We start from the raw sequence: 47,132 nt of genomic DNA, 5'->3' as shown, positions 1-47,132 counted from the left end.
CGGTTCAGGCGGGGTCTCGCTAAACTCGCCTTCGGCTCAAACAACGCGATCCCTGATCCGCCTGAACCTGCGCTCCTCGGCGCATCCACAAGGGGTGGGGAAGGAATACCAATACCTAAGAAACAAGGACTCGCCACGGCGAGTCCTTGTTGTCTTGGTTTGTTCTTTGTATTTCTATCTTCCGTTCCCGCTTCCGCTCCCGATTGCCCCGTCCTGGCTGGGCCGAGGAGCGCAGACGTAGGCGGATCAGGGATCGCGCTTGTCTGAGCCGAAGGCGAGTTTGCGCGAGACCCCGCCGTAGTCGAGCACCGCAGGTTGCCCGTAGCGCAGCGTAGGGACCCAGACTGCGGGTCGCCTTTTCTTTGGTGACTTTCTTTTGGCGAAGCAAAAGAAAGTTACTTGCTGCCGGCAACCCCGGCCAGCAGCACTCAGCCGAGAGCGCGCCGTCGGAACGCGGACCAGCCTAGCCCACTGGGGAACAGAACCCGAATTTCATGCGCCGCGAGCACGTCCACCTTTCTCAGCCCAGGTCCTCGTCCACCGAATCTGCATAACCCGCAACATGACAAGCATCCCCAAAGCCAACGCGGCAAAAAAGAAGAACCCCCACATATAGGTACCAGCATATTGCTTGGACACCCCCATGGCATTGGGCACCAACCCACCGCCGAGCGCACCGATCTCCCCAATCATCGAACCAGCCACCGCAGTAGCCAGCGGCCATCGCAAAGGCACCAGTTGAAAGAGCGCACCGTTACCCGCGCCCAGGGCGGCAAAGCACAGCATCACCAGAAGCGTGGTGGCCACAAGAGAGCCGCCGGCCAGGCCGCAGGCGACCAGGGTGGCGGCGATGGTGAGCAGCACCACGCTCAGGGTGTTGACGCCGCCCCAGCGGTCGGAAATCCAGCCGCCGAAGATTCGCAATGCGGCGCCCATGAAGGCCGCCAGCATGGACAGCTGGCCCGCCTGCACCTTGCTGACGCCGAACTGGTCGTAGTAGTAGGAGGGCAGGAAGGTGGCCAGGCCGATAAAGCCGCCGAAGCTCACCGCGTAGATCAGGCTGAAGGCCCAACCGTCTTTTTCGAACAGGCAGGCGACGTGCTCGCGCAGCGTGGCGTGGCTGTCCACGTCGTCGGGTTCCTTGGCAAACACGATCATGGCGATCAGCGGCAGCAGCATGGCCACGGCGGCGATGCCGTAGACCGACTGCCAGCCGAAGCGCTGGGCCAGCGCGGGCGCCACCAGCACCGAGACGGCGGTGCCGACGTTGCCGGCGCCGACCAGGCCCATGGCCAGGCCCTTGTAGCGCGGCGGGAAGGAGCCGGAGCCGAGGCTGAGCGCGACGCCGAAGCTGGCGCCGGCGATGCCGAGCAGGACGCCCATGGCCAGCAGGCTGCTGTAGGAGTCGACCACGAAGTAGCCGAACAGCAGCGCCACCATGATCAGGCCCATTTCCACCAGCGTGGCATTTTTGCGGCCTATGTACTGGGCCAGCACGCCCAGCGGAAAGCGCATCAGCGCGCCGGCGAAGATGGGCACCGAGAGCATCACGCCCTTTTGGGTGGGCGAAAGGTTATAGGTCTCGGAAATAAAGGGCGCCATGGCCCCGTTCATGACCCAGATGCAACATGAGAAGGCGAAGTAAAAAAACGCCGCCCCCAGCGTGGGCGCGTGACCGGCCTTGAGAAAACTACGAAACCCCGCCATGGTGCAAGTTCTTTCTGTGAAGATGGTTGATTCACAGAATCAGTGCAAAAAGGGTGCCACCATGGGGCATGCAAAACGCACCCTTGAAGCGCGGTTTTGGCCCTGGTTCCTGTTTATTTTGGTGCGCCGCACAAAATACGTGCACCAAGGCCGCCCTGGCAGGCCTGGCGGGTAGTCAGTTCTTGCGGTCCATGTCGACGCACACCATGGCCGAATAGTGGTTCCAGCGCAGCGTGATGACATAGGGGCGGGTGCGCACCCGGGCTTTCATGCCCTGCGTGCCCTGCATCTTGACCGGCACCGAGATCTGCAACTCGGACCCCAGGGCCTTGCGCGCGTTGCCGGCCAGCGTGTTGGCGATCTCGCCCACCGCGTCCAGCAGGTTGCCGTCGCTGAGGTCGGTCTCATGCTGCAGCAGCAAAATCTCGCGCACCAGCTTGCCCGGCATGGAGACCATCACATGGCCGTTGTGGCTGCCTGAAAAGGCCACGATGCCGTTGAATTCAAAGCCTTCGATATCGCCCGTGCCGAGGTAGGCCGAGGTGATTTGCGGCTCCTGCCGGGTCGTGACTTTCAGGTAATGCCGGATCGAGTCGACAAACAGCTTGAGGTCGGTTTCGTTGAGTGTGGCCACAGCGGTCTTCCTTAACGCATGTCGGCGATGTCGAGCAATGCCATCTGCAGCTCTTCATCGGTGAAAGGTTTGGCGACAAAGCCCCGCGCGCCCAGTTTGAGCGCCTGGATGGCCGTCGATTTGTCGCTGAGCGCGCTGACCACCAGGATCTTGACCGTCGGGTCCAGCTTGAGCAGCGCGGAAATGCATTCGATGCCGTCCATCTCGGGCATGGTCAGGTCCATGGTGACGACTTCGGGCCGCGTGGCCCGGGCCAGCCGCACGGCTTCGTGGCCGTTTTTGGCCAGGCCCGCGAGCACGATGCCCTTGATGCCGCCGTTTTGCACCACGCGCGAGATGCGCGTGCGGATCATGTTGGAGTCGTCAACAATCAGCAGTCGCATGGTGAGCCTCCTTTTGCGATTGAGGTGGGGGTTGGTTTGGGATGTGGGTCATGTCATGCGGCCTCAGGAAAACACGACCCGGAACTCGGTGTGCTGGCCGGGCGTGCTGGACAGCAGCAGGCGCGCGCCCAGGCTCTGCACGTTGGCTTGCACCAGGTCCAGGCCGACGCCGCGGCCGGCATGCCGGGACGTTCCGCCGGCGGTGGAGAACCCGGGCTTGAAGATGTTCGCGACGATCTGCCTGTCGCTGAAACTCTCCAACTGCTCGGCGTTGTACCAGCCAAGTTCCAGCAGGCGCCGCCGCATGTCGGCTGCCTTCAGGCCGGCGCCGTCGTCGCGAACGGTGAGCTGCCACTGCCCGGCCTCGTCCTGGCCCAGCGCCACGCTGACCTGGCCTTCGGCGGCTTTGCCGGCGGCCTGCCGCGCGGCGGGTTTTTCCACGCCGTGCACCACGGCGTTGCGCAGCAGCTGGATGGCGATCTCACGCACCAGGTGCATTTTGGCCGGCGGTATATCGGGTGTGCCGGCCATGCGCAGGTCGGTGTTCACGCGTTTGCCGCAGTCAGCGGCCACCTCGGCCGCCAGTTGCGCAAGCGCGGTGTTGAGACCCTGTGGCGAGTCGCCTGAGCCGGACGCTGCGCTATCGCCTGAGCGCTTGCGACTCAGGGCTTTGAAGGCGCCGACCTTGGACAGCAGGTCCTCCAGCGGCAGCGGCAGGGCCAGCAGCGCGTCACCGGTGGCGGCGCCGTTGTCCTTGAGTTTTTGCAGTTCGCTCTCGAACTGGTGCGCCAGCGTGGCCAGGATTTCCAGGCCCAGGGAAGCGGCATCGCCCTTGAAGGCGTGGATGCGGCGGTAGGCGCCGTCCACGGCCTTGAGCACCTGGGCTTCCGAGGCGGCTGAAGAGGTGCTGCGCAGCAGGTCGTTGACTTCCAGCAGCGAGGCCTCGGCGCGCTCGACAAAGGCCCGCATCATGGCCGGCTCGGTCTCGAAGGCCTTGAGCATCATGGACAGCTCTTTTTGCGAGCGCTGGCGCTCGCCGGCCAGCCTGGCCTGCAGTTCGACCTTCTGCGTGATGTCCTGCACGGTGACCAGCAGGTGCCGCACGGCGGCGCCGTCCTGAACCCGGTTGAAATGAAAGGACAGGTAGCGGGCCGTGTCCTGGCCCAGCCGGTTCCTGACGGTGAGTTCGACTTCGGAGAGCGGGTTGATGCCCTGGACCAGTTGCTCCTTCACATGCGGCGAGAACAGCAGCTCGACATAGTCGCGCGCATCGGTCAGGGCTTTGGCGGACACCAGCGTGGACAGCACCTCGAAGAAATTCTGGCCCGGCGCCAGCGTCTTGCCGAACAGCGCGTGGGTCGAAAGGGACAGCTGGGAGCCGAGCTGGTGCCCCGGCGTCAGCAGGAACAGGCCTTCACGGACGCTGGTGAGGATTTCACGGGTTTCCTCGGTCGCCGCTTCAATCGCGGCGTCGGAGATTTTCAGGCGCCTCAGGAACTTGAACAGGATGAAGGCGAAATTCAGCAGGGCCAGCACGATGCCGCCGGTCTGCACCATGCGCAGCACGCTGGCGCGCGATGCGCCTATCTGCTGTGTTTCGGTCACGAAGTCGTTGGCCGCACCCAGCAGCTGGATGTTGTGGGCCTGGCTGTAGGCCAGCGCGGCGGCCAGCTCCTGCTGCGTGAAGTTGTCGCCGGCCAGCAGCGGCTGGAGCAGGGCGAAGTAGGGCTTCCAGACCAGCTCCACCTTTTCCTCGAGCTCACGGCCGCGGCTGGACACCACGGGCTCCAGGTAGACCGGCTTGCCGTCGCCGCCCGGAATGGTGCCGCCTTCGCGAAACGCCAGTTGCGACACCTGGAAGATTTTGGCGCCCGCGCGCAGCTCCGCCAGGGTTTCGGGCTTGTAGGCTGCGCCCGAGACGCGCATGGCGTCAAGCTCCAGCAGGGTGCGCGCGACGCGTTGCGAGACGACGCGCTGGCGCCCCGAGAGGTTGATGGCCACGGTGTCCTGGTCGATCTTGAACGAGGTGTAGAAGTTCAGGACCAGCACCCCGAGGTCGAACAGCAGGAAGAAGGCGACCGCGATGATGATTTCGCGGTACTTTCCGAGCGAGGCAAGGCCTTGCGAAGGCGCGGTGCGCGTGCCCTGGGGGACAACGATTCTGTCGGCGCCTCGAACAGGCAAAACAGCAGACATGGAAACCCTCCCTATGCTAATTTTTGTGGCGGTCGCCGCGCCCTTTCGCGGCGCGGGTTCCCGTGGGCTCTGTCAGGCCGCTTTTTCGACGTGGCCCTGGCGTGTGTAGAGAAAATCGATCACGGCCTTGCGGTAGCCCAGGTAGCGGATGTCCTCGGCCAGCGCCACGCGCGAGCGGGGCCGCGGCAGTTCGACCTGCAGGATTTCGCCGATCGTGGCCGAGGGGCCGTTGGTCATCATCACGATGCGGTCCGAGAGCAGCACCGCCTCGTCGACGTCATGGGTCACCATCACCACCGTGCTCTGCGTGGTCGCCACGATCTGCAGCAGCTCGTCCTGCAGCTTGGCGCGGGTCAACGCGTCCAGCGCGCCGAAGGGTTCGTCGAGCAGCAGCACCTTGGGCTCCATCGACAGCGCGCGCGCGATGCCGACGCGCTGCTTCATGCCGCCCGATATTTCGCCGGGGCGCTTTTGCGCCGCCGCGGTCAGTCCGACCATGGCCAGCGCCGCATCGGTGCGGGCCTTGAGCTGGGCCTTGTTTTCAGTTGCCGAGAAGACGCGCTCGACTGCCAGGTAGACGTTTTCAAAACAGGTCAGCCAGGGCAGCAGCGAGTGGTTCTGGAACACCACGGCGCGCTCGGGCCCGGGTCCGGCGATTTCACGGTTGGCGCACAGCAGGCTGCCCTCGGTGGGCGTCGTCAGGCCGGCGATCAGGTTCAGCAGCGTGGACTTGCCGCAGCCCGAATGGCCGATCAGCGCGACGAACTCGCCCTTGGCGACCGTCAGGTTGATGTTCTGCAGCGCACGGAACGGCCCTTTTTTTGTCTTGAAGGTTTGCGCTACGCCCTGGATCTCGATGTACTTGGTGGTGAAGGATGTCATGGCTTGGTTCCTTTCGAGATCAGTTCTTGACTTCTTCAAACGTGAAGGCGGTGGCCAGCTTGATCAGGGCGAACTCCAGCACCAGGCCGACGATGCCGATCACGAAGATCGCGATGATGATGTTCTTGACGTTGAGGTTGTTCCACTCGTCCCAGACCCAGAAGCCGATGCCGACGCCGCCGGTCAGCATCTCGGCCGCGACGATCACCAGCCAGGCGGTACCGACGGCCAGGCGCACGCCGGTCAGCATGTAAGGCAGCACGGCGGGGAAGAGGATCTTGGTGACGATCTTCCATTCGCTGAGGTTGAGCACGCGCGCCACATTCATGTAGTCCTGCGGCACGCGCTGCACGCCGACGGCGGTGTTGATGATCATGGGCCAGATCGAGCAGATGAAGATGGTCCAGATGGCGGCCGGGTTGGCGCCCTTGAACACCAGCAGGCCTATCGGCAGCCAGGCCAGCGGTGAGACCGGGCGCAGCAGGCTGATCAGCGGGTTGAACATGCGGCTCAAAAAGTTGAAGCGGCCGATCATGAAACCGACCGGGATGCCGACAACGGCCGCCATGCCGAAGCCCATGGCCACGCGCTTGAGCGAGGACAGCACGTTCCAGCCCACGCCCTGGTCGTTGGGGCCCTTGCTGTAGAAGGGGTCGCTGAAGATCTGCACCGCCTGCGTGAAGGTGTCCCTGGGCGAGGGAATGCTGCCGCCCGTGCCCATGAAGACCAGCTCCCATACCAGCACCAGCAGGCCCAGGCCCAGCAGGGGCGGCAGCAGGGCCAGCCAGAGAAAAGAGGCGTCCCAGGGCGCGCGCGCCGGCGGGGTGGCGGCGGCCGCCTGCACCGCGGGGGAAGGGGTGGTGGGATTTGTCATGTCGTTGGCGGCGGGCGCCGATGGAAGGGCGCCGGTATCCCGGGCTCGGGCTTTGTCGCCGCCGCGGGCCGCGGGCGCGGCCTCGAGCGGGCTGTGGAATACGGCACTGACCATGGCGTGACCTCTTTGCGTGGGGTGGAAGGTTCGGTGGGCGGGTGGCGGGGCGCGGGCCTAGGCGTGAACCTTGAAGCTGTCGGCGTACTTTTTCGGGTCCTTGCCGTCCCAGACCGTGCCGTCCATCAGCTTGCTGCTGCGCATGATCTCTTTGGGAACGCTGGCCTTGGCGGCCGTGGCTGCCTGCTTGTAGACGTCGATGTGGTTGATCTGCTTGGCAATGCCCAGGTAGTCGGGATGCTCCTTGATCAGGCCCCAGCGCTTGTGCTGCGTGAGGAACCACATGCCGTCGGAGAGGTAAGGGAAGCTCACCGCACCGTCGTTGTAGAACTTCATGTAGTTGGGGTCGTCCCAGGTCTTGCCCATGCCGTTCTGGTAGCGGCCCAGGATGCGCTGGTTGATGGCGTCGACGCTGGTGTTGACGTAGCTCTTGTCGGCCACGGTCTCGGCCATCTTGTTCTTGTTGGAGAGGCTGGCGTCAATCCATTTGCCGGCCTCGATGATGGCGGCGGTGACGGCGCGCGCGGTGTTGGGGTATTTCTTGACGAAGTCGGCGGTGGTGCCCAGCACTTTTTCGGGATGATCCTTCCAGACGTCCTGGGTGGTCACTGCGGTCACGCCTATGCCGTCGATGATGGCGCGGTGGCCCCAGGGCTCGCCCACGCAGAAGCCGTCCATATTGCCCACGCGCATATTGGCCACCATCTGCGGCGGCGGCACGGTGATGACCTTGGCGTCCTTCATCGGGTTGATGCCGTTGGCGGCCAGCCAGTAGTACAGCCACATGGCGTGCGTGCCGGTGGGAAAGGTCTGGGCGAAGGTGTATTCGCGCTTGTCGCTGGCCATCAGCTTGGCCAGGCCCGCGCCGTCGACGGCGCCCTTGTCGGCGAGCTTCTTGGACAGCGTGATGGCCTGGCCGTTGTTGTTGAGCGTCATCAGCACGGCCATGTCCTTCTTGGGGCCGGCCGTGCCCATGTGCACGCCGTAGACCAGGCCGTAAAGCACGTGGGCGAAGTCCAGTTCGCCGTTGACCAGCTTGTCGCGCACGCCGGCCCAGCTGGCTTCCTTGGTCGGGATGATCTTGACGCCGTATTTCTGGTCTATGCCCAGTACCGAGGCCATCACCACCGAGGCGCAGTCGGTCAGGGGGATGAAGCCGATCTTGACTTCCTTTTTCTCGGGCGCGTCGGAGCCTTGGGCATACACGGCGGCGCGCAGGGCGGGGTTGATGCCCACGGCGCCCACGGCCGCGGCCTGCAGCACGGTGCGGCGTGTCAGCGAAGATTTCAGCAGTTCAGTCATGTGTCGGCTCCAGGTAAAAAAAGCAAAAGACAAAAACAAAAAAGGCGCTCGACCCGGGCAGCCACGTTGAACGTGATGCAGGGTGCGAACGCCTTTGTTCCTTGGGGCACCACACACTTCGCCGTTGAAGTGCTGTGCCGGATGGCCATCATTGACCAGTGCCTAGGGCATTGCAAAAGCTGTGCCAGGGTTGGCCAGCGTTGCCAAAAGAGTTGTTCTTGAGAGTGGAGATGCCAGGGAAGTCTTCTTGTGCCTGCAATCACGCACGCCCTGAAAAAACTTCACATGGTCGAAGCGCCGCGATGTGGATCCCGATAGGTGCACCTGATTTGTGCGCTGCACCAATTGAGGGTGGCCGGGGCGGCCAAGCCGGTGGATCAGCCCAGCAGGTCCAGGGCGTCCAGCATGCGCTGGGCCACTTCGCCAAGCCGCAGGCCCTTGTCCATGGCGGCCTTGCGCAGCTTTTCGTAGGCGGCCTGCTCCGAGAGTCCCTGGCGCTGCATCAGCATGCCCTTGGCCCGGTCTATGACCTTGCGCTCATGCAGCTCGGTTTTGGCGTGCGCCAGTTCCTTGCGCAGGCCCTGCTCGTGCTCAAAGCGCGCCATGGCCACGTCCAGGATGGGACGGATACGGTCCGGGGACAGGCCGGCCACCACATAGGCTGACACGCCGGCAGCGACGGCGTCCTTGACGTGGCTGGTGTCGTTGTCATTGGTGAACAGCACGATGGGCCGACGGGCGTCCCGGGTCGCCATCACCACGTGCTCCAGCGAATCGCGGGCTTCGCTTTCGGCGTCCACGATGATCATGTCGGGTTGCAGTTGCGCCAGTCGTTCGTCCAGGAAGGTGTCGGCCGGGAGCACCGCGACGATGTTGTAACCGTTCTCCAGCAGCCCGATGCGCAACTGGCGAGAGCGTTCGGCCAGTTCCCGCGCATGGGCGTCATCGGATACGGACTCCAGCAGGTCCGGGGCGATGATGACAAGGCGCAGGGATTGGGACGGTGTCATGGAGCCGTAAGTGCAAGAAACGTGCCCCCACGGTCGCGCACTTCGTGTCGCTCCCTGCCCCGCCGAGGGGGCCGCCCGCCTGCGGCCCGGCAAAGCCGGTTCCGCGGCTCATGCTGGTGTGAAGAACTTCACGGTCGCAAGTTGGGATGGTTCGCCTCCTTTGGGGGCATTGCCTAAACCTTACACTCGAATGATGGTAGTTCTTGGAATCGAATCGAGTTGTGACGAAACCGGTGTGGCGCTGGTGGATGCCAGCGGCAGTGCCGTGCCGCGCCTGCTGTCGCACGCCCTGTTCAGCCAGATCGACATGCACCAGGCTTATGGCGGTGTGGTGCCTGAGCTGGCGAGCCGGGACCATATCCGGCGTGTTTTGCCTTTGACGCACCAGGTGATGGCGGAGGCGGGCAGCAGCCTGGCACAGGTCGACGTGGTGGCTTACACGCGCGGGCCCGGTCTTGCGGGAGCGCTGCTGGTGGGCGCTGGCGTAGCCTGTTCGCTGGCAGCGGCGCTGGGCAAACCGGCCATGGGGGTGCATCACCTGGAGGGCCACCTGCTGTCGCCTTTCCTGAGCGCGGATCCGCCTGAGTTTCCTTTTGTGGCCTTGCTGGTCTCCGGCGGGCACACGCAGCTGATGCGGGTGGACCGCGTGGGCAGCTACGAGCTGCTCGGTGAAACCATTGACGACGCGGCCGGCGAGGCTTTTGACAAGTCGGCCAAGCTCATGGGCCTGCCTTATCCCGGTGGACCGCATCTGTCCAAACTGGCAGAGGGGGGCGACGGGACCGCTTTCAAGCTGCCGCGGCCTTTGCTGCACAGCGGCGACCTGGACTTTTCGTTTGCCGGGCTCAAGACCGCAGTGCTGACGCAGGCCAAAAAGCTGGGGCCGGACCTGGAAAGCCGCAAGGCTGACCTGGCGGCGGCCACGCAGGCGGCAATTGTGGAGGTGCTGGTGAAGAAGTCATTGGCCGCCATGGCGCAAACCGGGCTCAAGCGGCTGGTGGTGGCGGGCGGCGTTGGCGCCAATGCTTTGCTGCGCAGTCAACTCAATGCTGTGTGCAAGCAGCGCGGTATTCGTGTGCATTACCCCGAACTGCATTTGTGCACCGACAACGGCGCCATGATCGCGCTTGCTGCCGGCATGCGGCTGCAAACCGGGCTTGAAGCGCTAAAGCGCAGCTACACCTTTGACGTGAAGCCGCGCTGGAATCTTGTGGAATTGCAGGCAGAGCCGGCCTGAGCCGTACCGCCTGAAGTCCGGACGATCCAATTACTGGATATCGAGGTGCGTCACGTTGCTGACGGGGACCTTCTTGGCCAGCGCCAACGTCAGCACACCGTTTTCCAGCTTGGCGCTGCTGTTGGCGGTGTCGATTTCCAGCGGGAAGCGCCAGGCAGCCTTGATCTTGCGGGGAGCATCTTCCTTGCTGGACACGCGAACCACGTCGCCTTCGATGCCGATGTCCAGATGCTCGCGGGCCAGGCCGGGAACGTCGAGTTGCAGGCTATAGGCCTTTTCAAGGTCTTCGACGCTGGCGGATTTGGCGGCGCCGGTGTCGGAGAGCGAGGTGAAGGTGTCGTTGAGGAATTTTTCGAGTGCGCCGTTGCTCACGACGGGTGCATAGTGGCGATGAAAAGCGCGAGCGGGGCGGTTGGCGAGAGAGTAAAACATGGCGATTCCTTGATGGGTTAACAAGGGGCGGTTTCCCCTTACACTGCGCGGCGTTCACCGTGATTGCCGCATGCACACCAGTTAGGTGTGCTGCCGTTTTATTCAAGCGAAATCAAGCGAAAACAGGGATCTATTTTTTTATGCATACACACTTGAAACGCCTGTTCACGGCCCTATGTCTCTGCGCCTGCGTGGGGGCCGGCGCGCAAACCGCCAGTCAGCCGCCGGTACGCATCGCATTGATCGAAAGCCTGTCGGGTGCCTTCGCCAACACCGGCGAAGCGGTGTTCCGCAACCTGGTCTGGGCGACCGAGCGCGTCAACGCGCGCGGCGGCGTCAAGCTGGCCGGCGGGCCGCGCAACCTGGTGGTCGAGCGCTACGACAACAAGGGCCAGAACGAAGAGGCGCTGGCGGCCTTGCGCTCGGCGATCGACGACGGCGTGACCATCATCGCGCAGGGCAATTCGTCGGCCATTGCGGCGGTGCTCATCGACGCCATCAACAAACACAACGAGCGCGAGCCGAAAAAACGCGTGCTGTTCCTGAACTACTCGGCGGTCGACCCCGTCCTGACGAACGAGAAGTGCAGCTACTGGCACTTCCGTTTTGACGCGCACGCCGACATGCGCATGGCAGCGCTCATGGACGTGCTCAAGGACGACAAGGCGCTCAAAAGTATTTACCTGATAGGGCAGGACTACAGCTTTGGCCAGGCGGTGCTGCGCGAGGCGCGCAAGCAGTTGGGCGCGCAGCGCCCCGACGTGCAGATCGTGGGCGACGAGCTGCACGCGCTGGGTCGCGTCAAGGATTTCATCCCCTATGCCGTGAAGATCAAGGCCAGCGGCGCGCAGGCGGTGCTCACGGGCAACTGGGGCAACGACCTGACCTTGCTGATCAAGGCCGCCAAGGAAGTGGGCTATGAGGGCAAGTTCTACACCTTCTACGGCAATGCGCTGGGCGTGCCGGGCGCGCTGGGTGATGCCGGCGTGGGCAAGGTGGTGGCCGTGGCCGACTGGTTCCCGAACGAGGCGGGTGCGCAGTCCGAGGCTTTTTACCAGTCCTTCCGCCAGCGTTTCCCCAAGCCGCAGGACGACTATGTGCACATGCGCATGCAGCTGATGGTCGAGGCCCTGGCCCAAAGCCTGGACAAGGCCGGCAGCGCCGAGGCCGGCGCGCTGGCGGCGCAATTGGAGCGTGGTACCGTGAGCTTCGCGGGCCACCAGGGCACGATGCGCGCGCTGGACCACCAGTTCCAGCAGCCGCTGCTGGTGGCGTTGATGGGCAAGCAGGGCTCGCCGGGCGTGAAGTTCGACGTGGAAGGTTCGGGCTACGGTTTTCGTGTCATCAAGACGATTTCGCCCGAGCGGGCCGAGCAGCCGAGCAGCTGCAAGATGGTCCGGCCCTGAGCTTTTATTCCTTTTCTGATTGACAGACGCCGGCAGGCAGATCGAACCATTCCCATGAGACAGGCCGTTTTAAACCTTGAAGAATCCATGATCCGCCAGGTCGCCAATGCCGGCATGGGGCGCAGCGACGTGCTCAAGTTCTGGTTTGGCGAAAGCGACGAGGTCACGCCGGCCTTTATCCGCGACGCGGCGGCCGCCTCGCTGCAGCAGGGCGAGACTTTTTATGCCCACAACCTGGGCCTGGCTGAGTTGCGCGAGGCGATTGCGGGCTATGCCACGGGCCTGCGCTGCCCGGGCGCCGCGCCGATCACGGCCGAACGCATCGCGGTCACGTCGGGCGGCGTCAATGCGCTGATGCTGGCCGTCCAGGCGCTGGTCGATGCGGGCGACGAGGTGGTGGCGGTGACGCCGGTCTGGCCCAACCTGACGGCCCAGCCGGCCATCATGGGTGCGCGGGTCAAGTGCGTCAGCCTCAAGCCGGTGGCGGGTGAATGGCGGCTGGACATGGCTGAGTTGCTGGCCGCCATCACCCCGGCGACCAAGCTGCTGATCGTCAACGCGCCCAACAACCCTACGGGCTGGACCCTGGCGCGCGCCGAGCAGGAGGCCATCCTGGCGCACTGCCGGAAGACCGGTACCTGGATCCTGGCCGACGAGGTCTATGAGCGGCTGTATTACGAGCCCACCCCGAATGGCTGCGCCCCCAGCTTCCTGGACATTGCGGCGCCGGAAGACCGCCTGGTGGTGGTCCACAGCTTTTCCAAAAGCTTTCTGATGACAGGCTGGCGCCTGGGCTGGCTGGTGATGCCGGCCGCCATGACGCCGCACATGGGCAAGCTGGTGGAGTTCAACACCTCCTGCGCGCCGGTGTTCGTGCAGCGGGCCGGGCAGGTGGCCATTGAGCGCACGGCCGAGATCACGCCGCGCGTGGTGGCCCACCTCAAAACCTGCCGCGATACCCTGGTGCCGTTGCTGCAGGCGGTGCCGGGTGTACAGCTGGCGCCGGCCAAGGGCGGTATGTACGCCTTTTTCCGGCTGGAAGACCCCGCCCGCTTCGGCGACTCCCTGGAGACCGCCAAACGCCTGGTCGTGGAGGCCGGGCTGGGCCTGGCGCCCGGCAATGCCTTCATGGTCAACCCGGGGCCCGAAGCCCAGGGCTGGCTGCGCTGGTGTTTCGCCAGCCAGGACGTCGCCAGGTTGGGGCAGGGGGTTGAGCGGCTGAAACGCTGGCTTGGGCTATAATCCAAGGCTCTGCGCAGTTTGAGGCCTTAAATACAGGTTTTTGGCCTTTTGCCTGCCGGAACACGACGAAAGCGGTTTATTCAAGTCCCATGTCGGGAACGCTGCTTCGCTCGCAAGCGCACCTCGGTGCAAGAAAGAGAAAACATGATTGCAAAATCAATCAAGGCCGAAATCGTTCAGGCCAACGCACGTGCCGCCGGCGACACCGGCAGCCCTGAAGTTCAAGTGGCGCTGCTGACCGGCCGCATCAACGAACTGACCCCCCATTTCAAGGCCAACGCCAAAGACCACCACGGCCGCCGCGGCCTGCTGCGCATGGTGAGCCGCCGCCGCAAGCTGCTGGACTACCTGAAGTCCAAAGATGCTGACCGTTACACCGCGCTGATCGCCAAGCTTGGCCTGCGCAAGTAATCGGTAAAAACGATTTGAAAGCGCCTGAGTTAGTTCACTAGCTCAGGCGCTTTTTACTTCGGAGCAAGGCAAAACGAGCACGCGCTGTGTCATTCCACAAGAAAAGCCCCGGTCAGACCGCTGATCCCAGGCATTTTGTGGAATGGCATCGTGTTCAGCCAGCCGCCGCTCCGGGCCTCCCGCGCTGCCTCAAGCGTGTGAATTTAGTGGAGATAAGAACATGAGCATTTTCAACAAAGTCACCAAATCCTTCCAGTGGGGCCAGCACAAGGTCACGATGGAAACCGGCGAGATCGCCCGCCAGTCCAGCGGCGCCGTCGTCGTTGACATGGACGGCACCGTGGTGCTGGCCACTGTGGTCGCCAAGACCGATGCCAAGCCCGGCCAGGACTTCTTCCCTCTGACCGTCGACTACCTCGAGAAAACCTACGCCGCCGGCCGCATTCCCGGCAGCTTCTTCAAGCGCGAAGGCCGCCCCAGCGAATTCGAAACGCTGACCTCGCGCCTGATCGACCGCCCGATCCGCCCGCTGTTCCCCGAAGGCTTCTTCAACGAAGTGCAGGTCGTGATCCACGTGCTGTCGCTGAACCCTGAAGTCGAAGGCGACATCCCCGCGCTGATCGCATCGAGCGCCGCCCTGTCGATCTCCGGCATTCCGTTCAACGGCCCCATCGGCGCAGCGCGCGTGGCCTACATCGACGGCCAGTACGTGCTGAATCCCGGCAAGACCCAGCTCAAGGATTCGAAGATGGACCTCGTCGTGGCCGGCACCGAAGCCGCCGTGCTGATGGTCGAGTCCGAAGCCCAGCAGCTGTCCGAAGAAATCATGCTCGGCGCCGTGGTGTTCGGCCATGAGCAGGGCAACATCGCCATCAACGCGATCCATGAACTCGTGCGCGACGCCGGCAAGCCGGTCTGGGACTGGAAAGCTCCCGCCAAGAACGAGCCGCTGATCGCCAAGGTCAACGAACTCGCCGGCGCCAAGCTGCAAGCCGCTTACCAGATCCGCGCCAAGCAAGCCCGTACGCAAGCCTGCCGCGTGGTGACGTCCGACGTCATGGCGGCGCTCAAGGCCGACGGCGTGGAATTCGACGGCGTGGCCGTTGAAGGCATGCTGTTCGACATCGAAGCCAAGATCGTGCGCAGCCAGATCCTGGCCGGCGAACCCCGCATCGACGGCCGCGACACGCGCACCGTTCGCGCGATTGAAATCCGCAACAGCGTGCTGCCCCGTACCCACGGCTCGGCCCTGTTCACGCGCGGCGAAACCCAGGCGCTGGTCGTGACCACGCTGGGCACCGAGCGCGACGCGCAGCGCATCGACGCGCTGTCCGGCGACTACGAAGACCGCTTCATGCTGCACTACAACATGCCTCCGTTCGCCACCGGCGAAACCGGCCGTGTCGGCAGCCCGAAACGCCGCGAAATCGGCCACGGCCGCCTGGCCAAGCGTGCGCTGATCGCCGTGCTGCCTACGAAGGAAGAATTCCCGTACACCATGCGCGTGGTGTCTGAAATCACCGAGTCCAACGGCTCCTCGTCGATGGCTTCGGTCTGCGGCGGCTGCCTGTCGCTGATGGATGCCGGCGTGCCGATGAAAGCCCACGTGGCCGGCATCGCCATGGGCCTGATCAAGGAAGACAACCGCTTCGCCGTGCTGACCGACATCTTGGGCGATGAAGATCACCTGGGTGACATGGACTTCAAGGTTGCCGGTACCACCTTCGGTATCACCGCGCTGCAGATGGACATCAAGATCCAGGGCATCACCAAGGAAATCATGCAGGTCGCGCTGGCCCAGGCCAAGGAAGCCCGCATGCACATCCTGGGCAAGATGCAGGAAGCCATGGGCGAGGCCAAGGCTGAAGTCTCCGACTTCGCACCGCGCCTCTACGTCATGAAGATCAACCCCGAGAAAATCCGCGACGTGATCGGCAAGGGCGGCGCCGTCATCCGCGCGCTGACCGAAGAAACCGGCACGCAGATCAACATCGAGGAAGACGGCACCATCACCATCGCCTCGAACGACAGCGCCAAGGCCGACGAGGCCAAGCGCCGCATCGCCGAGATCACCGCTGAAGTCGAAATCGGCAAGGTCTACGAAGGTCCGGTCACCAAGATCCTGGACTTCGGCGCCCTGATCAACCTGCTGCCCGGCAAGGACGGCCTGCTGCACATCAGCCAGATCGCCCACGAGCGCGTCGAGAAGGTCACCGACTACCTGAGCGAAGGCCAGATCGTCAAGGTCAAGGTTCTTGAGACCGACGAAAAAGGCCGCGTCAAGCTGTCGATGAAGGCCTTGCTGGACCGTCCGGCCCAGGACCAGGACCGCGGCTGATCCTTCCTGCGACGGATTTTGCTGCTGCCGGCACCCGTGCATCGGGCGCCGGTGGCGCAAATGAACTGCATACCCCATGAAAGCTGTTGAAATTACCTCCTACGGCGCGCCCGAGGTGTTGCGTCTGGGCGCCCGCCCGGAACCCACCAACGGCGCCGGAGAGGTGGTGATCCGCGTGAGCGCCAGCGGTGTGAACCGCCCCGACGTCTTGCAGCGCATGGGTAACTACCCTGTGCCGCCGGGTGCCTCCGACATCCCGGGCCTTGAAGTGGCCGGCGTGATCGTCTCCGGCGATGCGCAAGCCATGGCCGCTGCCGGCCTCAAGCCCGGCGACCGTGTCTGCGCGTTGGTGGCGGGCGGGGGGTATGCCGAACTGTGTGTCGCGCCCGTGGGGCAATGTCTGCCGGTGCCTGAGGGCCTTAGCGACATCGAAGCGGCTTCGCTGCCCGAGACCTTCTTCACGGTCTGGAGCAATGTCTTCGAGCGCGCCCACCTGCAGCCGGGTGAAACCCTGCTGATCCAGGGCGGCTCGAGCGGCATCGGCGTCACCGCCATCCAGATCGCCAAGGCCATGGGCGCCACGGTGCTGGTTACGGCCGGCAGCGACGACAAGTGCGCGGCCTGCATCGCCCTGGGGGCTGACCACGCCATCAACTACAAGGCCAGCGACTTTGCCGAAGAGGTGAAAAAGCTGACCAACGGGCAGGGCGTCAACGTCATCCTCGACATGGTGGCCGGCAGCTACGTGGCGCGTGAAGTCGAGTGCCTGGCCGAAGACGGCCGCCTCGTCATCATCGCGGTGCAAGGCGGCGTCAAGGCCGAGCTCAATGCCGGCCTGGTGCTGCGCAAGCGCCTGACCATCACCGGTTCGACCCTGCGTCCGCGTTCGATCGAGTTCAAGGCGGCGATTGCAAAAGCGCTGAAGGAAAAAGTCTGGCCCTTGCTTTCCGCGGGCCGGATCAAGCCCGTCATCCACAGCACGTTTGCGGCGGCCGATGCGGCCAAAGCCCATGCACTGATGGAGTCGAATTCACATATCGGCAAAATTGTCTTGACCTGGTGAGCCAAAGATGAAAAAACTCATTGCGGGAAACTGGAAGATGAACGGCAGCCTGGCCGCCAACGCGGCCCTGCTGGACGCGCTGTCGCAAGGCCTGGCCGCCGCGCCTGCCGCGTGCGAAGTGGCGGTCTGCGTTCCCGCGCCCTATCTGGCGCAGGTGCAGGCCATGCACTCCGCGCAGGCCGGCCTCGCGTCCATCGAACTGGGCGCGCAGGATGTCTCGGCGCAAGCCTCGGGTGCTTACACGGGTGAGGTGAGCGCCGCCATGCTCAAGGATTTCGGCTGCCGCTTTGCCATCGTCGGCCATTCGGAACGCCGCCAGTACCATGGCGAAAGCGATTTGCTGGTGGCCGAGAAAGCCAAAGCCGCGCTGGCATCGGGCATCACGCCCATCGTCTGCGTGGGCGAGACGCTGGCCGAGCGCGAAGCCGGCCACACCGAAGAAGTCGTCAAGCGCCAGCTGGCCGCGGTGATCCACACCAACGGCCATTGCATCAGCGAAATCGTCGTGGCCTATGAGCCCGTGTGGGCCATAGGCACCGGCAAGACCGCGTCACCCGAAGAGGCCCAGGCTGTGCACGCGGTGCTGCGCGCTCAGTTGAAGGCCGCCACGGACCAGTTCGCGCGTGTGAAAATCCTGTACGGCGGCAGCATGAACGCTGCCAATGCGGCAACGCTGCTGGCCCAGCCCGACATCGACGGCGGCCTGATTGGCGGCGCCTCGCTCAAAGCCCCCGATTTTTTGACCATTATTGCTGCAGCCCGCAAGTAACGAGCGCAGAACGCTATTAATTTAGGAGTAGATATGAACGTAGTATTGACCATTGTCCTCGCCGTGCAAATGCTGTCGGCGCTCGGCATGATTGGCCTGATCCTGGTGCAGCACGGCAAGGGCGCCGACATGGGCGCGGCGTTCGGCAGCGGCGGCTCCGGCAGCCTGTTCGGCGCCAGCGGCAGCGCCAACTTCCTGTCGCGCACTACCGGTGTCCTCGCGGCGCTATTTTTTGCATGCACCTTGCTGCTTGCTTACTTCGGCGGCAGCTCGCTGCCGCGCAGCGGTTCCAGCGTCCTGGAAGGCACTGCGGTGAGCGCACCGGCGCCTGCCGGTGCGGCTTCCGGCGCGGCCCAAATTCCCGCAACCACGGCACCGGCGAGCGGCAGCGCAGCGGTTCCAGCGACACCCGCGCCCGCCGCATCGGGCGCCGCGCAAATCCCGACGAAATAACGTGTTTTTGCTGCCGCCTCTCGTCGGGGGAGGCGGTATTTCAGGGTAAACTCTATGACTGCCTGGAAAGCCAAAACCGCAAGGTTTCCTCATGCCATCCAGTCAGTTAAATACCGCGGACGTGGTGAAATTGGTAGACACGCTATCTTGAGGGGGTAGTGCCGAAAGGTGTGCGAGTTCGAGTCTCGCCGTCCGCACCAGAACAAGCATCGGCAGCAGCGCTCCGGCGATGCTGTCGCCTTAAACGGCAAGCTGAACAAACCGCGCAGGTGGCTTTTCAGAAGTTGAATCCACGATGAACCTCGATCAATACCTTCCTGTTCTCCTGTTCATTCTGGTCGGTGTGGGTGTCGGCGTGGTGCCCCAGGTCCTGGGGCGTTTGTTGGGCCCTGTGCGCCCCGACAGCGAAAAAAATTCCCCTTACGAATGCGGCTTCGAGGCTTTCGAAGATGCCCGCATGAAATTCGATGTGCGCTACTACCTGGTCGCCATCCTCTTCATTTTGTTTGACCTCGAAATCGCCTTCCTCTTTCCCTGGGCCGTGGCGCTCAAGGAAATCGGCCCCGTCGGTTTCTGGTCGGTCATGATTTTCCTGGGCATTCTGGTCGTGGGCTTCGTCTACGAGTGGAAAAAGGGTGCGCTGGACTGGGAATAAGAAGCTAAGAATCCCGAGGGTTCTCTAGGCGGTTCTCGCCACAAAGGTACGGGTATGTCACTTGAAGGTGTTTTCAACGAAGGCTTCATGACCACGAGTTACGACTCGGTGGTGAACTGGGCCAAGACGGGTTCGCTCTGGCCCATGACATTCGGCCTGGCCTGTTGCGCCGTCGAAATGATGCATGCGGGCGCGGCGCGCTACGACCTCGACCGCTTCGGCATGTTGTTCCGTCCCAGCCCGCGCCAGTCCGACTTGATGATCGTGGCTGGCACACTGTGCAACAAGATGGGCCCGGCCCTGCGCAAGGTCTACGACCAGATGTCCGAGCCGCGCTGGGTGCTGTCCATGGGCTCCTGCGCCAACGGCGGCGGCTATTACCACTACAGCTATTCCGTGGTGCGCGGCTGCGACCGCATCGTGCCGGTGGACGTCTACGTGCCCGGCTGCCCGCCCACGGCCGAAGCGCTGATGTACGGCATCATCCAGCTGCAGCAGAAAATCCGCCGCACCAACACGATTGCGAGGGCATAAGACATGTCCTCTTCTCCCGTGTCCATGGAGCAACTCGCCGAAACGATTCGTGCCGTCCTTGGCGACAAGGTCAAAAGCCTGAAGACTGCGCTGGGTGAAATTACCCTCACGGTCTCCGCCGCCGACTACCTCGCGGCCGCCACCACGCTGCGCGATGCGCCCGGCTGCCGCTTCGAGCAACTCATCGATCTCTGCGGCGTCGACTATTCCGAATACCGTGACGGCCAGTACGACGGCCTGCGCTACTGCGTGGTCTCGCACCTGCTGTCGGTCAGCCTCAACCAGCGCGTGCGCCTCAAGGTGTTCTGCCCCGACGACGATTTCCCCGTGGTGGATTCGCTCAACGGCATCTGGAACTCGGCCAACTGGTTCGAGCGCGAAGCCTTCGACCTCTACGGCATCATCTTTGAAGGCCACAACGACCTGCGCCGCATCCTGACCGATTACGGTTTCATCGGCCATCCTTTCCGCAAGGACTTCCCGACCTCGGGCCACGTCGAGATGCGTTACGACCCTGAGCAGAAGCGCGTGATTTACCAGCCGGTCACCATAGAGCCGCGCGAGATCACCCCGCGCGTGATCCGTGAAGACAACTACGGCGGCCTGCAGTAAGCGGCGCCGGCAAGAGATACCCACATGGCTGAAATCAAAAACTACACGCTCAACTTTGGACCGCAGCATCCCGCGGCGCACGGCGTGCTGCGCCTGGTGCTCGAGCTTGACGGTGAAGTAATCCAGCGCGCCGACCCGCACATCGGCCTGCTGCACCGCGCCACCGAAAAGCTCGCCGAAAGCAAGACCTACATCCAGTCGCTGCCTTACATGGACCGGCTGGACTACGTCTCCATGATGTCCAACGAGCAGGCTTACTGCCTGGCCATCGAGAAGCTGCTGGGCGTCGACGTGCCGGTGCGCGCGCAATACATCCGCGTGATGTATGCCGAAATCACGCGCCTGCTCAACCACCTGCTGTGGCTGGGCGCGCACGGTTTCGACTGCGGTGCGATGAACATCCTGATTTACTGCTTCCGCGAGCGCGAGGCGCTGTTCGACATGTACGAAGCCGTCTCCGGCGCGCGCATGCACGCGGCCTACTTCCGTCCGGGCGGCGTTTACCGTGACCTGCCCGACAGCATGCCGCAGTACCGCGTCAGCAAGGTCAAGAACGCCAAGGCCATCGCCGCGCTCAACGAAAACCGCCAGGGCTCGCTGCTCGACTTCATCGAGGACTTCACCAACAAGTTCCCCGGTTACGTCGACGAATACGAAACCCTGCTGACCGACAACCGCATCTGGAAGCAGCGCACCGTCGGCGTCGGCGTCGTCTCGCCCGAGCGCGCGCTCAACCTCGGCTTCACCGGTCCCATGCTTCGCGGTTCGGGTTTCGCCTGGGACCTGCGCAAGCAACAGCCCTACGACGTCTACGACAAGATGGACTTCGACATCCCGGTTGGCAAGACCGGTGACTGCTACGACCGCTACCTGGTCCGCGTCGAAGAAATGCGCCAGTCCAACCGCATCATCAAGCAGTGCGTCGACTGGCTGCGCGTGAACCCCGGCCCCGTGATCACCAGCAACCACAAGGTCGCCGCGCCGGATCGCGAATCCATGAAGTCCAACATGGAAGAGCTGATCCACCACTTCAAGCTCTTCACCGAAGGCTTCCATGTGCCCGAAGGCGAAGCCTATGCGGCGGTCGAGCACCCCAAAGGCGAGTTCGGCATCTACATCGTCAGCGACGGCGCCAACAAGCCCTATCGCCTGAAGATCCGCCCGCCGGGTTTCCCGCACCTCGCGGCCATGGACGAAATGTCGCGCGGCCACATGATCGCCGACGCCGTCGCCGTGATCGGCACCATGGATATTGTGTTCGGTGAAATTGACCGGTAGTCCCCATGATTTCTGAACAAACCAGAGCGCGCTTCGACCGCGAAGTCGCCAAATACCCCGCGGACCAGAAACAGTCGGCCGTCATGGCCTGCCTGACCATCCTGCAGGAAGAGCACGGCTACGTCAGCGCCGAAAGCGAGAAGGTCGTGGCCGAATACCTCGGCATGGCGCCGATCGCCGTGCACGAGGTCACCACCTTCTACAACATGTACAACCAGCGCCCCGTTGGCAAGTACAAGCTCAACGTCTGCACCAACCTGCCTTGCCAGCTGCGCGACGGCGCCAAGGCGCTCAAACACCTGGAGCACAAGCTCGGCATCGCCATGGGCGAGACCAGCGCCGACGGCCTTTTCACGCTGCAGCAGTCCGAATGCCTGGGCGCCTGCGCGGATTCTCCGGTGATGCTCGTCAACGATCTCACCATGTGCAGCTTCATGAGCAACGAGAAGCTGGACCAGCTCATCGAAGGCCTTCAATCCGCCGAGGCAAAGCAACCATGACGCTCGCACCCCTGACCCCCAACAGCGCAGCCGCGCAGAGCGTGCTGTCCCAGTTTTCGGCGACCGGCGTGCAGACCTGCTTCCACGGCCGGCACATCAATCCGCAAATCCTGGCCGACCTCAACGGCAGCAACTGGCGCCTCAAGGACTACGAGGCTCGCGGCGGCTATCAGGCCCTGCGCAAGATCCTCAAGCAAGACGGCGGCGAGGGCATGACGCCCGACCAGGTGATTGCTGAAGTCAAGGCCGGCAGCCTGCGCGGCCGCGGCGGCGCGGGTTTCCCGACCGGGCTCAAATGGAGCTTCATGCCGCGCCAGTTCCCGGGTCAGAAATACCTGGTCTGCAATTCGGACGAGGGCGAGCCGGGCACCTGCAAAGACCGCGACATCATGCAGTACAACCCGCACAGCGTGATCGAGGGCATGGTGATCGCCGCCTACGCCATGGGTATCAGCGTGGGTTACAACTACATCCACGGCGAAATCTTCGCGACCTACCAGCGCTTTGAAGAAGCCCTGGAAGAAGCGCGCGCCGCCGGCCTGCTGGGCAACAACATTTTCGGCAGCGGCTTCAGCTTCCAGCTCCACGCCTCGCACGGCTTCGGTGCCTACATCTGCGGCGAAGAAACCGCGCTGCTCGAGTCGCTCGAGGGCAAAAAAGGCCAGCCGCGCTTCAAGCCGCCGTTCCCGGCGAGCTTCGGCCTCTACGGCAAGCCCACCACCATCAACAACACCGAGACCTTCGCGGCTGTGCCCTGGATCATCCGCAACGGCGGCCAGGCCTACCTCGAATGCGGCAAGCCCAACAACGGCGGCACCAAGATCTACTCGGTGTCCGGTGACGTCGAGCTGCCGGGCAACTATGAAGTGCCCATGGGCACGCCGTTCTCCAAGCTGCTGGAACTCGCCGGCGGCGTGCGCAAGGGTCGCACGCTCAAGGCCGTGATTCCCGGCGGCTCCTCGGCGCCCGTGCTGCCGGCTTCCATCATGATGGAATGCACCATGGACTACGACTCCATCGCCAAGGCCGGCTCCATGCTGGGCTCGGGCGCGGTGATCGTGATGGACGACAGCCGCTGCATGGTCGAGTCGCTCAAGCGCCTGTCTTACTTCTACATGCACGAATCCTGCGGCCAATGCACGCCCTGCCGCGAAGGCACGGGCTGGCTCTGGCGCGTCGTGGACCGCATCCACAACGGCCACGGCAAACAAACCGACATGGACCTGCTCAACTCGGTGGCCGACAACATCCAGGGCCGCACCATCTGCGCACTCGGCGATGCCGCGGCCATGCCGGTGCGCGCCATGATCAAGCATTTCCGCCATGAGTTTGAAGCCATGATCAAGACGCCAGCCTATCAAGCTCCCGCATCCCAGGCTTCGGCCGCCGCGCAAGCCTGAGTTCCGGAAAGAAAAAAATATGGTTGAAATAGAACTCGACGGCCAGAAGGTGGAAGTGCTGGAGGGCAGCACGGTGATGCATGCGGCTGAAAAAGCCGGCACCTACATTCCGCACTTCTGCTATCACAAGAAGCTCAGCATTGCCGCCAACTGCCGCATGTGCCTGGTCGACGTGGAGAAGGCGCCGAAGCCCATGCCGGCCTGCGCCACGCCCGTCACCCAGGGCATGATCGTGCGCACCAAGAACGACAAAGCCATCAAGGCCCAGAAGGGCGTGATGGAATTCCTGCTGATCAACCACCCGCTGGACTGCCCGATCTGCGACCAGGGCGGCGAGTGCCAGTTGCAGGACCTGGCTGTCGGCTACGGCGGCAGCGAATCGCGTTACGAAGAGGAAAAACGCGTGGTCTTCCATAAGGACGTCGGCCCGCTGATTTCCATGCAGGAGATGAGCCGCTGCATCCATTGCACGCGCTGCGTGCGCTTCGGCCAGGAAGTGGCCGGCGTGATGGAGCTCGGCATGTCGCATCGCGGCGAACACGCCGAGATTGAAACCTTCGTCGGCATGTCGGTGGACTCCGAGCTGTCCGGCAACATGATCGACATCTGCCCGGTCGGCGCGCTGACCAGCAAGCCTTTCCGCTACAGCGCCCGTACCTGGGAGCTGTCGCGCCGCAAGTCGGTCAGCCCGCACGATTCGACCGGCGCCAACCTGATCGTCCAGGTCAAGAGCAACAAGGTCATGCGCGTGGTGCCCCTGGAGAACGAAGACATCAACGAATGCTGGATCGCCGACCGCGACCGCTTCTCGTATGAAGCCCTCAACGGCGACGAACGCCTGACCAGCCCCATGCTCAAGCAGGGCGGTGAATGGAAAGCCGTCGACTGGCAGACCGCGCTCGAATACGTGGCCAACGGCCTCAAGCAGATCAAGGCCGACCACGGCGCCGGCAGCATAGGCACCCTGGCCAGCCCGCACAGCACGCTCGAAGAGCTTTACCTGGCTGCCTCATTGATGCGCGGCCTCGGTAGCGAGAACATCGATTACCGCCTGCGCAACGCCGAGTTCGCCGCGCCTTCGGCCATCCGCTGGCTGGGCACCTCCGTCGCCTCGCTGTCGCAGCTGCAGCGCGTGCTGGTGGTCGGCTCCAACCTGCGCAAGGATCACCCGCTGTTCGCGCAGCGCATACGCCAGGCCGTTCGCAAGGGCGGGGCGCTGAGCACCATCAACTCCGCCGCCGAACTGGCAAGCGCCGACGCGTGGGCCATGCCCGTCGCCAACACGCTGCTGGCTTCGCCCGAAGCCTGGGCCCAGTCCCTGGCCGACGTGGCCGCCGCGATTGCCGCCGACAAGGGCGTCACCGCGCCCGCAGCCGGCAATGCCACCGATGCCGCCAAGGCCATTGCCAAGTCCCTGCAGGGCGGCGAACGCAAAGCCATCCTGCTGGGTAATGCCGCGGCGCACCACGCCAAGGCCTCCAGCCTGCTGGCGCTTGCCAACTGGATTGCCGCGCAGACCGGCGCCACCGTGGGTTACCTCACGGAAGCCGCCAACACCGTGGGCGCCCAGCTGGCCGGCGCCTTGCCTTCAGGCAAGGGACTCAACGCAGGCCAGATGCTGGACGGCCAGCTCAAGGCGGTGATCCTGCTCAACAACGAACCCGAGTTCGACTCGGCCGCGGGCGCCAGGGCCAAATCCACGCTCAACGCCGCGCAAATGGTCGTGACGCTGAGCCCCTTCAAGGCCAACATGGGTTTCAGCGACGTGCTGCTGCCGATCGCGCCTTTCACCGAAACCCCCGGCACCTTCGTGAACGCCGAAGGCCGCGTGCAAGGTTTCCATGCCGTCGTCAAGCCGCTGGGCGATACCCGTCCGGCCTGGAAGGTGCTGCGTGTGCTCGCCAACCTGCTGGACCTGCCCGGTTTTGATTTCGAGTCCTCGCAGGATGTGCTCAAGCAGGTCGCAGGTGCCGATGCGGCGCAGCTTCCCGTGGACAAGCTCGGCAACGGCACCCAGGCCGCTATCGACCTGTCGGCGGCTCCCGCCCAGGCGCCTGCCGTGGCCAGCATCTACCAGCTCGACGGGCTGGTCAGGCGCGCTACGTCGCTGCAGCTGACGGCGGATGCCCGCCAGGCCGCTGGCCTCGGAGCGAAGCTCGAAGGAGTGGCGGCATGATTGATGGAATCTTCGCCTTCGGCCAGGGTCTGATGGGCGGCATCTGGCCGGCCACCGTATGGCCTGTGCTGTGGACGCTCATCAAGATCGTCTGTGTCCTGCTGCCGCTGATGGGCCTCGTGGCCTACCTCACCTTGTGGGAACGCAAGGCCATCGGCTTCACCCAGATTCGCCTCGGCCCCAATCGCGTCGGGCCTTTCGGCTTGCTGCAGCCGATTGCCGATGCACTCAAGCTGCTGACCAAGGAAATCATTATCCCCACGGCGGCCAGCAAAGGCCTGTTCGTGCTCGGCCCCATCATGACCATCATGCCGGCCCTGGCCGCCTGGGCCGTGATTCCCTTCGGGCCCGAGATCGCGCTGGCCAACATCAATGCCGGCCTGCTGTTCCTGATGGCCATCACCTCGCTGGAGGTCTACGGCGTGATCATCGCGGGCTGGGCTTCCAACTCCAAATACGCCTTCCTCGGCGCCATGCGCGCCTCGGCGCAAATGGTCAGCTATGAAATCGCCATGGGCTTTTGCCTGGTGGTGGTGCTCATGGTGTCCGGCAGCCTCAACATGACCGACATCGTGATGAGCCAGGGCAAGGGCATGCTGGCAAGCAACGGCTGGACCTTCCTGTCCTGGAACTGGCTGCCGCTGCTGCCGATCTTTGTCGTGTATTTCATCTCCGGCCTGGCCGAGACCAATCGCCACCCGTTCGACGTCGTTGAAGGTGAGTCCGAAATCGTGGCCGGCCACATGGTCGAGTACTCGGGCATGGCCTTCGCGATGTTCTTCCTCGCCGAATACGCCAACATGTGGCTGGTCGCCATCCTGGCCGTGCTGCTGTTCCTGGGCGGCTGGCTGCCTCCGGTCGAAGCGTTGAGCTTCATCCCGGGCTGGATCTGGCTCGGCGCCAAGACCTTTGTGGTGGTCACCATGTTCCTGTGGGTGCGCGCCACCTTCCCGCGTTTTCGCTACGACCAGATCATGCGCCTGGGCTGGAAGATTTTCATTCCCGTGACCCTGGTCTGGCTGGTGGTCGTCGGGGCCTGGATGCAGACCCCCTACAACATCTGGAAGTGACTATGAGCCCCCACGTTCGCTCACTTCGTGTAGCTCTCTGCCCCCCGAGGGGGCCGCTGCGCCTGCGGTCTGGCAAAGCCAGTCCCGCGGCCCCTGCTGGCTTGAAGAGCCTTTGTGCACGCCTTATTTCTGCAGGAATCTGACTTATGTCCGCCGTAGCCTCCATCAAAGACTTTGCGTCAAGCTTCATGCTCACCGAGCTGTTCAAGGGCATGGCCCTGACCGGCAAGTACATGTTCAGCCGCAAGATCACGGTCCAGTTTCCCGAAGAGAAAACTCCGCTGAGCCCGCGTTTTCGCGGCCTTCATGCGCTGCGCCGCTATGAAAACGGCGAAGAGCGCTGCATCGCCTGCAAGCTCTGCGAAGCGGTGTGCCCGGCGCTGGCGATCACCATCGAATCCGACGTGCGTGAAGACGGCAGCCGCCGCACTTCGCGTTACGACATCGACCTGACCAAATGCATCTTCTGCGGTTTCTGCGAAGAAAGCTGCCCGGTCGACTCCATCGTCGAGACCCACATCTTTGAATACCACGGCGAAAAGCGCGGCGACCTGTATTTCACCAAAGAGATGCTGCTCGCCGTGGGCGACCGGTATGAATCCGAAATCGCCGCCAACCGCGCGGCTGATGCCAAGTACCGCTGAACCCCAGGCCGCTGGCTCAAGAAAGAATCCACAACAACATGGACGCTAAAACAGGTCTTTTTTATGTTTTCGCCGCGGTGCTGCTGTTTGCGGCATTCAAGGTGATTACCGCGCGCAACCCGGTGCATGCGGCGCTTTACCTCGTGCTGGCGTTCTTCCAGGCGTCTGCCGTCTGGATTCTCCTCAAGGCAGAGTTCCTGGCCATCACGCTGGTGCTGGTCTATGTGGGCGCCGTGATGGTGCTCTTCCTGTTCGTCGTGATGATGCTGGACATCAACATCGACAGTGTCCGCAAAGGCTTCTGGAAACATTTCCCGCTGGCCGGCTCCGTCGGCGCCATCATCGCGCTGGAAATGTCTTATGTGTTGATGGGCGGCTTCCGTGAGCCACCCAAAGTCGCGACCACCGCGGGCCAGATAGGCGCGCAGGTGTCCAACACCAAGGAGCTCGGCAAGCTGCTGTACTCCGAATACCTCTACCCGCTGGAGGTCGCCGCGGTGATTCTGCTGGTGGCCATCATTGCCGCCATCGCGCTGACCCTGCGCGCGCGCAAAGACTCCAAGTACCAGAACCCTTCAGAGCAGATCCGGGTCAAGCGCGCCGACCGCGTGAGCCTGGTCAAGATGAAATCCGTAATACCCGCACCCGTTGTGGCTGCGGCCCCCGCAGCCGCCGAGGAGAAGAAGGCATGACGCTCACCCTGGGACATTTTCTTTCGCTGGGCGCGATGCTGTTCGCGCTGTCGGTCATCGGCATCTTCCTGAACCGCAAAAACCTGATCGTGCTGCTGATGGCCATCGAGCTCATGCTGCTGGCGGTCAACATGAATTTTGTGGCCTTCTCCTACTACCTGAACGACATGGCCGGCCAGGTGTTCGTGTTCTTCATCCTGACCGTCGCCGCGGCCGAATCGGCCATAGGCCTGGCCATCCTGGTGCTGCTGTTCCGCAACAAGTCCAGCATCAACGTAGACGAACTCAATACGCTCCAGGGCTAAAAGTAAAATGAGCCAAACCCTCTCAGCATCGGCCCTGCTGGCCGTTCCCTTGGCGCCGCTGGCCGGCGCCCTGGCGGCCGGTATCCTCGGCACCTCCTTCGGCGGCAACTGGATAGGCCGCCGCCTCTCGCACTCCCTGACCATCCTCGGCGTGCTGGTGGCCTTCATCATCTCGGCGATGACGCTCAAGAGCGTGGCCGTCGACGGCGCGCGTTTCAACGAGACGCTCTACACCTGGATGAACGTCGGCGGCCTGAAGATGGAGATCGGCTTCCTGGTCGACGGCCTCACAGCCATGATGATGTGCGTGGTGACCTTTGTGTCGCTCATGGTGCACATCTACACCATAGGCTATATGGAAGAAGACGAGGGCTACAACCGCTTCTTCGCCTACATCTCGCTGTTCACCTTCTCCATGCTGATGCTGGTGATGAGCAACAACATGCTGCAGCTGTTCTTCGGCTGGGAGGCCGTGGGCCTGGTGTCCTACCTGCTGATCGGTTTCTGGTTCAACAAGCCGACCGCCATCTTCGCGAACATGAAGGCCTTCCTGGTCAACCGCGTGGGCGACTTCGGTTTTATCCTCGGCATTGGCCTGATCGCCGCTTACGCCGGCACGCTGAACTATGCCGAGGCCTTTGCCAAGGCGGATGAGCTCTCCAAATTGACGTTCCCCGGAACCGGCTGGATGCTGGTGACCGTGGCCTGCATCTGCCTCTTCATAGGCGCGATGGGCAAGTCGGCGCAATTCCCCTTGCACGTTTGGCTGCCGGACTCCATGGAAGGCCCGACCCCGATCTCCGCGCTGATCCACGCCGCGACCATGGTGACGGCCGGCATCTTCATGGTGGCGCGCATGTCGCCGCTGTTTGAACTCAGCGACACCGCGCTCAGTTTCATCATGGTGATAGGTGCCATCACGGCCCTGTTCATGGGTTTCCTCGGCATCATCCAGAACGACATCAAGCGCGTGGTCGCGTATTCCACGCTTTCGCAACTCGGTTACATGACGGTGGCATTGGGCGCCTCGGCCTATTCCGTCGCGGTGTTCCACCTGATGACGCACGCTTTCTTCAAGGCGCTGCTGTTCCTGGCGGCAGGCTCGGTCATCATCGGCATGCACCACAACCAGGACATCCGCTGGATGGGCGGCGTGCGCAAGTACATGCCCATCACCTGGATCACCTCGCTGCTGGGCACGCTGGCCCTGATCGGCACGCCCCTGTTCGCGGGTTTCTACTCCAAGGACAGCATCATCGAAGCCGTGCATGAAAGCCATTTGGCGGGCGCGGGCTTCGCGTACTTCGCGGTGCTGGCGGGCGTCTTCGTGACGGCCTTCTATTCTTTCCGGCTGTATTTCCTGGTGTTCCACGGCAAGGAGCGCTATGACCAGAACCCCGACGCGCACCACCATGGCCACGACGACCACGGCCATCATGACGAGCACCACGAGCCGCACGAATCGCCCTGGGTGGTGACGGTGCCGCTGATCCTGCTGGCGATCCCGTCCGTAGTCATCGGTTTCATGACGATTGAGCCCATGCTGTACGGCGATTTCTTCAAGGGCGCGATCTTCGTGAACCTTGAAAAACACCCTGCCATGGAAGAGCTCAAGCAGCTATTCCACGGACCGGCCCAGATGGCCCTGCATGGGCTGATGGCGCCGCCTTTCTGGCTGGCCCTGGGAGGCTCGGTGCTGGCCTGGTATATGTACATGGTCAACCCGGCCTTGCCGGCCGCGATCAAGCGCATGTTCATGCCCATCTTCACGCTGCTCGAGAACAAGTACTACTTCGACTGGTTCAATGAAAACGTGCTGGCCCGCGGAACGCGCGCCCTCGGCACCGCGCTCTGGAAGGGCGGCGACCAGAAGCTGATCGACGGCGCGCTGGTCAACGGCTCCTGGAAGGTAATCGGCTGGGTCTCCGGCATGGTCCGCCGGCTGCAGTCCGGCTACATCTACCACTATGCCTTCGGCATGATCATTGGCGTGTTTGTGTTGATGACGTATTTCGTCTGGCTCAATCGCTGATCAGTTCAACAAAATCAAGGAAGAACAAGAATGGGTTTGTTGAGTCTTGCGATCTGGACACCGATTGTTTTCGGTGTGGTTCTGCTGGCGCTGGGCCGTGACGAGCAGGCGCGCAGCGTTCGCTGGATCGCGCTGATAGGCGCGGTCGTCAGTTTCGGGGTGACGCTGCCGCTGTACGGCGGCTTCGAGCTGGGCACTTCGGCCATGCAATTTGTCGAAAAGGGCAGCTGGATCCAGCGCTTCAACGTCAATTACCACGTGGGTGTCGACGGCATCTCGCTGTGGTTCGTGCTGCTGACGGCCTTCATCAACGTGGTGGTCATCATCGCCAGCTGGGAAGCCATCACCACGCGCGTGAACCAGTACATGGCCTCTTTCCTGATCCTGAGCGGGCTCATGATCGGCGTGTTCTCGGCGCTGGACGGCATCCTGTTCTACGTGTTCTTCGAAGCCACGCTGATCCCGATGTACCTCATCATCGGCATCTGGGGCGGCCCCAACAAGATCTACGCGGCTTTCAAGTTCTTCCTCTACACCTTGCTTGGCTCGCTGCTGATGCTGGTGGCGCTGATCTACCTGTACAACAAGTCGGGCGGCAGCTTCGACATCCTGACCTGGCACAAGCTGCCGCTGGGCGGCACGATACAGACGCTGCTGTTCTTCGCCTTCTTCGCGGCCTTCGCCGTCAAGGTGCCGATGTGGCCGGTCCACACCTGGCTGCCCGACGTGCACGTCGAGGCGCCCACGGGCGGCTCCGCCGTGCTGGCCGCCATCATGCTGAAGCTGGGCGCCTACGGTTTCCTGCGTTTCTCCATGCCTATCGCCCCGGACGCCGCGCACGAATGGGCTTGGCTGATGATCGCGCTGTCGCTGATCGCCGTTGTCTACGTCGGCCTGGTGGCGCTGGTGCAGCAGGACATGAAAAAGCTGGTGGCCTACTCATCGGTGGCCCATATGGGGTTTGTCACGCTGGGCTTTTTCATCTTCAACGACCTCGGCGTCTCCGGCGGCATCGTGCAGATGATTGCCCACGGTTTTGTATCCGGCGCGATGTTCCTGTGCATCGGCGTGCTGTATGACCGCGTCCACTCGCGCGAGATCGCCAGCTACGGCGGCGTGGTCAACACCATGCCCAAGTTCGCGGCCTTCGCGCTGCTGTTTGCCATGGCCAATTGCGGCCTGCCGGCCACAGCCGGTTTCGTCGGCGAGTGGATGGTGATCCTGGGCGCCGTCAAATACAACTTCTGGATAGGCGGCGCGGCGGCGACAGCGCTGATTTTCGGCGCGGCCTACACGCTGTGGATGTACAAGCGGGTCTACCTGGGCCCCGTGGCCAATGAGGACGTCAAGGCGCTCACCGACATCAACAGCCGCGAGTTCCTGATGCTGGCCCTGCTGGCCATTGCCGTGCTGTACATGGGCATTTATCCCAAGCCCTTCACGGACGTGATGAACACTTCAGTGGCGGACCTGCTCAAGCACGTCGCGACGTCCAAGCTGAACTGAAACTACAAAGAATTCAGATGATAGACAAACTCTCCTGGATCGCGGTTTACCCCGAACTCGTCCTCCTGACCATGGCCTGCGTGATCGCGCTGGTGGACCTGGGCGTCAAGACGCCCCAGCGCACGCTCACCTATGTGCTCACGCTACTGACCCTGGCCGTGGTGGGCGCCATGGAGGCCGCCTACGCAGTGGGCGGGCAGACCTTCTACGGTTTCGGCAACATGGTGGTCAGCGACCCCATGGGCGGCTGGCTCAAGTGTTTTGCCTGCATCACCGTGATGATCACGCTGGTTTACGGCCGGCCTTATGCCGCGGACCGCGAGATGCTGCGCGGCGGCGAATTTTTCACGCTGAGCCTGTTCGCGCTGCTGGGCATGTTCGTGATGATCTCGGGCCACAACTTCCTGGTGATCTACATGGGCCTGGAGCTGCTCACGCTGTCCAGCTATGCGCTGGTGGCCCTGCGCCGCGACAACGCCACCGCCACCGAAGCGGCCATGAAGTATTTCGTGCTGGGCGCGCTGGCCTCGGGTTTCCTGCTTTACGGCCTGTCGATGCTGTACGGCGCGACCGGCTCCCTGGACCTCAACGAGGTGTTCAACGCCATCGCCAGCCGCCAGGTCAAACACCAGGTGCTGATTTTCGGCCTGGTCTTCATCGTGGCCGGCCTGGCCTTCAAGCTGGGGGCCGTGCCTTTCCACATGTGGCTGCCCGACGTTTACCAAGGTGCGCCTACCGCTGTTACGCTGCTGATCGGCGGCGCGCCGCAGCTCGCGGCCTTCGCGATCTGCATCCGCCTGCTGGTGGAAGGCCTGTTGCCGCTGGCGATCGACTGGCAGCAGATGCTGGCCCTGATGGCGATAGGCTCGCTGCTGGTCGGCAACCTGGCCGCCATCGCCCAGTCCAACCTCAAGCGCATGCTGGCGTTCTCGACCATCTCCCAGATGGGTTTCCTGCTGCTCGGCCTGCTGGCCGGCGTGGTCAACGGCAACCAGCTCAACACCGAGTCCGCCTACAGCGCGGCGATGTTCTACGCCCTGACCTATGTGCTCACCACCCTGGGCGCCTTCGGCATCATCATGCTGCTGGCGCGCGCCGGGCACGAGTCGGAGGACATCGTCGACCTGGCCGGCCTGAACCAGCGTAGCCCGCTGTATGCAGGCGTGATGGCCATCAGCATGTTCTCGCTGGCCGGCCTGCCGCCGCTGGTGGGTTTTTATGCCAAGCTGTCCGTCCTGCAGGCGCTGATTTCATCGCAACAGGCCAGCTACATCGTATTGGCGGTTTTCGCGGTGCTCATGTCGCTGGTCGGCGCGTTTTATTACCTGCGCGTGGTCAAGGTCATGTACTTTGACGCGCCGCTGGCCCACAATGCCCAGCCGGTCTCCGGCCCGACGGATGCCAAGGTGGTGCTGGCGATCAACGGCGCGCTCATCCTGGTTCTGGGCATGCTGCCCGGCGGCCTGATGACGTTGTGCTCGCAGTCCATCAGCAGCATCGTCAAATCCCTGGGTTCATGACGCAGACGGCCTCGGTCTGGCTGGTCGTGCTGCTGGCCCTGCTGGCGGCCAACCTGCCTTTTGTCAGCAACCGCCTGTTCGCGGTCTACGCCCTGAATCAGCCCAAAAACCTCGCCACCCGCGTGGGGGAGATGGTGGTCTGGTACCTTCTCGTCGGCGGCCTGGGCCTGTACCTCGAGCAGCGTACCGGCCAGATCGCACCGCAGGGCTGGGAGTTCTACGCCATCACCGGCGCGCTCTTCATCACCTTTGCCTTTCCCGGTTTCACCTGGCGCTATCTCTTCAAGCACCGCTCATGAAAACCCCGCCGGGCCCTGATGACGCCGGCAAGCCGGCTGATGCGCACCTGGTCGAGACACGGCTGGCTTCCACCGAGATTTTGAAGGGCCACTTCCTGCACGCCATGCGCGACACCGTCGGCCTGCCCGACGGCAGCCAGGCGACGCGTGAATACATCATTCATCCGGGCGCTGTGATGATCGTCGCCCAGGGCGACGACGGCCGCCTGGTGCTGGAGCGCCAATACCGCTACCCCGTGCAGGCCGTCATGGTCGAATTCCCCGCCGGCAAGCTCGACCCCGGTGAAGACTCGCTGGCCTGCGCGCAGCGCGAACTGCTTGAGGAAACCGGCTACACCGCACGCGAGTGGGCCCGCGCCGGTGTGCTGCACCCGGTGATCTCCTATTCCACCGAGTTCATCGACATCTGGTTCGCGCGCGGGCTGGTGCCCGGCCCGCGCAAGCTCGATGCCGGCGAATTCCTCGACGTCTTCACCGCCACGCCCACCGAGCTGCTGGCCTGGTGCGCGAACGGCCGGGTGACCGATGCAAAAACCTTGACCGGCGCGCTGTGGCTGCAGAACGTGCTGTCGGGCGCATGGGCATTGGACTGGCAGGCTGCCGCTTCGTGACCGCGGGGCGATAATCCGCGCATGAAAGTCCTGAATCTCCAATGTTCGCACCAGCATTCGTTTGAAGGCTGGTTTGCGTCCGAAGACGATTTCCAGGGCCAGCTGTCGCGCGGCCTGGTCGAATGCCCGATGTGCGCCGACAAAAGCGTGCAAAAACTCCCGAGCGCGCCGCGGCTCAACCTGGGCGGGCGCCAGGACCCGGATGTCTCCGGCAATCCGGCATCCTCGACAGCCGTGAAGACGGAAGAAAGCGCGGCGACTCGCAGCCTGACCGCGGTCGCCGGAACACCGTCCGGCGCAAGCCAGGCGCAGCAGGCCGCATTCCTGCAGGCTGTGCGCCATGTGCTGGCCAACACCGAAGATGTGGGGACGCGTTTTGCCGATGAGGCGCGCCGCATGCACTATGGCGAGCAGGATGCGCGCAGCATTCGCGGCCAGACTAGCGTGCGCGAAGCCGCCGAGTTGCTGGAAGAGGGCATTGACGTGATGCCCTTGCCGCTGCCCGCGGCGCTCAAGGAAACGCTGCAGTAGCGGCTCAGCCGGGCGCTGGCATTGCACTGCGCCGCCGCACCATGCGGCTGGCCGCATACAGCCCCAGGGGGATGGCGACGAAATGCGGCCAGATGAAATAGGCCGGCTCATAGCCCATCCAGCTGAACGGGCTTTCATCGACGGCCATGGATTCCATCGTGCCGGTCACAACCACGTAGAGCAGCCAAGGCAGGGCGCTCACCGCCACCATCGCGGGCGAGGTGCTTTTGAGCAGCCTGAAGACGGCATTGCCGGCGGCCACCGCGAGCAGGAACATCGGCAGGTGACGAATACCGACCAGTGCGAAGGCCGCCCGCAGGTTTTCTTCTTCGTAGCTTTGCACGGTCCAGCGCGCGACGGCCGGGCCGTCGAGCAAAGGCCCCAGCAGCGCCGCCAGGGCCGCCACCAGCGCGCCCAGAAAGAGCGCTGCCGCGGGCAGGCGAAAAGCGGCCATCGCAGGCCGCCCGCCAGGGCCGTCGGGCGCTTCGGCCATCAGGGGTAGAGGCCGCGCAGCTCGCGGGTGTGCAGGATGCGCTTGCAGGCCACGATGAAGGTCGCGGTGCGCAGGCTGACCTTCTGGTCTTGCGCCACGTGCCAGACGCCGGCGAAGGCGTCTTTCATGATCTTGACCAGGCGCTTGTTGATTTCTTCCTCGTCCCAGAAGAAGCTGGAGAAATCCTGCACCCATTCAAAGTAGCTGACCGTCACGCCGCCGGCGTTGGCGATCACGTCCGGCAGCACCAGGATGTTGCGGTCGTGCAGGATGTCGTCGGCGGCCGGCGTGGTGGGGCCGTTCGCGCCTTCGATGATCATGCGCGCCTTGATGCGCCCGGCATTGGCCGCGGTGATCTGCTGCTCGAGCGCGGCGGGGATCAGGATGTCGCACTCCACGTCCCAGAACGCGTCGTTGGCGATGACTTCAGCTTCCGCGAAGCCGGCCACGCTGCCGTTGGCTTCCACATGCTTGAGCAGGGCCGGCACGTCGAGGCCGGCCTCGCGGTAAATCGTGCCGCCGTGGTCCTGCACGGCAACCACGCGCGCGCCGGTTTCGGCAAACAGCTTGCCCGCCACGCCGCCCACGTTGCCGAAGCCCTGCACCGCGATGCGCGAGCTCGCGATGTCCAGGCCGATGTGTTTGGCGGCTTCCACGCCCACGGTGTACACGCCGCGGCCGGTGGCTTCACGCCGGCCCAGCGAGCCGCCCAGGTCGACCGGCTTGCCGGTGACCACGCCGGTCGAGGTGGAGCCGGTGTTCATTGAATAGGTGTCCATCATCCACGCCATGATCTGGTCGTTGGTGTTGACGTCGGGCGCCGGGATGTCCTTGTTGGGGCCGATGATGATGCCGATCTCACTGGTGTAGCGGCGCGTCATGCGCTCGAGTTCGCCGCGCGAAAGCTTCTTGGGGTCGACGCGTATGCCGCCCTTGGCGCCGCCGTAAGGCACGTTCACCGCCGCGTTCTTGACCGACATCCAGGCCGACAGCGCCATCACTTCCGACAGCGTGACGTCCTGGTGAAAGCGCACGCCGCCCTTGCCTGGTCCGCGCGAGACGTTGTGCTGCACGCGGTAGCCCTCGAAGTGGGCCACGGTGCCGTCATCCATGTGGATGGGCACGTCGACGATCAGCACGCGCTTGGGGCGCTTGAGCGTCTCGGCCCAGCGCGCCAGGCTGCCCAGGTGTGGGATGACGCGGTCAACCTGTTGCAGGTAGTTGCCCCAGGGACCGAGGTTGTCTGCCTGGAGGTAGGAGGGGAGGGGATGGGAGCCGGCGGGGGTGGAGCCGGAGGCGGCGGCGGGGTGTGACATTGAAAAAACTCCTTGTGGGATTTCTTGAGAGGAAAAGTCAATGCACGGAGCTTAAAAGCCCGCCCTCAAATAGTCCAAGGCATTGTGCACCACTATCTATGCAAATAATGCATATCCCGGGTCTTGAACCCGGCGGCAAGGTCCAGGCGGCCGGATCGATGGGTGTCAGACCGTGAACTGCAGAGCGGCCAGCCGCGCGTACACGCCGCCGCGGTTCACCAGTTCGGTGTGCGTGCCTTGCTCCACCAGCCGGCCGTGGTCCAGCACCAGGATGCGGTCGGCCTGCTGCACCGTGGCCAGGCGGTGGGCGATGACCAGCGTCGTGCGTCCCTTCATGGCCGATTCCAGTGCCGCTTGCACCATGCGCTCGCTTTCGGCATCCAGCGCGCTGGTGGCTTCATCGAGCAGCAGCAGCGGTGCGTTCTTCAGCATGGCCCGCGCGATCGCGATGCGCTGGCGCTGACCGCCCGACAGCCGCACGCCACGCTCGCCCAGGAAAGTGTCGTAGCCCTCGGGCAAAGCGGTGATGAACTCGTGCGCGAATGCGGCCTGGGCGGCGGCACGGGTTTCCTCGTCGCTGGCGCCGGGTTTGCCGTAGCGGATGTTTTCGAGCGCGCTGGTGGAAAAGATCACCGCGTCCTGCGGCACGATGCCGATGCGGTCGCGCAGGTCTTGCAGTGACATGTCGGCCGTGCGCACGCCGTCGAGTGCGATGCGGCCCGAAGCCGGGTCGTAAAAACGCAGCAGCAGCTGGAACACCGTGCTCTTGCCCGCGCCGCTGGGCCCGACGATGGCCACGGTTTCGCCGGGCGCCACGCTCAGGCTGAAATCGCTGAGCGCAGCCTGCGCCGGGCGCGACGGATAGTGAAAGTTCACGGCCTCAAACTGGATGGCGCTGCCCGCCTGCGTCAGCCGCGCCGGCACGGGGTTGGGCGGCGAGGTGACGGGTGAGCGCGAGGCCAGCAATTCCATCAGGCGTTCTGTGGCGCCGGCCGCGCGCAGCAGGTCGCCATAGACCTCGCCCAGCACCGCCGCGGCGCTCGCCAGGATGATCACGTAGACCACGGTCTGGCCCAGGTGGCCGGCCGAGATGTCGCCGCGCATCACGGCCTGCGTGCCTTGGTACAGGCCCCACAGCAGCGCCGCCGAGGTGGCGATGATGATGAAGGCCACCAGCACCGAGCGCGCCCGGGCGCGCCGCACGGCGGTGTTGAAGGCATTCGTGGTCGACTGGTCGAAACGCGCCGACTCGCGTGCTTCGGCGGTATAGCTTTGCACCACCGGAATCGCATTGAGCACCTCGGCGGCGATGGCGCTGGAGTCGGCCACGCGGTCCTGGCTGGCGCGCGACAGCTTGCGCACGCGCCGGCCGAACCACACCGAGGGCGCGACGATCAGCACCAGCACGCCCAGCACTTGCACCATCAAATAGGGGTTGGTATAGACCAGCATGCCCAGCGCGCCCACGCCCATCACGGCATTGCGCAGGCCCATGCTCAGCGAGGAGCCCACGACGGTCTGCACCAGCGTCGTGTCGCCGGTCAGGCGCGACAGCACCTCGCCGGTCTGCGTGGTCTCGAAGAATTCCGGGCTTTGCCGCACCACATGGGCATACACCGCGTTGCGCAGGTCGGCCGTCACGCGCTCGCCCAGCCAGCTCACCATGTAAAAACGGCCCGCCGAAAAAAGCCCCAGCGCGGCGGCTACGGCAAACAGTTCGAAGAAATGAGTACGCAAGGCCATCAGCTGTTGGCCCTTGTCGGCCGCTGTGAGGCCGCCGTCGATCAGGCTGCGCAGGGCCAGCGGAAACACCAGCGTCGCCACCGCGGCCAGTACCAGGAAGACCGCAGCCGCCAGGATGTGGCCCCAGTAGGGCCGCAAAAAAGGCAAAAGACCGGAGAGCGAACGCGGGGAGCCTTTGGGGCCCAGGGAGGAGGGGAGAGTAGCCATGCAGGGAGTTTAGTCAAAAATAGGGCAATAAATTGCCGAAACAAACACCGCCTTGACATTAATTGTCTAGGCATGTATTATTCGAACCCATGACTTCCAAACCCACCCGCCCGGAATCCCCCGGCCCCGCACTTTGCGGTTTGCCGGCCGATTTCTATTGCGCGGCTGATTACGACGCCGGCCAGAGCACCGGCTACCTGATGCGCCAGATCATCAACAGCGTTTCCCAGCAGGTCGCACGCGAACTCGAGCCTCAGGGCCTGACGAACGCCCAATGGGTGCCCATGCTCAAGCTCTATCTCCGAAAAGCCTCCACCGTGGCCGAACTCGCGCGTGAATGCCAGCTTGACGCGGGCTCCATGACCCGCCTGCTTGACCGGCTCGAAGCCAAGGGTTTTTGCCGCCGCATCCGCTCCATCGACGACAGGCGCGTGGTGAACATTGAATTGACCCCCGAAGGCCGCGATGCCGCCAAGGAAATCCCGGCCGTGCTGAGCCGCGTGCAGAACGCCCACCTGGCCGGATTTTCGGTGGAAGAGTGGCAAAACCTCAAAGCCTATCTGCGCCGTATCCTCGAAACCGCGCACACCCTCCAAGCAGCGAATGAACAACATGACAAATAACACCTGTTCCTTTCCCATGGATTCCGACCAAGCCGCCAACTCCGTCATTTCCGGCACTGCGCAGCAGAATGCCCAGGAAACCCTGCCGGTCTGGCGCGCCTCCTTCCGCATGGCCCTGGTGGCCGCCGCCAGCGTGGTGGCCGTGGGCCTGATGGCAACGGGCCTCACCGGCTGCGCCGACATGTCCGGCATTGCGCCGCAGGCCAGCCTGCGCGACGCGCCCTCGCTGGGCCTGAAGGCCGATGCCGGCACGCAGGCCTCGGCGCAGGCGCAGCTGGCCGCCGAGTGGTGGCGCGATTTCGGTGACGAGCAGCTCAACACCCTGGTCGCGCAGGCCCTGCAGACCAGCCCCAGCCTCAAGCTCGCGCAGGCCCGCCTGGCGCGCGCGCAGGCCGTCATTGAAGTGGCCGACGCCGCCACCTTGCCGCAGCTCACCGGCCAGCTCGACCTGACCCGCCAGCGCTACACCGCCAATGGCGCGGTCCCGCCGCCGCTGGCCGGCTCCATCCGCGAAAGCGGCACGGCCCAGCTCAATGCGAGCTGGGAGCTTGATTTCTTCGGCAAGAACCGCGCGGCGCTCGATGCCGCGCTGGGCAGCGCCAACGCCGCCGAAGCCGACGCCCAGGCCGCGCGTGTGCTGCTGGCCAGCAATGTCGCCCGCACGTATTTCCAGCTGGTGCGCCTCAACGAACAAGCCAGTGTGGCGCGCCGCACGCTGGCCCAGCGTGAGGAGACCTTGAAGCTGGTGCAAGACCGCGTCAACGCCGGCCTGGATACCCGCCTTGAACTGCGCCAGAGCGAAGGCGGCCTGCCCGAAGCGCGCCTGCAGCTTGAGACCGTGTTGGAGCAGATGGCCCTCACGCGCAACGCGCTGGGCGCGCTGGTCGGCCAGCCCGACGCCGCCGCCGCGCTGAATCCACCCGCGCAAGCCGCGATCAAAAATGTCGCGGTCGCCGCCACCCTGCCGGCCGACCTGCTGGGCCGCCGCGCCGACGTCGCCGCCGCGCGCTGGCGTGTCGAGGCCTCAACCAGGGACGTGGCCAATGCCAAGACCCAGTTCTATCCCAACATCAACCTCGTCGCCTTCGCTGGTTTCTCCAGCATAGGCCTGGGCAACTTGATGGACTCGGGCAGCAGGCAGTGGGGCGTGGGCCCGGCGCTGCGCCTGCCGATTTTTGATGCGGGCCGGCTGCGCGCCAACCTGCGCGGCAAGACCGCCGACCTCGACGCCGCGGTGGAAAGCTATAACGCCGCCGTGATCGATGCGGTGCGCGACGTCGCCGACCAGGTGGCCTCCTCGCAAGCCATCACCCGCCAGCAAACCGAGCAGCGCGCCGCCCAGGACGCCGCCGAAAGCGCCTACGAAATTGCCGTGCAGCGCTACAAGGCCGGCCTGGGCAACTACCTCAACGTGCTCACGGCGGAAACCAGTGTGCTGGCCCAGCGCCGGCAGGCCGTGGACCTGTCGGCCCGCGCGCTCGACACGCAGGTGGCGCTGATACGCGCGCTGGGCGGCGGCTACACACCCGGCCAGGCCGTGCCCGCGGAGCGGCAGGCTCGTTCGGCTTTCTGAACTCTGAACAAGTGACCAGCGATCAAAAGTTAACCCAACACATAACACGCATCATGAACACTCCTGAATCCTCCAACGCTCCAGCGCCATCCGCTTCTCCAACGCCCACGGCCACGCCCGCCGCCGCACCGGCGCCGGCGCCGGCGCCCGCAGGCAACCCCAAGCGCAAAAAGGCGCTGACCGCGCTGGCCGCCGTCGTGGTCGTGGCCGGCCTGGGCTGGGCCACTTATGAATACCTGGTGGCCAGCCATTACGAGTCCACCGACAACGCCTATGTGCAGGGCAATGTGATCCAGATCACGCCGCAGATCAGCGGCACCGTCATGGCCATCATGGCCGACGACACCGACTTCGTGAAAGCCGGCCAGGCGCTGGTGCAGCTGGATCCGGCCGATGCCAAGGTCGCGCTGGAACAGGCCGAGGCCGCGCTCGCCCAGGCCGTGCGCCAGGCGCGCACGCTCTACGCCAACAACGGCACGCTGGCCGCGCAGATCGCGCTGCGCGACGCCGATGTCACCAAGGCGCAAAGTGACATCGCGCGCGCCAATGACGACCTCAACCGCCGCCAGTCGCTCACCGGCAACGGCGCCGTGTCCAGGGAAGAACTCAACCACGCCCGCACGCAACTGGACACCGCCAAAAGCGCCTTGGCCGCCGCACAGGCCGGCGTGGTCGCCGCGCGCGAGCAGCTTTCCAGCAACCAGGCGCTGACCGAAGGCACCAGCATCGAGCAGCACCCCAGCGTGCAGGTGGCGGCCGCCCGGGTGCGTGAAGCCTTCCTCGCCACGCAGCGCGCGGGCCTGCTCGCGCCGGTGGACGGTTATGTCGCCAAACGCACCGTGCAGCTCGGCCAGCGCGTGGCCGCCGGCACGCCCATGATGTCCATCATTCCGCTCAAGCAGGTCTGGGTAGACGCCAACTTCAAGGAAGTGCAACTGCGCAACATCCGCATCGGCCAGCCCGTCACTCTGGTGGCCGACCTCTACGGCAAGAAGGTCGAATACAAGGGAACAGTGGCTGGCCTGGGCGTGGGCACCGGCGCTGCGTTCTCGCTGCTGCCCGCGCAGAACGCCACCGGCAACTGGATCAAGGTGGTGCAGCGTGTGCCCGTGCGCATCGCACTGGATGCCAAGCAGCTCGCCGAGAACCCGCTGCGTGTGGGCCTGTCCATGGACGCTGAAGTCGACGTGAGCAACAAGAACGGCAAAATGCTGGCCGATGCGCCGCGTGATGCCGCCGTGGCGCACACCCAGACCTACGGCGCGCAGGACGATGCGGCCGACAAGGACGTGCAGCGCGTGATCGCCGCCAACACCGGCAAGGCCGCGGTGAAGTCGGCCAAGGCCGCCAATGCGGCGAAGCCTTTGCTTCCAGCGGGCGGCGCTGCTTTGCCTGCCCAGGCCGGCGCCGATGCGCAGACCCTGGCCTTCAGCCACACGCTGTCCCTGGCCGGCAACCGCCCGGCACGCTAAGCCACAGCCCCAGCACGCGCAACCGCGGCGAACCCCCACCGCGGTTTCCACCAGCCCCTCCTTCGCAAGGCTTTCATGGCTTCCGCACCTGCTTCCGCTTACATCGCACCTCCGCCGCTGACGGGCTCGGCACGCCTGTGGGGCACGCTGGCCCTGTCGGCCGCGACCTTCATGAACGTGCTCGACACCTCCATCGCCAACGTGTCGCTGCCCGCCATCGCCGGCGACCTGGGCGTCAGCCCCAACCAGGGCACCTGGGTCATCACCAGCTTCGGCGTGGCCAACGCGATCGCCGTGCCGCTCACCGGCTGGCTGTCACAGCGCTTCGGCCAGGTACGCCTGTTCACGGCCAGCGTCCTGCTGTTCGTGCTCACCTCCTGGCTGTGCGGCCTGGCGCCCAACATGACCACGCTGATCTTCCTGCGCGTGCTGCAGGGCCTGGTCGCCGGGCCCATGATTCCTTTGTCGCAGGCGCTGCTGCTGTCGAGTTACCCGAAGGCGCTGGCGGGGCTGGCCATGGCGCTATGGTCCATGACGACGCTGGTCGCGCCTGTCATGGGGCCGCTGCTGGGCGGCTGGATCACCGACAACATTTCCTGGCCCTGGATTTTCTACATCAACATCCCCGTGGGCCTGGGTGCGGCCTTCATCACCTGGAGCATCTTCCGAAAGCGTGAAAGCGTCACCCGCAAACTGCCCATCGATTCGGTGGGTCTGGCGCTGCTGGTGGTCTGGGTCGGTTCGCTGCAGATCATGCTCGACAAGGGGCAGGAGCTGGACTGGTTCCACTCCGGCGAGGTCGTCGCGCTGGCCATCATCGCGCTGGTCGGCCTGATCGCCTTCGTGATCTGGGAACTGACCGAAGAGCACCCGGTGGTGGACCTGACGCTGTTCAAGGGGCGCAACTTCTGGGCCGGCGCGCTAGCGCTGTCGGTGGGCTACGGCCTCTTCTTCGGCAACGTGGTGCTGCTGCCTCTGTGGTTGCAGCAGTACATGGGCTACACCGCCACACAGGCCGGCATGGTGCTGGCGCCGGTGGGTGCCTTCGCCTTGCTGCTGTCGCCCGTCGTCGGAAAGAACATTTCCAAGGTTGACCCGCGCCGCTTCGCCGCCTTTGCCTTCATGGTGTTCGCGCTGGTGCTGTGGATGCGCTCTCACTTCAACACCCAGGCCGACTTCCAGACCATCATGATCCCGACCATCATCCAGGGCGTGGCCATGGCCTTCTTCTTCATCCCGCTGGTCACCATCACGCTGTCGGGCATCTCGCCCGAGAAGATCCCCGCGGCGTCGGGCCTGTCGAATTTCGTGCGCATCACGGCCGGCTCTTTCGGCACCTCCATTGCCACCACCATCTGGCAGGACCGCGCCGCCATGCACCACGCGCAGATCAGCGAATACGTGAACCAGGGCAGCACCGCCACCAACAGCGCGCTTGCCGGCCTGGCCGGCGCCGGCCTCACGCCCGACCAGGCGCTGGGCACCATCAACCGCCTGGCCGACCAACAGGCTTACATGCTCGCGGCCAACGACGTGTTTTATGTTTCGGCGCTGATCTTCCTGCTGCTGATTCCGCTGGTGTTTTTGACGCGGCCCACGCATGCGGGGGCGGGTGGGGCGGATGCGGCAGCCGGGGCGCATTGAGGTAGAGCAACGGCGCGCCTGACCGCAAGCAGGGTGCGCCGGGTTTCGCGGAATTTTCATAGGGACGCGAATTTGCAATACATTCCTTGAAGCCCCGCGCATGGGGTCTCAAGGAATTCGATGTCTAAATTCGACGGCAATCACCAGCTTGTGCCGCAGGGCTTGCGTAGGCATTTCATGGGGAGCTTCCAGGTCTTGGCCGCACGCGTGTGCTTCAAGCTGTTGGTTTCGACCCTAAGCGCAATTCTTGTTTTTGTAGCGTCCACATCTATTGCAATAGCGGCAAGCGAAACCGTTGAAGCCCCGTCGAGCTTCAAATACGCCGGAGGCGATGTTCCGGAATGGCCGTCCGGTGCTCATGAGCCACCGGAAAACGGCGCCTATCCGGTAGCCTGGAAATACCCGGTGTTTTCCGATAAAAACGCAGCACGTCTTGGAAGGCTAAATGGCTGGGCTCGAACGGTTGCGCTGAAAGCCTTGTTTCAAGGTGACCCTGAGATATCAGGTCGAGCACTGGCCATGAAAGACTCGCGTGTTTTGTCCGAACTTGGCCGAGACAAAGAGCTTCGCGGTTCTGCCAATACGCAATCTGAGTTGTTCCCTGAACATATCTTCGGCCCCTACATTCTCTTTACCTTGTACACGGAATGGCTGGGAGGTACCCGGCCGCAGCATGCCATTGAAACTCTGGTTTTCGACTACAAAGCTGGCGTTCAGATTCCTGTTCAATCACTGTTCAAAGCCGACGCTCAGGAAGAACTGAATTCTCTCCTTGGAGCGGCGATTGAAAAAACGTTCCAGGAGGACAAGCAAGCGCATGCCGTTTGTTTGAAGCGCAAATCTCGCGACTCAAAGTTAATTTGCGAAAGGCAATTGAACGACGATGATGTGAATGCCTGCGTCAACTGGCGTTCCTTCGATTGGCGCCTGCTATCGATATACGGGCCGCAAAGGCTTTTCCTTACATTCCCATTCAATCCTGGTTGGCGCCAGACATGTGGGGATGAAGCTTACGTACTTGAGGGCAAGGCCATCGAGCGCCTATTCGTTGCGCCGAACGTCTTTCGCAAGGGGCGTATGCCGAAGGAATTGAAACCATGATTTCATTCCACGCCTTCCAGCCGAACTCAATAACTTGATGAAAGCATGAACCATGCGAATCACCACCCATTTCCTCGCTGCTGTGATCCTGGCGCTTGTTTCGCCCTTTGTCTTCGCCACGTCTGATCAAGTACCGAAGGCCGTTGCGGAAAACATGGAGCTTGTACGCGCCGAGTTTGGGCTCTTCAATCCGCCTGACTCCGGTAAGCCTGCTTTCGTTGCGACCCGGCAAGTTCCACTTGTTCCCGGCCAGATCTATGGCTGGGTCGTGATGGTGAATCCAACCCAGGAGGAGGTGAGTTGGCGGGAGGAATTTACCCTTCCGGGGAAACCGGCGACGTGGGGCGAGTCGGATCCCAATGCATCGCAAACCATTTCATCGGATCAGAAGACCTCGGTGAAAGAGGGGAAAGTGGTTCCGGATCGCGGCGTCATTGCCAATACCTGGGCGGTGGCTCCGGGGGATCCCCAGGGACGCTATGTCATTCGGGTTTTCATTGGGAACCGTTTGGCCCGGACCTTTGAATTTGATGTCAAGTGAGTTCCAGGGGCCAGTGAATCCGGACCTCGGAGCCGCAGTGACTCGCGTAATTCTGTCAGGCGCTCGAAGCGGGAGATTTGAGCGCCGCCTCCACTGGCACCAAAATCGCATTGCCGGTAGCCACCAGCAGCAACTCTCCACCGTCCTGCTCGGCAAACAACTCCGCCCCGGCAAACACCTGCTTGCGCCCAGCCTTCACCACGCGCCCGCGCGCCACAAAGCCGCGGCCCACGGCCGGCGCCAGGCAGTTCACTGAAAAATGCGAGGCCAGTACGCGGCCGGCCACGGTGGCGGCCGCGTAACCGCAGGCCGTGTCCAGCATCGCGCCTATCAGGCCCGCATGCAGGTAGCCGGCGTACTGGCCCATGTCTTCCTCCCGCCAGGCCATGCGTATCTCGGCTTCGCCGGCCGAGGCCCGCACAACTTCAAAGCCGGCCCAGCGGTTGAAGGAGGCGGTCTGGTTCACCGCCTGCAGGGTGTTCAGGATTGTGAGTTCCGTCATGGCTGGAAATATAGGACTGCCCGAGGCTACGGGCTGTAGCGCGGGTGACAGCCCGGCGGTTGGAAAGATCAGCTGCTTGTGACGCAGGCGTCACCGCCCCGTCAAGGCGACGTAGGCCGCGCGTGTCTCAGGTGATACCGAGGCCACGAGTTGTTCATGCGATGTCTTGTGCCGCACCAGCATGCGCGCCGAGGCAACAGCTTTGGATTTGCAGAACCAGTGGCAGCTGTGCTGCATCAGGAAGAGCTCGGCCGACATCGTGAAGGCCTTTTCCTTGGGCGTGTGCTGGGCGCTGTTTTCTGCCGTCTGCAGGATGCCTTGGGCGTGGATCGCCAGCACTTTTCGCATGTCGAATGTCAGGCCTGGAAAGAGTTTGGCAACGAAGGGGATGGCAATCGGCAGCTTGCTCGTGCGTGCATCGATTTCATCGACCTTGGAAAAGCCTGTGGCAAAGCGGGTGAACTGCTCGCACAGCTTTAGTTCTGAGCTGGCCAGCTGGTTCCAGACCTGCTCGCGCCGCTCGGCATCCTTCTCGCCCAGCGCCCGCAGGTAGCCGTCGGTCAGGGTCTCCATCAGTTTTTCGATCTGGTACTGGCCGAGGTGGCTGCCCAGCAGGGCGATGCGACGGCGTTCTTCCGACAGTTTGAGGATGTAGACGGCTATGGCGACGCAGGTCACCAAAGTGAAGAATTCCATTTTTTGGGTTTGGGGTGGGGCTGTGGGGGGAGGTACCAGTGTAGTCACTCTGTGTGTCTAGGCTGTGGTCGGATTGACGGTTGAGTGTTTTGCTTAGTCCTGCTGGCCGGGGGTAGCCCGGCGGCTACTCACTTTTAGCGAAACCCGCAAAGCGGGTTTTCTTTTGTTCGCCAAAAGGCGCGCTACGCGCGCGGGGTTTGCTCACTTCGCGAAGCGAAGTTACGCAAACACCAAAAGTAAGCAAAAGAAAAGGCGACCCTGGTTGCTGCGTCCCTKCGCTTCGCTACGGGCAACCTGCGGTGCTCGGTYCAGRCGGGGTCTCGCTAAACTCGCCTTCGGCTCAAACAACGCGATCCCTGATCCGTCTGGCCCTGCGCTCCTCGGCGCATCCACAAGGGGTGGG

Annotated in this window: 45 protein-coding genes and 1 tRNA gene; 32 read left to right on the top strand and 14 right to left on the bottom strand. The window is 63.7% G+C overall.

The window, feature by feature from the left end:
- Positions 1-492: 492 nt before the first annotated feature.
- The 8 genes from AC1D1F_RS21595 to AC1D1F_RS21560 form a co-directional block, all read right to left on the bottom strand.
- Positions 493-1,707, bottom strand: a complete 1,215-nt coding sequence (locus AC1D1F_RS21595; protein WP_477654920.1) for an MFS transporter — start codon at positions 1,705-1,707, stop codon at positions 493-495.
- 175 nt (positions 1,708-1,882) lie between these two features.
- A complete protein-coding gene (locus AC1D1F_RS21590; RefSeq protein WP_477654921.1) occupies positions 1,883-2,341 on the bottom strand; it encodes a chemotaxis protein CheX in 459 nt (152 codons plus the stop codon).
- Positions 2,342-2,352: 11 nt separating this feature from the next.
- Entirely contained in the window at positions 2,353-2,724 is a 372-nt protein-coding gene (locus tag AC1D1F_RS21585) for a response regulator transcription factor (protein ID WP_436155290.1), read from the bottom strand.
- A 63-nt stretch (positions 2,725-2,787) separates the two neighbouring features.
- Entirely contained in the window at positions 2,788-4,920 is a 2,133-nt protein-coding gene (locus AC1D1F_RS21580) for an ATP-binding protein (RefSeq protein WP_477676544.1), read from the bottom strand.
- A gap of 72 nt (positions 4,921-4,992) precedes the next feature.
- Positions 4,993-5,802 carry an ABC transporter ATP-binding protein gene (locus tag AC1D1F_RS21575; RefSeq protein WP_477676543.1) on the bottom strand — a complete coding sequence of 270 codons (810 nt, stop codon included), beginning with the start codon at positions 5,800-5,802 and terminating at the stop codon, positions 4,993-4,995.
- Positions 5,803-5,821: 19 nt separating this feature from the next.
- Entirely contained in the window at positions 5,822-6,790 is a 969-nt protein-coding gene (ntrB, locus tag AC1D1F_RS21570) for a nitrate ABC transporter permease (RefSeq protein ID WP_477696830.1), read from the bottom strand.
- Positions 6,791-6,847: 57 nt separating this feature from the next.
- Complete coding sequence (locus AC1D1F_RS21565; RefSeq protein ID WP_436155286.1) at positions 6,848-8,092, bottom strand: CmpA/NrtA family ABC transporter substrate-binding protein; 1,245 nt, start codon at positions 8,090-8,092, stop codon at positions 6,848-6,850.
- A 377-nt stretch (positions 8,093-8,469) separates the two neighbouring features.
- On the bottom strand, positions 8,470-9,102 hold the full coding sequence (locus AC1D1F_RS21560; RefSeq protein ID WP_007864505.1) for an ANTAR domain-containing response regulator: 633 nt from the start codon (positions 9,100-9,102) through the stop codon (positions 8,470-8,472).
- Between the two features lie 193 nt (positions 9,103-9,295).
- Between AC1D1F_RS21560 and tsaD the strand changes: the two genes are divergently transcribed.
- Positions 9,296-10,339, top strand: coding sequence for a tRNA (adenosine(37)-N6)-threonylcarbamoyltransferase complex transferase subunit TsaD (gene tsaD, locus AC1D1F_RS21555; RefSeq protein WP_477696831.1), 1,044 nt, complete (start codon positions 9,296-9,298; stop codon positions 10,337-10,339).
- Positions 10,340-10,369: 30 nt separating this feature from the next.
- Here the strand turns inward: tsaD and AC1D1F_RS21550 are convergent, their stop codons facing one another.
- The gene (locus AC1D1F_RS21550; protein ID WP_477696832.1) at positions 10,370-10,771 is read right to left on the bottom strand and encodes an Hsp20 family protein; all 402 of its coding nucleotides are present in this window, start codon (positions 10,769-10,771) and stop codon (positions 10,370-10,372) included.
- A gap of 140 nt (positions 10,772-10,911) precedes the next feature.
- Here AC1D1F_RS21550 and AC1D1F_RS21545 point away from each other — a divergent pair, with 140 nt between their 5' ends.
- From AC1D1F_RS21545 to AC1D1F_RS21425, 25 genes are all read left to right on the top strand, one after another.
- Positions 10,912-12,177, top strand: a complete 1,266-nt coding sequence (locus AC1D1F_RS21545) for a branched-chain amino acid ABC transporter substrate-binding protein (RefSeq protein WP_477676540.1) — start codon at positions 10,912-10,914, stop codon at positions 12,175-12,177.
- 54 nt (positions 12,178-12,231) lie between these two features.
- Entirely contained in the window at positions 12,232-13,419 is a 1,188-nt protein-coding gene (locus AC1D1F_RS21540; protein ID WP_477676539.1) for a pyridoxal phosphate-dependent aminotransferase, read from the top strand.
- A 144-nt stretch (positions 13,420-13,563) separates the two neighbouring features.
- Complete coding sequence (rpsO, locus tag AC1D1F_RS21535) at positions 13,564-13,830, top strand: 30S ribosomal protein S15 (RefSeq protein ID WP_436155280.1); 267 nt, start codon at positions 13,564-13,566, stop codon at positions 13,828-13,830.
- 220 nt (positions 13,831-14,050) lie between these two features.
- Entirely contained in the window at positions 14,051-16,168 is a 2,118-nt protein-coding gene (pnp, locus tag AC1D1F_RS21530; protein ID WP_436155279.1) for a polyribonucleotide nucleotidyltransferase, read from the top strand.
- Positions 16,169-16,244: 76 nt separating this feature from the next.
- Positions 16,245-17,231 carry an NAD(P)H-quinone oxidoreductase gene (locus AC1D1F_RS21525; protein ID WP_477696833.1) on the top strand — a complete coding sequence of 329 codons (987 nt, stop codon included), beginning with the start codon at positions 16,245-16,247 and terminating at the stop codon, positions 17,229-17,231.
- A gap of 7 nt (positions 17,232-17,238) precedes the next feature.
- Positions 17,239-18,000: a triose-phosphate isomerase gene (tpiA, locus tag AC1D1F_RS21520; protein ID WP_477678453.1), complete on the top strand. Its 762-nt coding sequence runs from the start codon at positions 17,239-17,241 to the stop codon at positions 17,998-18,000.
- 33 nt (positions 18,001-18,033) lie between these two features.
- Positions 18,034-18,453: a preprotein translocase subunit SecG gene (secG, locus tag AC1D1F_RS21515; RefSeq protein ID WP_477696834.1), complete on the top strand. Its 420-nt coding sequence runs from the start codon at positions 18,034-18,036 to the stop codon at positions 18,451-18,453.
- 115 nt (positions 18,454-18,568) lie between these two features.
- Positions 18,569-18,653: transfer RNA gene (locus AC1D1F_RS21510), tRNA-Leu, on the top strand.
- A 95-nt stretch (positions 18,654-18,748) separates the two neighbouring features.
- Positions 18,749-19,108, top strand: a complete 360-nt coding sequence (locus AC1D1F_RS21505; protein ID WP_007864471.1) for an NADH-quinone oxidoreductase subunit A — start codon at positions 18,749-18,751, stop codon at positions 19,106-19,108.
- Between the two features lie 54 nt (positions 19,109-19,162).
- A complete protein-coding gene (locus tag AC1D1F_RS21500) occupies positions 19,163-19,642 on the top strand; it encodes a NuoB/complex I 20 kDa subunit family protein (RefSeq protein ID WP_007864469.1) in 480 nt (159 codons plus the stop codon).
- A 3-nt stretch (positions 19,643-19,645) separates the two neighbouring features.
- Positions 19,646-20,254 carry an NADH-quinone oxidoreductase subunit C gene (locus AC1D1F_RS21495; RefSeq protein ID WP_477696835.1) on the top strand — a complete coding sequence of 203 codons (609 nt, stop codon included), beginning with the start codon at positions 19,646-19,648 and terminating at the stop codon, positions 20,252-20,254.
- 24 nt (positions 20,255-20,278) lie between these two features.
- Entirely contained in the window at positions 20,279-21,532 is a 1,254-nt protein-coding gene (locus tag AC1D1F_RS21490) for an NADH-quinone oxidoreductase subunit D (protein ID WP_436155274.1), read from the top strand.
- 5 nt (positions 21,533-21,537) lie between these two features.
- On the top strand, positions 21,538-22,032 hold the full coding sequence (gene nuoE / locus AC1D1F_RS21485; protein ID WP_436155273.1) for an NADH-quinone oxidoreductase subunit NuoE: 495 nt from the start codon (positions 21,538-21,540) through the stop codon (positions 22,030-22,032).
- Positions 22,029-23,432 carry an NADH-quinone oxidoreductase subunit NuoF gene (gene nuoF, locus AC1D1F_RS21480; protein ID WP_477696836.1) on the top strand — a complete coding sequence of 468 codons (1,404 nt, stop codon included), beginning with the start codon at positions 22,029-22,031 and terminating at the stop codon, positions 23,430-23,432. Before nuoE ends, nuoF begins: the two co-directional genes overlap by 4 nt.
- A 19-nt stretch (positions 23,433-23,451) precedes the next feature.
- Entirely contained in the window at positions 23,452-25,608 is a 2,157-nt protein-coding gene (gene nuoG, locus AC1D1F_RS21475) for an NADH-quinone oxidoreductase subunit NuoG (RefSeq protein WP_477696837.1), read from the top strand.
- The gene (gene nuoH, locus AC1D1F_RS21470; protein WP_477671598.1) at positions 25,605-26,678 is read left to right on the top strand and encodes an NADH-quinone oxidoreductase subunit NuoH; all 1,074 of its coding nucleotides are present in this window, start codon (positions 25,605-25,607) and stop codon (positions 26,676-26,678) included. The genes nuoG and nuoH overlap by 4 nt, the downstream gene beginning before the upstream one ends.
- A 146-nt stretch (positions 26,679-26,824) precedes the next feature.
- Complete coding sequence (gene nuoI / locus AC1D1F_RS21465) at positions 26,825-27,322, top strand: NADH-quinone oxidoreductase subunit NuoI (protein WP_477654936.1); 498 nt, start codon at positions 26,825-26,827, stop codon at positions 27,320-27,322.
- Between the two features lie 38 nt (positions 27,323-27,360).
- A complete protein-coding gene (locus AC1D1F_RS21460; RefSeq protein ID WP_477678457.1) occupies positions 27,361-28,014 on the top strand; it encodes an NADH-quinone oxidoreductase subunit J in 654 nt (217 codons plus the stop codon).
- On the top strand, positions 28,011-28,319 hold the full coding sequence (gene nuoK, locus AC1D1F_RS21455) for an NADH-quinone oxidoreductase subunit NuoK (RefSeq protein WP_007864437.1): 309 nt from the start codon (positions 28,011-28,013) through the stop codon (positions 28,317-28,319). The genes AC1D1F_RS21460 and nuoK overlap by 4 nt, the downstream gene beginning before the upstream one ends.
- A 7-nt stretch (positions 28,320-28,326) precedes the next feature.
- Complete coding sequence (nuoL, locus tag AC1D1F_RS21450) at positions 28,327-30,351, top strand: NADH-quinone oxidoreductase subunit L (protein WP_477696838.1); 2,025 nt, start codon at positions 28,327-28,329, stop codon at positions 30,349-30,351.
- A gap of 30 nt (positions 30,352-30,381) precedes the next feature.
- On the top strand, positions 30,382-31,857 hold the full coding sequence (locus AC1D1F_RS21445) for an NADH-quinone oxidoreductase subunit M (RefSeq protein ID WP_477678236.1): 1,476 nt from the start codon (positions 30,382-30,384) through the stop codon (positions 31,855-31,857).
- A gap of 17 nt (positions 31,858-31,874) precedes the next feature.
- Positions 31,875-33,377, top strand: a complete 1,503-nt coding sequence (nuoN, locus tag AC1D1F_RS21440) for an NADH-quinone oxidoreductase subunit NuoN (protein ID WP_477678235.1) — start codon at positions 31,875-31,877, stop codon at positions 33,375-33,377.
- On the top strand, positions 33,374-33,676 hold the full coding sequence (locus AC1D1F_RS21435; RefSeq protein ID WP_477678234.1) for a DUF2818 family protein: 303 nt from the start codon (positions 33,374-33,376) through the stop codon (positions 33,674-33,676). Before nuoN ends, AC1D1F_RS21435 begins: the two co-directional genes overlap by 4 nt.
- Entirely contained in the window at positions 33,673-34,287 is a 615-nt protein-coding gene (locus AC1D1F_RS21430) for an NUDIX domain-containing protein (protein ID WP_477678233.1), read from the top strand. The genes AC1D1F_RS21435 and AC1D1F_RS21430 overlap by 4 nt, the downstream gene beginning before the upstream one ends.
- A gap of 21 nt (positions 34,288-34,308) precedes the next feature.
- Complete coding sequence (locus AC1D1F_RS21425) at positions 34,309-34,818, top strand: DUF1178 family protein (RefSeq protein ID WP_477678232.1); 510 nt, start codon at positions 34,309-34,311, stop codon at positions 34,816-34,818.
- A 4-nt stretch (positions 34,819-34,822) separates the two neighbouring features.
- On the opposite strand, the gene AC1D1F_RS21420 is transcribed toward AC1D1F_RS21425, so the two are convergent.
- From AC1D1F_RS21420 to AC1D1F_RS21410, 3 genes are all read right to left on the bottom strand, one after another.
- Positions 34,823-35,272, bottom strand: coding sequence for a hypothetical protein (locus AC1D1F_RS21420; RefSeq protein WP_477654944.1), 450 nt, complete (start codon positions 35,270-35,272; stop codon positions 34,823-34,825).
- Positions 35,273-35,310: 38 nt separating this feature from the next.
- Entirely contained in the window at positions 35,311-36,627 is a 1,317-nt protein-coding gene (locus AC1D1F_RS21415) for a Glu/Leu/Phe/Val family dehydrogenase (protein ID WP_477696839.1), read from the bottom strand.
- Positions 36,628-36,792: 165 nt separating this feature from the next.
- Positions 36,793-38,577: an ABC transporter transmembrane domain-containing protein gene (locus AC1D1F_RS21410; protein ID WP_477678396.1), complete on the bottom strand. Its 1,785-nt coding sequence runs from the start codon at positions 38,575-38,577 to the stop codon at positions 36,793-36,795.
- A gap of 89 nt (positions 38,578-38,666) precedes the next feature.
- On the opposite strand from AC1D1F_RS21410, the gene AC1D1F_RS21405 reads away from it, so the two are divergent.
- The 6 genes from AC1D1F_RS21405 to AC1D1F_RS21380 all read left to right on the top strand — a co-directional run bounded on the left by AC1D1F_RS21405 (position 38,667) and on the right by AC1D1F_RS21380 (position 45,531).
- Positions 38,667-39,200 (top strand): MarR family winged helix-turn-helix transcriptional regulator, encoded by a 534-nt coding sequence (locus AC1D1F_RS21405; protein WP_477654947.1) that lies wholly within the window; start codon positions 38,667-38,669, stop codon positions 39,198-39,200.
- Between the two features lie 109 nt (positions 39,201-39,309).
- Positions 39,310-40,773 carry an efflux transporter outer membrane subunit gene (locus AC1D1F_RS21400; protein ID WP_477696841.1) on the top strand — a complete coding sequence of 488 codons (1,464 nt, stop codon included), beginning with the start codon at positions 39,310-39,312 and terminating at the stop codon, positions 40,771-40,773.
- A gap of 53 nt (positions 40,774-40,826) precedes the next feature.
- Positions 40,827-42,245, top strand: a complete 1,419-nt coding sequence (locus AC1D1F_RS21395) for an EmrA/EmrK family multidrug efflux transporter periplasmic adaptor subunit (RefSeq protein ID WP_477696840.1) — start codon at positions 40,827-40,829, stop codon at positions 42,243-42,245.
- A gap of 75 nt (positions 42,246-42,320) precedes the next feature.
- Positions 42,321-43,889 (top strand): DHA2 family efflux MFS transporter permease subunit, encoded by a 1,569-nt coding sequence (locus AC1D1F_RS21390; protein WP_477678398.1) that lies wholly within the window; start codon positions 42,321-42,323, stop codon positions 43,887-43,889.
- A 120-nt stretch (positions 43,890-44,009) separates the two neighbouring features.
- Positions 44,010-44,990 (top strand): hypothetical protein, encoded by a 981-nt coding sequence (locus AC1D1F_RS21385; RefSeq protein WP_477678399.1) that lies wholly within the window; start codon positions 44,010-44,012, stop codon positions 44,988-44,990.
- A 52-nt stretch (positions 44,991-45,042) separates the two neighbouring features.
- Positions 45,043-45,531 (top strand): hypothetical protein, encoded by a 489-nt coding sequence (locus AC1D1F_RS21380; RefSeq protein WP_477678400.1) that lies wholly within the window; start codon positions 45,043-45,045, stop codon positions 45,529-45,531.
- Positions 45,532-45,586: 55 nt separating this feature from the next.
- Here the strand turns inward: AC1D1F_RS21380 and AC1D1F_RS21375 are convergent, their stop codons facing one another.
- Together AC1D1F_RS21375 and AC1D1F_RS21370 are read right to left on the bottom strand one after the other, a co-directional pair.
- A complete protein-coding gene (locus AC1D1F_RS21375) occupies positions 45,587-46,033 on the bottom strand; it encodes a PaaI family thioesterase (protein ID WP_477678401.1) in 447 nt (148 codons plus the stop codon).
- A gap of 90 nt (positions 46,034-46,123) precedes the next feature.
- Positions 46,124-46,729, bottom strand: a complete 606-nt coding sequence (locus AC1D1F_RS21370) for a hypothetical protein (RefSeq protein ID WP_477678402.1) — start codon at positions 46,727-46,729, stop codon at positions 46,124-46,126.
- Between the last annotated feature and the right edge of the window lie 403 nt (positions 46,730-47,132).

It is taken from the genome of Polaromonas sp. P1_H6, assembly GCF_056405195.1.
This window is presented reverse-complemented; position numbering and strand designations above follow the sequence as displayed.

Coding starts and splice junctions, on each gene's coding strand:
- AC1D1F_RS21370 (WP_477678402.1), bottom strand. CDS start 46,729: ATGGAATTCTTCACTTTGGTGACCTGCGTCGCCATAGCCGTCTACATC.
- AC1D1F_RS21400 (WP_477696841.1), top strand. CDS start 39,310: ATGGCCCTGGTGGCCGCCGCCAGCGTGGTGGCCGTGGGCCTGATGGCA.
- tpiA (WP_477678453.1), top strand. CDS start 17,239: ATGAAAAAACTCATTGCGGGAAACTGGAAGATGAACGGCAGCCTGGCC.
- AC1D1F_RS21580 (WP_477676544.1), bottom strand. CDS start 4,920: ATGTCTGCTGTTTTGCCTGTTCGAGGCGCCGACAGAATCGTTGTCCCC.
- AC1D1F_RS21435 (WP_477678234.1), top strand. CDS start 33,374: ATGACGCAGACGGCCTCGGTCTGGCTGGTCGTGCTGCTGGCCCTGCTG.
- AC1D1F_RS21460 (WP_477678457.1), top strand. CDS start 27,361: ATGGACGCTAAAACAGGTCTTTTTTATGTTTTCGCCGCGGTGCTGCTG.
- AC1D1F_RS21410 (WP_477678396.1), bottom strand. CDS start 38,577: ATGGCTACTCTCCCCTCCTCCCTGGGCCCCAAAGGCTCCCCGCGTTCG.
- AC1D1F_RS21595 (WP_477654920.1), bottom strand. CDS start 1,707: ATGGCGGGGTTTCGTAGTTTTCTCAAGGCCGGTCACGCGCCCACGCTG.
- AC1D1F_RS21500 (WP_007864469.1), top strand. CDS start 19,163: ATGTCACTTGAAGGTGTTTTCAACGAAGGCTTCATGACCACGAGTTAC.
- secG (WP_477696834.1), top strand. CDS start 18,034: ATGAACGTAGTATTGACCATTGTCCTCGCCGTGCAAATGCTGTCGGCG.
- AC1D1F_RS21550 (WP_477696832.1), bottom strand. CDS start 10,771: ATGTTTTACTCTCTCGCCAACCGCCCCGCTCGCGCTTTTCATCGCCAC.
- AC1D1F_RS21525 (WP_477696833.1), top strand. CDS start 16,245: ATGAAAGCTGTTGAAATTACCTCCTACGGCGCGCCCGAGGTGTTGCGT.
- AC1D1F_RS21415 (WP_477696839.1), bottom strand. CDS start 36,627: ATGTCACACCCCGCCGCCGCCTCCGGCTCCACCCCCGCCGGCTCCCAT.
- AC1D1F_RS21560 (WP_007864505.1), bottom strand. CDS start 9,102: ATGACACCGTCCCAATCCCTGCGCCTTGTCATCATCGCCCCGGACCTG.
- tsaD (WP_477696831.1), top strand. CDS start 9,296: ATGGTAGTTCTTGGAATCGAATCGAGTTGTGACGAAACCGGTGTGGCG.
- nuoL (WP_477696838.1), top strand. CDS start 28,327: ATGAGCCAAACCCTCTCAGCATCGGCCCTGCTGGCCGTTCCCTTGGCG.
- AC1D1F_RS21375 (WP_477678401.1), bottom strand. CDS start 46,033: ATGACGGAACTCACAATCCTGAACACCCTGCAGGCGGTGAACCAGACC.
- nuoI (WP_477654936.1), top strand. CDS start 26,825: ATGTCCGCCGTAGCCTCCATCAAAGACTTTGCGTCAAGCTTCATGCTC.
- AC1D1F_RS21420 (WP_477654944.1), bottom strand. CDS start 35,272: ATGGCCGCTTTTCGCCTGCCCGCGGCAGCGCTCTTTCTGGGCGCGCTG.
- nuoH (WP_477671598.1), top strand. CDS start 25,605: ATGATTGATGGAATCTTCGCCTTCGGCCAGGGTCTGATGGGCGGCATC.
- AC1D1F_RS21380 (WP_477678400.1), top strand. CDS start 45,043: ATGCGAATCACCACCCATTTCCTCGCTGCTGTGATCCTGGCGCTTGTT.
- nuoN (WP_477678235.1), top strand. CDS start 31,875: ATGATAGACAAACTCTCCTGGATCGCGGTTTACCCCGAACTCGTCCTC.
- AC1D1F_RS21390 (WP_477678398.1), top strand. CDS start 42,321: ATGGCTTCCGCACCTGCTTCCGCTTACATCGCACCTCCGCCGCTGACG.
- AC1D1F_RS21425 (WP_477678232.1), top strand. CDS start 34,309: ATGAAAGTCCTGAATCTCCAATGTTCGCACCAGCATTCGTTTGAAGGC.
- nuoF (WP_477696836.1), top strand. CDS start 22,029: ATGACGCTCGCACCCCTGACCCCCAACAGCGCAGCCGCGCAGAGCGTG.
- pnp (WP_436155279.1), top strand. CDS start 14,051: ATGAGCATTTTCAACAAAGTCACCAAATCCTTCCAGTGGGGCCAGCAC.
- AC1D1F_RS21495 (WP_477696835.1), top strand. CDS start 19,646: ATGTCCTCTTCTCCCGTGTCCATGGAGCAACTCGCCGAAACGATTCGT.
- ntrB (WP_477696830.1), bottom strand. CDS start 6,790: ATGGTCAGTGCCGTATTCCACAGCCCGCTCGAGGCCGCGCCCGCGGCC.
- AC1D1F_RS21565 (WP_436155286.1), bottom strand. CDS start 8,092: ATGACTGAACTGCTGAAATCTTCGCTGACACGCCGCACCGTGCTGCAG.
- AC1D1F_RS21445 (WP_477678236.1), top strand. CDS start 30,382: ATGGGTTTGTTGAGTCTTGCGATCTGGACACCGATTGTTTTCGGTGTG.
- AC1D1F_RS21540 (WP_477676539.1), top strand. CDS start 12,232: ATGAGACAGGCCGTTTTAAACCTTGAAGAATCCATGATCCGCCAGGTC.
- AC1D1F_RS21430 (WP_477678233.1), top strand. CDS start 33,673: ATGAAAACCCCGCCGGGCCCTGATGACGCCGGCAAGCCGGCTGATGCG.
- AC1D1F_RS21585 (WP_436155290.1), bottom strand. CDS start 2,724: ATGCGACTGCTGATTGTTGACGACTCCAACATGATCCGCACGCGCATC.
- AC1D1F_RS21545 (WP_477676540.1), top strand. CDS start 10,912: ATGCATACACACTTGAAACGCCTGTTCACGGCCCTATGTCTCTGCGCC.
- AC1D1F_RS21385 (WP_477678399.1), top strand. CDS start 44,010: ATGTCTAAATTCGACGGCAATCACCAGCTTGTGCCGCAGGGCTTGCGT.
- AC1D1F_RS21575 (WP_477676543.1), bottom strand. CDS start 5,802: ATGACATCCTTCACCACCAAGTACATCGAGATCCAGGGCGTAGCGCAA.
- nuoK (WP_007864437.1), top strand. CDS start 28,011: ATGACGCTCACCCTGGGACATTTTCTTTCGCTGGGCGCGATGCTGTTC.
- AC1D1F_RS21490 (WP_436155274.1), top strand. CDS start 20,279: ATGGCTGAAATCAAAAACTACACGCTCAACTTTGGACCGCAGCATCCC.
- AC1D1F_RS21405 (WP_477654947.1), top strand. CDS start 38,667: ATGACTTCCAAACCCACCCGCCCGGAATCCCCCGGCCCCGCACTTTGC.
- rpsO (WP_436155280.1), top strand. CDS start 13,564: ATGATTGCAAAATCAATCAAGGCCGAAATCGTTCAGGCCAACGCACGT.
- nuoG (WP_477696837.1), top strand. CDS start 23,452: ATGGTTGAAATAGAACTCGACGGCCAGAAGGTGGAAGTGCTGGAGGGC.
- AC1D1F_RS21505 (WP_007864471.1), top strand. CDS start 18,749: ATGAACCTCGATCAATACCTTCCTGTTCTCCTGTTCATTCTGGTCGGT.
- nuoE (WP_436155273.1), top strand. CDS start 21,538: ATGATTTCTGAACAAACCAGAGCGCGCTTCGACCGCGAAGTCGCCAAA.
- AC1D1F_RS21395 (WP_477696840.1), top strand. CDS start 40,827: ATGAACACTCCTGAATCCTCCAACGCTCCAGCGCCATCCGCTTCTCCA.